General features: G+C 65.1%; 53 protein-coding genes and 1 other RNA gene (1 of these 54 only partly in view). 14 read left to right on the forward strand and 40 right to left on the reverse strand.

Annotated elements, in window-relative coordinates; all coding sequences use genetic code 11:
* Window positions 1-288: 288 nt before the first annotated feature.
* Together E5162_RS06460 and erpA are read right to left on the reverse strand one after the other, a co-directional pair.
* Window positions 289-972: a nitroreductase gene (locus E5162_RS06460; protein ID WP_135944165.1), complete on the reverse strand. Its 684-nt coding sequence runs from the start codon at window positions 970-972 to the stop codon at window positions 289-291.
* Window positions 972-1,331 (reverse strand): iron-sulfur cluster insertion protein ErpA, encoded by a 360-nt coding sequence (gene erpA / locus E5162_RS06465; protein WP_135944166.1) that lies wholly within the window; start codon window positions 1,329-1,331, stop codon window positions 972-974. Before erpA ends, E5162_RS06460 begins: the two co-directional genes overlap by 1 nt.
* A gap of 90 nt (window positions 1,332-1,421) precedes the next feature.
* Here erpA and E5162_RS06470 point away from each other — a divergent pair, with 90 nt between their 5' ends.
* From E5162_RS06470 to scpB, 5 genes are all read left to right on the forward strand, one after another.
* A complete protein-coding gene (locus E5162_RS06470) occupies window positions 1,422-2,597 on the forward strand; it encodes a deoxyguanosinetriphosphate triphosphohydrolase (RefSeq protein ID WP_135944167.1) in 1,176 nt (391 codons plus the stop codon).
* A gap of 100 nt (window positions 2,598-2,697) precedes the next feature.
* On the forward strand, window positions 2,698-3,489 hold the full coding sequence (locus tag E5162_RS06475) for an SPOR domain-containing protein (protein ID WP_135944168.1): 792 nt from the start codon (window positions 2,698-2,700) through the stop codon (window positions 3,487-3,489).
* Complete coding sequence (gene nagZ, locus E5162_RS06480; RefSeq protein ID WP_135944169.1) at window positions 3,486-4,517, forward strand: beta-N-acetylhexosaminidase; 1,032 nt, start codon at window positions 3,486-3,488, stop codon at window positions 4,515-4,517. Before E5162_RS06475 ends, nagZ begins: the two co-directional genes overlap by 4 nt.
* Window positions 4,514-5,350, forward strand: a complete 837-nt coding sequence (locus E5162_RS06485; RefSeq protein ID WP_135944170.1) for a segregation and condensation protein A — start codon at window positions 4,514-4,516, stop codon at window positions 5,348-5,350. The genes nagZ and E5162_RS06485 overlap by 4 nt, the downstream gene beginning before the upstream one ends.
* Window positions 5,347-6,183, forward strand: coding sequence for an SMC-Scp complex subunit ScpB (scpB, locus tag E5162_RS06490; RefSeq protein ID WP_233342049.1), 837 nt, complete (start codon window positions 5,347-5,349; stop codon window positions 6,181-6,183). Before E5162_RS06485 ends, scpB begins: the two co-directional genes overlap by 4 nt.
* A 189-nt stretch (window positions 6,184-6,372) precedes the next feature.
* Here the strand turns inward: scpB and E5162_RS06495 are convergent, their stop codons facing one another.
* From E5162_RS06495 to E5162_RS06625, 28 genes are all read right to left on the reverse strand, one after another.
* Window positions 6,373-6,873, reverse strand: coding sequence for a GIY-YIG nuclease family protein (locus E5162_RS06495; RefSeq protein ID WP_233342050.1), 501 nt, complete (start codon window positions 6,871-6,873; stop codon window positions 6,373-6,375).
* A gap of 258 nt (window positions 6,874-7,131) precedes the next feature.
* Window positions 7,132-8,898: a DNA repair protein RecN gene (locus tag E5162_RS06500; RefSeq protein WP_135944171.1), complete on the reverse strand. Its 1,767-nt coding sequence runs from the start codon at window positions 8,896-8,898 to the stop codon at window positions 7,132-7,134.
* A gap of 30 nt (window positions 8,899-8,928) precedes the next feature.
* Complete coding sequence (locus E5162_RS06505) at window positions 8,929-9,762, reverse strand: outer membrane protein assembly factor BamD (protein ID WP_135944172.1); 834 nt, start codon at window positions 9,760-9,762, stop codon at window positions 8,929-8,931.
* A 119-nt stretch (window positions 9,763-9,881) separates the two neighbouring features.
* Window positions 9,882-10,781: a UDP-3-O-acyl-N-acetylglucosamine deacetylase gene (gene lpxC / locus E5162_RS06510; protein ID WP_135944173.1), complete on the reverse strand. Its 900-nt coding sequence runs from the start codon at window positions 10,779-10,781 to the stop codon at window positions 9,882-9,884.
* Window positions 10,782-10,943: 162 nt separating this feature from the next.
* A complete protein-coding gene (locus E5162_RS06515) occupies window positions 10,944-11,255 on the reverse strand; it encodes a winged helix-turn-helix domain-containing protein (RefSeq protein ID WP_233342051.1) in 312 nt (103 codons plus the stop codon).
* Complete coding sequence (locus E5162_RS15030; RefSeq protein ID WP_233342052.1) at window positions 11,255-11,899, reverse strand: hypothetical protein; 645 nt, start codon at window positions 11,897-11,899, stop codon at window positions 11,255-11,257. Before E5162_RS15030 ends, E5162_RS06515 begins: the two co-directional genes overlap by 1 nt.
* Before the next feature lie 59 nt (window positions 11,900-11,958).
* The gene (locus tag E5162_RS06520; protein WP_135944175.1) at window positions 11,959-12,369 is read right to left on the reverse strand and encodes a DUF2141 domain-containing protein; all 411 of its coding nucleotides are present in this window, start codon (window positions 12,367-12,369) and stop codon (window positions 11,959-11,961) included.
* A 213-nt stretch (window positions 12,370-12,582) separates the two neighbouring features.
* The gene (gene ftsZ / locus E5162_RS06525) at window positions 12,583-14,241 is read right to left on the reverse strand and encodes a cell division protein FtsZ (protein WP_135944176.1); all 1,659 of its coding nucleotides are present in this window, start codon (window positions 14,239-14,241) and stop codon (window positions 12,583-12,585) included.
* A 157-nt stretch (window positions 14,242-14,398) separates the two neighbouring features.
* Complete coding sequence (ftsA, locus tag E5162_RS06530; RefSeq protein ID WP_135944177.1) at window positions 14,399-15,727, reverse strand: cell division protein FtsA; 1,329 nt, start codon at window positions 15,725-15,727, stop codon at window positions 14,399-14,401.
* 5 nt (window positions 15,728-15,732) lie between these two features.
* Window positions 15,733-16,650 (reverse strand): cell division protein FtsQ/DivIB, encoded by a 918-nt coding sequence (locus tag E5162_RS06535; RefSeq protein ID WP_135944178.1) that lies wholly within the window; start codon window positions 16,648-16,650, stop codon window positions 15,733-15,735.
* Window positions 16,638-17,552, reverse strand: a complete 915-nt coding sequence (locus E5162_RS06540) for a D-alanine--D-alanine ligase (RefSeq protein WP_135944179.1) — start codon at window positions 17,550-17,552, stop codon at window positions 16,638-16,640. The genes E5162_RS06535 and E5162_RS06540 overlap by 13 nt, the downstream gene beginning before the upstream one ends.
* Complete coding sequence (gene murB, locus E5162_RS06545; protein ID WP_135944180.1) at window positions 17,549-18,478, reverse strand: UDP-N-acetylmuramate dehydrogenase; 930 nt, start codon at window positions 18,476-18,478, stop codon at window positions 17,549-17,551. The genes E5162_RS06540 and murB overlap by 4 nt, the downstream gene beginning before the upstream one ends.
* Window positions 18,475-19,884 (reverse strand): UDP-N-acetylmuramate--L-alanine ligase, encoded by a 1,410-nt coding sequence (murC, locus tag E5162_RS06550; RefSeq protein WP_135944181.1) that lies wholly within the window; start codon window positions 19,882-19,884, stop codon window positions 18,475-18,477. Before murC ends, murB begins: the two co-directional genes overlap by 4 nt.
* A 4-nt stretch (window positions 19,885-19,888) precedes the next feature.
* Entirely contained in the window at window positions 19,889-20,977 is a 1,089-nt protein-coding gene (gene murG / locus E5162_RS06555; RefSeq protein ID WP_135944182.1) for an undecaprenyldiphospho-muramoylpentapeptide beta-N-acetylglucosaminyltransferase, read from the reverse strand.
* A 1-nt stretch (window position 20,978) separates the two neighbouring features.
* The gene (locus E5162_RS06560) at window positions 20,979-22,097 is read right to left on the reverse strand and encodes an FtsW/RodA/SpoVE family cell cycle protein (RefSeq protein WP_135944183.1); all 1,119 of its coding nucleotides are present in this window, start codon (window positions 22,095-22,097) and stop codon (window positions 20,979-20,981) included.
* Complete coding sequence (murD, locus tag E5162_RS06565) at window positions 22,094-23,503, reverse strand: UDP-N-acetylmuramoyl-L-alanine--D-glutamate ligase (RefSeq protein WP_135944184.1); 1,410 nt, start codon at window positions 23,501-23,503, stop codon at window positions 22,094-22,096. The genes E5162_RS06560 and murD overlap by 4 nt, the downstream gene beginning before the upstream one ends.
* A gap of 4 nt (window positions 23,504-23,507) precedes the next feature.
* Window positions 23,508-24,608 (reverse strand): phospho-N-acetylmuramoyl-pentapeptide-transferase, encoded by a 1,101-nt coding sequence (mraY, locus tag E5162_RS06570; protein WP_135944185.1) that lies wholly within the window; start codon window positions 24,606-24,608, stop codon window positions 23,508-23,510.
* An 8-nt stretch (window positions 24,609-24,616) separates the two neighbouring features.
* Window positions 24,617-26,026: a UDP-N-acetylmuramoyl-tripeptide--D-alanyl-D-alanine ligase gene (locus E5162_RS06575; protein ID WP_135944187.1), complete on the reverse strand. Its 1,410-nt coding sequence runs from the start codon at window positions 26,024-26,026 to the stop codon at window positions 24,617-24,619.
* Window positions 26,023-27,486: a UDP-N-acetylmuramoyl-L-alanyl-D-glutamate--2,6-diaminopimelate ligase gene (locus tag E5162_RS06580; protein ID WP_135944189.1), complete on the reverse strand. Its 1,464-nt coding sequence runs from the start codon at window positions 27,484-27,486 to the stop codon at window positions 26,023-26,025. The genes E5162_RS06575 and E5162_RS06580 overlap by 4 nt, the downstream gene beginning before the upstream one ends.
* Window positions 27,483-29,312 (reverse strand): peptidoglycan D,D-transpeptidase FtsI family protein, encoded by a 1,830-nt coding sequence (locus E5162_RS06585; protein ID WP_135944191.1) that lies wholly within the window; start codon window positions 29,310-29,312, stop codon window positions 27,483-27,485. The genes E5162_RS06580 and E5162_RS06585 overlap by 4 nt, the downstream gene beginning before the upstream one ends.
* Entirely contained in the window at window positions 29,312-29,671 is a 360-nt protein-coding gene (ftsL, locus tag E5162_RS06590) for a cell division protein FtsL (protein ID WP_135944193.1), read from the reverse strand. Before ftsL ends, E5162_RS06585 begins: the two co-directional genes overlap by 1 nt.
* The gene (gene rsmH, locus E5162_RS06595; RefSeq protein WP_135944195.1) at window positions 29,671-30,663 is read right to left on the reverse strand and encodes a 16S rRNA (cytosine(1402)-N(4))-methyltransferase RsmH; all 993 of its coding nucleotides are present in this window, start codon (window positions 30,661-30,663) and stop codon (window positions 29,671-29,673) included. Before rsmH ends, ftsL begins: the two co-directional genes overlap by 1 nt.
* Window positions 30,663-31,127 (reverse strand): division/cell wall cluster transcriptional repressor MraZ, encoded by a 465-nt coding sequence (locus tag E5162_RS06600; RefSeq protein WP_135944197.1) that lies wholly within the window; start codon window positions 31,125-31,127, stop codon window positions 30,663-30,665. Before E5162_RS06600 ends, rsmH begins: the two co-directional genes overlap by 1 nt.
* 218 nt (window positions 31,128-31,345) lie before the next feature.
* Window positions 31,346-31,748: RNase P RNA component class A (gene rnpB, locus E5162_RS06605), an RNA gene on the reverse strand.
* Between the two features lie 42 nt (window positions 31,749-31,790).
* Window positions 31,791-32,522, reverse strand: a complete 732-nt coding sequence (locus E5162_RS06610; protein ID WP_206751069.1) for an N-acetylmuramoyl-L-alanine amidase — start codon at window positions 32,520-32,522, stop codon at window positions 31,791-31,793.
* Window positions 32,519-33,430, reverse strand: a complete 912-nt coding sequence (locus tag E5162_RS06615) for a DMT family transporter (protein WP_135944199.1) — start codon at window positions 33,428-33,430, stop codon at window positions 32,519-32,521. The genes E5162_RS06610 and E5162_RS06615 overlap by 4 nt, the downstream gene beginning before the upstream one ends.
* A gap of 360 nt (window positions 33,431-33,790) precedes the next feature.
* Window positions 33,791-34,753, reverse strand: coding sequence for a glycerophosphodiester phosphodiesterase family protein (locus E5162_RS06620; protein ID WP_158291221.1), 963 nt, complete (start codon window positions 34,751-34,753; stop codon window positions 33,791-33,793).
* 50 nt (window positions 34,754-34,803) lie between these two features.
* Window positions 34,804-36,810 carry a TonB-dependent receptor plug domain-containing protein gene (locus E5162_RS06625; RefSeq protein WP_158291222.1) on the reverse strand — a complete coding sequence of 669 codons (2,007 nt, stop codon included), beginning with the start codon at window positions 36,808-36,810 and terminating at the stop codon, window positions 34,804-34,806.
* A gap of 184 nt (window positions 36,811-36,994) precedes the next feature.
* Between E5162_RS06625 and E5162_RS06630 the strand changes: the two genes are divergently transcribed.
* Window positions 36,995-37,615 (forward strand): helix-turn-helix transcriptional regulator, encoded by a 621-nt coding sequence (locus E5162_RS06630; protein ID WP_135944204.1) that lies wholly within the window; start codon window positions 36,995-36,997, stop codon window positions 37,613-37,615.
* Between the two features lie 34 nt (window positions 37,616-37,649).
* On the opposite strand, the gene E5162_RS06635 is transcribed toward E5162_RS06630, so the two are convergent.
* Together E5162_RS06635 and E5162_RS06640 are read right to left on the reverse strand one after the other, a co-directional pair.
* Window positions 37,650-37,913 carry a hypothetical protein gene (locus E5162_RS06635; protein ID WP_241973575.1) on the reverse strand — a complete coding sequence of 88 codons (264 nt, stop codon included), beginning with the start codon at window positions 37,911-37,913 and terminating at the stop codon, window positions 37,650-37,652.
* 106 nt (window positions 37,914-38,019) lie between these two features.
* Window positions 38,020-38,712: a molecular chaperone DjiA gene (locus E5162_RS06640; protein ID WP_135944208.1), complete on the reverse strand. Its 693-nt coding sequence runs from the start codon at window positions 38,710-38,712 to the stop codon at window positions 38,020-38,022.
* A gap of 77 nt (window positions 38,713-38,789) precedes the next feature.
* On the opposite strand from E5162_RS06640, the gene E5162_RS06645 reads away from it, so the two are divergent.
* The 3 genes from E5162_RS06645 to E5162_RS06655 all read left to right on the forward strand — a co-directional run bounded on the left by E5162_RS06645 (window position 38,790) and on the right by E5162_RS06655 (window position 43,949).
* Window positions 38,790-42,374, forward strand: coding sequence for a hydantoinase B/oxoprolinase family protein (locus E5162_RS06645; RefSeq protein ID WP_135944210.1), 3,585 nt, complete (start codon window positions 38,790-38,792; stop codon window positions 42,372-42,374).
* Window positions 42,375-43,035: 661 nt separating this feature from the next.
* The gene (locus E5162_RS14745; RefSeq protein WP_158291223.1) at window positions 43,036-43,191 is read left to right on the forward strand and encodes a hypothetical protein; all 156 of its coding nucleotides are present in this window, start codon (window positions 43,036-43,038) and stop codon (window positions 43,189-43,191) included.
* Window positions 43,188-43,949 carry a hypothetical protein gene (locus tag E5162_RS06655; RefSeq protein WP_135944214.1) on the forward strand — a complete coding sequence of 254 codons (762 nt, stop codon included), beginning with the start codon at window positions 43,188-43,190 and terminating at the stop codon, window positions 43,947-43,949. The genes E5162_RS14745 and E5162_RS06655 overlap by 4 nt, the downstream gene beginning before the upstream one ends.
* Before the next feature lie 441 nt (window positions 43,950-44,390).
* Here the strand turns inward: E5162_RS06655 and fliE are convergent, their stop codons facing one another.
* From fliE to flgB, 3 genes are all read right to left on the reverse strand, one after another.
* Complete coding sequence (fliE, locus tag E5162_RS06660; RefSeq protein WP_135944216.1) at window positions 44,391-44,705, reverse strand: flagellar hook-basal body complex protein FliE; 315 nt, start codon at window positions 44,703-44,705, stop codon at window positions 44,391-44,393.
* 79 nt (window positions 44,706-44,784) lie between these two features.
* The gene (gene flgC / locus E5162_RS06665) at window positions 44,785-45,198 is read right to left on the reverse strand and encodes a flagellar basal body rod protein FlgC (RefSeq protein WP_135944218.1); all 414 of its coding nucleotides are present in this window, start codon (window positions 45,196-45,198) and stop codon (window positions 44,785-44,787) included.
* Between the two features lie 17 nt (window positions 45,199-45,215).
* A complete protein-coding gene (flgB, locus tag E5162_RS06670; RefSeq protein WP_135944220.1) occupies window positions 45,216-45,653 on the reverse strand; it encodes a flagellar basal body rod protein FlgB in 438 nt (145 codons plus the stop codon).
* 218 nt (window positions 45,654-45,871) lie between these two features.
* On the opposite strand from flgB, the gene E5162_RS06675 reads away from it, so the two are divergent.
* Window positions 45,872-46,210, forward strand: coding sequence for a FliO/MopB family protein (locus E5162_RS06675; protein WP_135944222.1), 339 nt, complete (start codon window positions 45,872-45,874; stop codon window positions 46,208-46,210).
* On the forward strand, window positions 46,210-46,971 hold the full coding sequence (fliP, locus tag E5162_RS06680; RefSeq protein ID WP_135944224.1) for a flagellar type III secretion system pore protein FliP: 762 nt from the start codon (window positions 46,210-46,212) through the stop codon (window positions 46,969-46,971). Before E5162_RS06675 ends, fliP begins: the two co-directional genes overlap by 1 nt.
* A 72-nt stretch (window positions 46,972-47,043) precedes the next feature.
* On the opposite strand, the gene E5162_RS06685 is transcribed toward fliP, so the two are convergent.
* Genes E5162_RS06685 through E5162_RS06705 form a run of 5 tightly spaced genes read right to left on the reverse strand, consistent with a single transcriptional unit; the run spans window position 47,044 to window position 53,341 of the window.
* A complete protein-coding gene (locus E5162_RS06685; RefSeq protein ID WP_135944225.1) occupies window positions 47,044-50,391 on the reverse strand; it encodes a tetratricopeptide repeat protein in 3,348 nt (1,115 codons plus the stop codon).
* Window positions 50,372-51,121, reverse strand: coding sequence for a hypothetical protein (locus E5162_RS06690; protein ID WP_135944227.1), 750 nt, complete (start codon window positions 51,119-51,121; stop codon window positions 50,372-50,374). The genes E5162_RS06685 and E5162_RS06690 overlap by 20 nt, the downstream gene beginning before the upstream one ends.
* 12 nt (window positions 51,122-51,133) lie before the next feature.
* Complete coding sequence (locus E5162_RS06695) at window positions 51,134-51,574, reverse strand: DUF6468 domain-containing protein (protein ID WP_135944229.1); 441 nt, start codon at window positions 51,572-51,574, stop codon at window positions 51,134-51,136.
* A complete protein-coding gene (gene fliM / locus E5162_RS06700) occupies window positions 51,571-52,734 on the reverse strand; it encodes a flagellar motor switch protein FliM (protein ID WP_135944230.1) in 1,164 nt (387 codons plus the stop codon). The genes E5162_RS06695 and fliM overlap by 4 nt, the downstream gene beginning before the upstream one ends.
* Before the next feature lie 34 nt (window positions 52,735-52,768).
* Window positions 52,769-53,341 carry a flagellar basal body-associated FliL family protein gene (locus E5162_RS06705; protein ID WP_135944232.1) on the reverse strand — a complete coding sequence of 191 codons (573 nt, stop codon included), beginning with the start codon at window positions 53,339-53,341 and terminating at the stop codon, window positions 52,769-52,771.
* A 277-nt stretch (window positions 53,342-53,618) separates the two neighbouring features.
* Between E5162_RS06705 and E5162_RS06710 the strand changes: the two genes are divergently transcribed.
* The 3 genes in view from E5162_RS06710 to flgA are tightly spaced (at most 20 nt apart) and all read left to right on the forward strand, a layout consistent with a single transcriptional unit that may run on beyond the window.
* On the forward strand, window positions 53,619-54,353 hold the full coding sequence (locus E5162_RS06710) for a flagellar hook-basal body complex protein (RefSeq protein WP_135944234.1): 735 nt from the start codon (window positions 53,619-53,621) through the stop codon (window positions 54,351-54,353).
* A gap of 20 nt (window positions 54,354-54,373) precedes the next feature.
* Window positions 54,374-55,159 (forward strand): flagellar basal-body rod protein FlgG, encoded by a 786-nt coding sequence (gene flgG, locus E5162_RS06715; RefSeq protein ID WP_135944236.1) that lies wholly within the window; start codon window positions 54,374-54,376, stop codon window positions 55,157-55,159.
* Between the two features lie 11 nt (window positions 55,160-55,170).
* Window positions 55,171-56,067, forward strand: the 5' portion of a protein-coding gene (gene flgA, locus E5162_RS06720; protein ID WP_135944237.1) for a flagellar basal body P-ring formation chaperone FlgA. Its footprint extends 36 nt past the window's final position; 897 of the gene's 933 nt are visible here — the first part of the coding sequence; its start codon is at window positions 55,171-55,173; its stop codon lies beyond the right edge, outside the window.

A 56,067-nucleotide genomic window follows, 5' to 3' on the forward strand; every position in this document is an offset into this window, starting at 1 on the left:
TCGCCTTCATCGCCGTCGCCAGAAAGCTGCTCATAACCCTCAACGCCATCGTTCGAGATCAAAAACCCTACCACCCGTAAACACAGTTGCCGGGTCTCGCTTTGCTCGCCCGGAATGACGAGGGTTTTGGTTCTTAAAAGCGATCAGACATGCTCTTTCCCAGCGAAAGCTGGGACCCAGAGAGCGTGGAGTGCCGTCATCCGATGACGCCGCCCCGTCCTCCCCTGGGTCCTGACTTTCGTCAGGAAAGAGAGAAGGATCGGATGACGCGCTCGTTCCGCAACGAAGCTAGAACCCGGAAAACGCCGCGAACTCGTCGACTTCGGCGCGTTTTGAACGCAGCTGGTTGACCGGAGCGTCGGGGTCGCCATGGCCCAGCGCCATGCCGCAATAGACGATGTAGGGCGCTTCGATCCCGAGCACCTCGGCGACCGTTCGCGCGCGCGGGCTCCAGGCTTCCTGGAAGCAGGTGGCAAGGCCCGCCTCTTCGGCGGCGAGCGCCAGGCTCATCATGAACATGCCCAGATGCGCCCACTGGCCGGGGCCCATGCGCTCGTCGATGGAGAAGAAAATCCCGACCGGCGCGCCGAAGAACTCGTAATTCTTCATCAGCTGGCCGAGCCGGGCCATCTTGTCGTCGCGCGGGATGCCGAGCAGCTCGTACATGTCCTCGCCGAGGCGATGACGGCGCGAGCGATAGGGCTCCCAGAGCTTTTCGGGATAGACGCTGAACTCGCTCTCATTGGCGAACGGGTCCTTGTCGAGGCTGGCCTTCACCGCGTCGATCACGGACTGGCGCGTCTCGCCGGCCACCACATGGACTTTCCACGGCTGGAGATTGCCGCCCGAGGCCGACCAGCGCGCGGTTTCCAGAAGGGCGCGCACCTCGGCCTCGCTCACCGGCGTGTCGAGGAAGGCGCGGGTGGAGATGCGCGATTTCAGGGCGTCGGAGACGCTGCCGGCGCGCGCCATCAGATGGAGAAGCTCGTGCCGCAGCCGCAGGCCGCGACGGCATTGGGATTGTGGATCTTGAACGAGGCGCCGATCAGCTCGTCGACATAATCGATCTCGCTGCCTTTCAGGAAATCGACGCTGAGCGAATCGACCAGCACGGTCGCGCCGTCGCGTTCGATCTTCACATCGTCCTCGCCGATCTCGGTCTCCATGCCGAACACGTAGGAGAAACCCGAACAGCCGCCGCCGACGACCGAGACGCGCAGATAGTCGGCGGTCTCGCTCTTCATGATCGCCTTGATCTGCGCGGCGGCGCTCTTGGAGAGCGTGATCGCTTCACCGGTTTGGGCCGGTGCGTCCTCGACCTGGGTGCTCATCGGTCCTGGTCCTGTTTCCGTTTACGCATGTCCTGATATATGGACGTTTGTCCGCCCGGGCGAAAGTCCCCGACCGAGAAAGAGGCTGCCATGACCGCCACGCTCGCGCCCTATGCCTGCAATCCGGCTCACAGCCGGGGACGCCATTACCGGCAGGACGAGAGCGCCATGCGCACGCCCTTCCAGCGCGACCGCGACCGGATCATCCATTGCAGCGCCTTCCGCCGGCTGAAGGAGAAGACGCAGGTCTTCGTCGCCCACGAAGGCGATTACTACCGCACCCGCCTGACCCATTCGCTGGAAGTCGCCCAGATTGCGCGCACGCTGGCCCGCGCCCTGAAAGTGGACGAGGACCTGGCCGAGGCCACCGCGCTGGCCCACGATCTGGGTCATCCGCCCTTCGGCCATTCGGGCGAGGATGCGCTGGCCAGCCTGATGGAAGGCTATGGCGGGTTCGACCACAATGCGCAGACGCTGCGTGTCGTGACCCAGCTGGAAAAGCGCTATCCGCAATTTGACGGGCTCAATCTCGCCTGGGAGACGCTGGAGGGCGTGGTCAAGCACAACGGTCCGCTGCTCGCGCCGGGCGAGGACGGGGCCAAGCTGCCCTGGGCGATCCGCGCGTATGAGGACTGGAAGGGGCTGGAGCTCGATCACTGGACCTCGATCGAGGCGCAGATCGCGGCGCTGTCCGACGACATCGCCTATAATAATCACGACATTGACGACGGGCTGCGCTCCGGGCTTCTGAGCGTCGAGCAATTGATGGACGTGCCGCTGGTCGGCGATGTGTTCCGCACCTGCCAGGCGCGCTATCCCGGCCTGACCGGCGACGTGCTGATCCACGAGGCGGTGCGCGAGATGATCGGCCTGATGGTGTCCGACGTGCTGAGCGAGACCCGGCGGCGCATCGAGGAAAGCGGGATCGACAGCCAGGCCAGCGTGCGCGCGCAGGGCGATGCGATCGTGGCGTTTTCCGACGACATGACCGAGCGCCTCGCGGGGCTGCGGCGCTTCCTCTATGCCAACATGTATCTGCACTACAAGGTGAAACGGGCCAAGGAGAAGGGCAAGCGGATCGTGCGCGACCTGTTTACCGGCTTTCTGGACGATCCCGGCCTGTTGCCGACCGAGTTTCACCCCGAGACCGACGGCGCGCGCGGCCGGCAGACCGCGCGGACCGTGTGCGATTATATCGCCGGGATGACCGACAGGTTTGCCGTCTCCGAACACCGCAAACTCTTCCATGTGGAAGGCTGGGGCTGACGGGGCGCACAGCTTGCGTCAAATTGAGTAGAGTGTGCGGGGTCGCGCCTTGACCGGTGCGATTCGCGTCATCGCCCCTAACTGTCAGGTGAACACGCCCATGTCCGACGACGAGCCCAAGCTCGGAGCCTACGCGCCGCCCCCCGAGGACTATGACACGTTCGACGCGCGCGACGGCGAACCGGAACGCCGCGGCCCGATCCTGCTGATCGCCGCAGTGGCGGTGCTGGTCCTGTTCGCGGCGCTGGTGTGGAACGCCTACCGGCTTGGGGTACGCGAACGCGGCGAGGCGCCGGTCATCGTGGCCGAGGACGAGCCCTACCGCCAGCGTCCCGCCGACCCCGGCGGATACGAGACGCCGGGTCAGGACATCGAGGCCTATGAGCTGCGCTCCGGCGAGTCGCGCGAGTCCGAGACCGCCGGTGTGCGCCCGGGTCCCGAAGAGCCGGCCGCGCGCGACACTGAAACCGAAACCACCGAGCTGCCCGAGGTGCGCATCGAATCGGTCGATGCCGACCGGATCGATGCCGGGGACGAGCCCGCCGCGATCGAGCCGGCGCCCGAACCCGAACCGGAAGACGAGGCTCCGGCCCGCGCCGAGCCCGAGCCCGCCCCGGCGCGCGAAGCTCCCGCCCCGGCCGCCGGAACCCATGTCGTCCAGATCGCCGCCTTCCGCTCCCGCGCCGAGGCCGAAGAGGGCTGGATCGCTTTCACCTCGCGCTTTCCCGAGCTGGCCTCGGGGCGCTCGCCCTCCATCGTGGAGGCCGATCTCGGCGATCGCGGCATCTATTACCGCCTGCGCATTGCCGGGTTTGACAGCCGGGATGCGGCCACGCGCTATTGCACGACCCTGTCCGCGCGCGGACAGGACTGCCTGGTGGCCGCACGATGAGTGTGAGCGCCGCGCTGTACGGGCTGCAGGGGCCGGAGCTCCTGCCGGGCGAGAAGGCATTCTTCCGCGACGCCGACCCGTGGGGCATCATCCTGTTCGGGCGCAATGTGGACCGGCCCAAACAGCTCGCCCGCCTGTGCGCGAGCCTGCGCGACGGGCTGGGCCGCGACCTGCCCATCTTCATCGACCAGGAAGGCGGACGGGTGCAGCGCCTGAAAGCGCCGACCTGGCGCGCCGCGCCGCCCGCGGCCCGCTTCGGCGAGCTGTGGGACCGCGACCCGGAGCTGGCGATCGAGGCGGTGCGCCTGAACCATATCCTGCTGGCCGCCGAGCTGAAGGATGCCGGCATCGATGTCGACTTCGCGCCGTGCTGCGACCTTCAGATCGAGGGCGCCGACGCAGTGATCGGCGACCGGGCCTTCCATGCCGACCCCGATCCGGTCTCGGCGCTGGCGACCGCGGCGCTGGACGGATTGCGCGACCAGGGCGTGGCCGGGGTCATCAAGCACATTCCCGGCCATGGCCGGGCCGATGCGGACAGCCATTTCAAGCTGCCCGTCGTGCGCACGCCGGCCGACGAGCTGCGCGAGACCGATCTGGCCGCCTTCAAGGGCGTGTCCGGCGCGACCATGGCGATGACGGCCCATGTCGTGTTCACCGCGTTCGACGCCGAGCTTTGCGCCACGCTGTCGCGCACGGTCATTGCCGACATCATTCGCGGCGAGATCGGCTTTGACGGCCTGCTGATGAGCGACGACCTGTCCATGCAGGCGCTCGACGGATCGCTGCGCCAGCGCGGAGAGGGGGCGGCCAGAGCGGGCTGCGAGATCCTCATGCACTGCAATGGCGACATGAAGGAAATGGTCGAGATCGCCCATGCCGCGCCGCGTCTGGACGGGCAGGCCAAGGAGCGCGCCATCGCCGCCGAAGCCGAGCGGGGACCGCGCGCGGCCCACGATACACGGGAGCTGACCGCGCGCCTGGAGGGTTGCTTCCGCGATGCTGGACTGGAGCCGCCCGCCCCGTGAGCGATCTGTTCGAGGAAGATGTCCGCTTTGAAGCGAGCGAGGAGGCGCGCGAAACCACGCAAGCCTTCATCGTGGACATTTCCGGCTGGGAAGGCCCGCTCCACCTGCTGCTGCACCTGGCGCGCAAGAACAAGGTCGACCTCGCCCAGATCTCCATACTCGAACTCGCCAACCAGTATCTGACCTTCATCGAGGAGGCGCGCGACCGGCGTCTCGACATCGCGGCCGAATACCTCGTCATGGCCGCCTGGCTCGCCTATCTCAAATCGCGCCTGCTTCTGCCCAAGCCGCGTCCGCTGGACGATGAGCCCGAGCCTGAAGAACTCGCCGCGGCCCTCGCCTTCCGCCTGGCGCGCCTGGACGCCATGCGCGCGGCAGCCGGTGCGCTCTACCAGCGCGCCCTGCTCAATCGCGACGTCTACGATCGCGGCCAGCCTGAAGGCATACGCTCGGTGCGCGCGCCCCGCTTCGAGGCCGAGCTCTACAACCTTCTCAAGGCCTATGCCTTCAAGCGCGAGAAGCAGGCCTTCGCCACCTACCGGCCCGAAAAACCGCGCGTGTACAGCCTGGAGCAGGCGCGCCAGCGCCTCAGCCTGATCGCCGCGCGCCTGGGCGGCTGGGAGAGGCTGGACACCCTGCTGCCCGATATCGGCCAGCTGGGGCGCAATGCGCCGCCGGCCCAGTCGGTGATGGCCTCCTCGCTGCTGGCTGCGCTGGAAATCACCAAGGACGGGGAGGCGGAGCTGCGCCAGGAGGCGACCTACGCCCCGATCTACATGCGCACCGGGCCGGGCCATCCGGCCGGACCGGTCCCCGGCGAGGAGGCGTCATGAGCGAGGACGACACGCCGGACGATATGCCCGACGGGACTCAGGACGAGACCTCCGAGGGTCCGCCCGCGAGCAAGCCGGACAACGATCCGATCGGCGCGGCGATTGCCGGTCTGCGCCGTCAGGCCGAAGACCGGCCGCGCGGCGATGGCGGCCCGCCCGGCGTGCGCCTGACCGTGGACAACGAGATCGAGGGCCAGCGCCGGCTCGAAGCCCTGCTGTTCGCCGCCGAGGAGCCGCTCGATCTGGAAACGCTGCAGACCCGGCTGGGCGGCGGCTTCGATGTCGGCGCGCTGCTGACGGGATTGCAGGCGAAATATGCCGGGGCGGGCGTCAATCTGGTCGAGGTCGCGGGCAAGTGGCGCTTCCAGACCGCCGAAGACCTGCAACACCTCTTGCAGTTCAGGCGCGAGGAGCCGAGAAAGCTGAGCCAGGCCGCGCTCGAGACGCTGTCCATCATCGCCTATCACCAGCCGGTCACGCGCGCCGAGATCGAGGACATTCGCGGCGTTGCCGTCTCCAAGGGGACGGTCGACCTCCTGTTCGAGCAGAAATGGGTGCGCCTGCGCGGCCGGCGCCGTTCGCCCGGCCGCCCGGTCACCTACGGCACGACCGACACCTTCCTGGAATATTTCGGCCTGCCCTCGCTCGGCGATCTGCCGGGCGTCAGCGACCTGAAGGCCGCCGGCCTGCTGTCCTCGCGCCTGCCACCCAATTTCGACATGCCCGACCCCGGCCGCATCGCCGCGCTGGAAGAAGACCTGTTCGAGGACGACGCGGACGCCGCCAACTTCCATGTCGACTTCCTGGACGAGGACGACACACCGGAGGCGTGAGCGGAAGGTGCCGACGGACCCCACGCGCTGAAATCCCGGGCGGCGCGAAGCGCAGGCCTGAGGAGCCGGAGAGAATTGGCGCTCGCCCTCCGATGCTTCGAGGCTCGCTGCGCTCGTACCTCAGCATGAGGGAAGCGGCTGGGAAGAACGTCTTATTCTAGTACCATGATCTGATGTCGCCCTCCTCCCTCACCCTGAGGTGCCCGGCTCTTTGCCGGGCCTCGAAGGGTCGGAGGACGCCCGCCCGCCGCGCCGCCGGGACAGCGCCTGTATCAGATCAACGTCGCCGCGGATCAGCGCGTCCTTCTTGGCCCGCGTCCAGCCCTTGATCTGGCGCTCGGCAGCGACTGCGTCTGCGATGCGCCCGAACCAGTGCGACCAGACCAGCTCGACCGGCAAGCGCCGGCGTGTATAGGCGCCTCCCTCACCGGCGTCATGCTGGACGATGCGGCGCGCAAGATCGGGACCGCGATGCGATCCGGCATAGAAGCTCCCGTCCGCGCACCTCAGGATATACACCCACGCAATTACGGTGCTCGGTGTCCTGGCCGCCATCCCATGCGGCGCCTGCCCTCCGATGCTTCGAGGGCCGCTGCGCGGCCACCTCAGCATGAGGGAGGCGGGCGGGTTCGGCAATATGGCTTCGGCCTGAAGCCATTCGATCTGGAGCCCACACTTGATGTCGTCCATCCCCCTCACCCTGAGGTGCCCGGCTGAAAGCCGGGCCTCGAAGGGTCGGATGACGTGCACCCATGAGCAACGAACCGCACCTGCCATCCGATGCTTCGAGGCTCGCTCTGCTCGCACCTCAGCATGAGGGGAGTGGATTGGTTTTAAGCTCTTGACAGAATTTAGATAATTACCCGATGTCAGCCATCCCCCTCACCCTGAGGTGCGAGCTCCGCGAGCCTCTAAGGGTCGGAGGACGGCCTCCCCGGCCTAAACCCCTCAGCTCGCCATCAGCTGGTCGGCGGCTGCTCTGGCCGCTTCGGTGACCTGGGCGCCGGAGAGCATGCGGGCGATTTCCTCGCGCCGTTCGCCGGCTTCAAGCGCCCGCACGCGTGTGCGCACCGTGTCGCCGTCTTCGCTCTTCTCGATCTTCCAGTGGTGGGCCGCGCGCGCGGCGACCTGCGGCGAGTGGGTGACCACCAGGGCCTGGCCCTGTTCGGCCAGGCGCGACAGGCGTGTGCCGACCGCGTCGGCGACCGCGCCGCCCACGCCCTGATCGACCTCGTCGAACACCATGACCAGACCGTCCTGCTGACCGGCCAGGCAGACTTTGAGCGCCAGTGCGAAACGCGACAGCTCGCCTCCCGAGGCGATCTTGTCGAGCGGGCCGAAGGGCGCGCCGGGATTGGTGGAGACCTCGAAGGCGACGCTGTCCCAGCCCTTCGCGCCGGGCCGGTCCTCGCTCGCCTCGACCGCGACGCGGAATTTCGCCTTGTCCAGTTTCAGCGGGCCGAGCTCGGCCATCACCGCCTCGCTCAGCGCGGCCCCGGCCTTGATGCGCGTGGCGCTGAGCGCGCGCGCGGCCTCGCCGTAATCGGCCTCGGCAGCCTTGAGCGCGGCCTCGGCCTCCTTCAGCCGGTCGTCGGCATGCTCGATCGTGTCGAGCCGCTCGGCCAGGCGCGTGCGCAGGCCTGGCAAGAGCTCGACCGCGACCGAATGCTTGCGGGCCGCAGCGCGCAGGGCAAACAGGCGTTCCTCGACACTTTCCAGCCGGCCCGGCTCGACCAGGAAGGCCGCACCGGCGTCGGACAACGCATCCTCGGCCTCGTTGAACTCGATGAGCGCGCGATCGAGCGCCGATGCGGCCCGGTCGAGGGCCGAGCGCGCCGTCGCGGAGGCGGTCAGGGCATTGCCGGCCCCATCGCGGTCCTCGCCATCGTCCTGCCCACCCGCCTCGTCCGCGGCGGCCTCGTCTTCGTTTCGGCCCAGCGTGTCGCGGACCCGCTCGAGACCGCGCAGCGCGCCGTTCAGCCGCCCGGCCATACCCTCGCCGCCGGACAGGATGTCCGATGCGCTCTGCAACTCGGACAGGGCGGCCTCGGCTTGCTGGAGGAATTTTCGTTCGCTTGCGAGCGTCACCTCTTCGCCCTCGCGCGGATCGAGCTCGTCCAGCTCTTCCACCGCCAGGCGCAGGAAGTCCTCTTCGCTCGCCGCCCGGTCGCGGGTCTCGCGCAGGCTGTCGACGCGGTCACGCGCTTCGGCCAGGCCGGTCCAGGCGGAGGCGACCTTGCGCCGTTCGGCATCGTTGCGCGCGAATTCGTCGAGCAGGCCGCGATGGGTCTTGGGGTCGAGCAGGCCGCGCCCGTCATGCTGGCCGTGAATCTCGACCAGCACATCGCCCAGGCTGCGAAGAAGGCCGACGCTGGCCGCCTGATCGTTCACATGCGCACGAGATCGTCCGTCGGCGGTCACCACACGGCGCAGGATGACCGGCTCGCCCGGTTCCGCCGCGATGCCCGCCTCGTCCAGCAGCGCCAGGGCGGGATGGTCGCCGGCAATCTCGAAAACCGCCGTCGCCCCGCCCTGCTCGGCGCCGCTGCGGACCATCGCCCGGTCGGCCCGGTCGCCGCAGGCGAGACCCAGCGCCCCCAGCAGGATGGACTTGCCGGCCCCGGTCTCGCCGGTCAGCGCGGACAGCCCCGCGTCGAACTGCAGGTCCAGCCTGTCGATCAGGACAATGTCGCGAATGGACAGCGAGATCAGCATCGCCCGACGGGCAGCTCCTGGAAAAAGCGTCTAGCCGAAGATCCGGTCCATGGCCCGCCGGATGAGGCTCGGGTCCTGTTCCTCGAGGCCTTCACCCTCGATGGCAATGCCGCGCGAGGTCAGCAGGTCGTAGCTGTTCTGATACCAGTCCGAACCGGGATAGTTATACCCGAGGACAGCGGCGACCTGGCGCGCTTCGGTATCCACCCCCAGGGCGACATAGCTCTCCACCAGGCGGTGGAGCGCCTCGGGAACATGGCTCGTCGTGGGGTAGTCGCGAAGCACGTTCTGATAGCGGTTTATCGCAGCGAGATAGTACCCGCTTCGCATATACCAGCGGCCCACGCTCATTTCTTTACCGGCGAGGTGGTCGCGGGTCATGTCGATCTTGACGCGCGCATCCATGGCGTAGGGGGAGTCCGGATAGCGGCGCACCACCTGCTGCAGGGAGTCGAGCGCATTGCGGGTGGTCGACTGGTCGCGGCCCACATCGAAGATACGCTCGTAGTGGGATAGCGCGATCAGATAATAGGCATAAGGCGCGCTGGCGTTACCGGGGTGCAGGGCGATGAAGCGCTCCGCGTCCGAGATCGCTTCTTCATACTTGTTCGCCTGATAATTGGCGAAGGCGGCCATGAGCATGGAGCGGCGCGCCCACTCGGAGAAGGGGTGCTGGCGCTCGACCTCGTCGAAATAGGCCGCCGCGCGGTTGTAGTCGCGCCGCTCGAGATGTTCGAAGCCTTCATTGTAGAGCATCTCGACCGGTTGCTCGACATATTCAAGCTCGGGTTCGGACGTGCTGCCGCAGGCCGAGGCCAGCATGAGAATGGCGGTGAATAATCCGGCGCGGACGGCGAGCGTCATCAATTCAGTCCTCTTCGGGCACGCAAGGCGAACGACCGGCGCACACTACCGGTTTTCAAGCGTTTCGCATCAACTGAAATGTCTTCTACCCGATCCCGACGCCCGGCAAAAGCACCGCGTCAGGTTTGCGCGATCCGGTCGCTACGCGCGGCAATGTCGCGCATCGACACCCATTTCCACGCGGTGGTGTCGGCCAGCAGGGTGCGGACGGCCAAGGCATTGATTCCATGGCCGGGACGGGTCGCCTTGTAGAGGCCGAGAATGGGCGCACCGGCAAGATACAGGTCGCCCAGCGCATCGAGCGCCTTGTGGCGTACAAACTCGTCGGCAAAGCGAAGGCCGCCGGGATTGGCCACCTTGCCGTCCTCGAGCACGATCGCATTGTCCATGGAGCCGCCGCGCGCCAGTCCGGCCTTCAGCAGCATCTCGTATTCGCGGCGGAAGCCGAATGTGCGCGCCGGAGCGACCAGCGTCCCGAACGCATCGGGCGTGACCTCGAAGGCGAAACGCTGACGGCCGATTGCCGGATCGGGAAAATCGATTTCGACATCAATGCTTTGCTGCAAGGACGGCAGGAAGGCCGCCTCGCGTCCGCCATCGGTCACGCTGACCGGCTTGAGCACCTGAATCGCCCGGCGCGGCAGGGGGTGATTGGCCAGTCCTGCACGCAGGGCCAGATCCACGAACGGGGCCGACGAACCGTCCATCGCCGGAACTTCCGGGCCGTCCAGTTCGATGTGAAGATCGTCAATGCCGAGGCCGGCCAGGGCCGCCATCAAATGCTCGACCGTCGCGATCGATGCACCGTCATCATTGACCAGCGTGGTCCCGAGATCGGTCGAGCGGACACGGTCGTATCGCGCTTCGATGAGGGTATTGTCGAGATCGAGATCGGACCGCTCGAAGACGATGCCGGTGCCCGGCTTGGCCGGGCGCATCGCCATGCGGACGCGTGCGCCGGTGTGAAGGCCAATCCCGGCGCAGACTGCGGCGGAGGCAAGCGTGGTCCGTTCAATCATGAACTTAAATCTCTATCGTTTTGAAATCCGGACCTTTTTAGGCGATCCGAACTGGTATTTGCCCCTCATTAATCACGCAACCTAATGATCGCGCTACACTTCGCAATTAAAGGAATGTTGCACCATGTTACGAAACGGGACGGGCGCCGGCCGCCCCCCGGTTCACCGTTTCGGGCCAGCGTTCTGGAACAGGATGGCGAGCGCATCGAGATAGCGCTGCCAGGCCTCCCGGCCCTCCGGCGTCATCCGGACCGTCGTCAGGGGCTTTGAGTCGACGAATTGCTTATCGATTCCCACGTAGCCGGCGGCCTCCAGCTTCTTCAGATGGATGGAGAGATTCCCGTTTGTGGTCTCCAGCGCCTTGGCCAGTTCGGCAAAACTGGCAGACGATTGCTGGGACAAATAGGCCATGATCCCCAGACGGATACGACCGTGGATCACCTCCTCCAGCGCATCGGGACGCAGCCCCTCCACTAGCTGGCATCCTCTTGCTCGAGATATTCCGGCTCGTTCAGGAGAAGGCGAAGCCCGGGGAGCACCGCGACAAGCAGGATCACGGCGCTGAGCGCGAGGTAGAGCACCGCCGTGCCCGCCAGCAAAGGAACGCATGCGGCGAAGGCAAAGGATGCCCAGGCAGGAATGCGCATCCAGGTCAGTCCGGAGGCCGCCGATGTTGCCAGAAAGGCCGCCCCGTAAAGGGCCAGGGCCACGGCCGCGATAAGGTCGAACAGGATCATGTTGCGTCCCAGGGCCGTGACGGCGACCACGACGCCCGCCACGAAGATGAAAATCCCGAGGCCCGCGCCCTTCCAGATCTCGCGCTCGACCACATTGCCGATGGACGCGACGCCGGGCTTGCGCCCCATGCCGCGCGACAGAATCACCGTGCCGGCAAATCCCAGCACGCCAAAGGCCGGCCAGAGGATGCTGATGGCCCAGACCGGCACGCCTGCAAGCTCCGAAAGGATCGTGAAATGAGCAAGATAGGCAAGGGTGAGCAAGCCGCCCCACAGCAGCAGGAAACGGCCGCCAAGCAAGGGGGCCCGCGAGGCGCGCTCCGTCATGGCGCGCACGAAGGCGAGATCGGCCTGGGCCTGGGTTCTGGTGTCTTCTGTCACGGGCATCCTCCTGGATGGTGAAAGCAACCGGTGGGCCGAAGCCCACCAGTCATAACAGCTTATTGCGGGTAGTGGACATCCAGTGAGACGTCGGCGCCCTGTCCCCTCAGGTCCACCGCGACGTCTTCAAAGCTTGGCGGGCCATCTGCGAGTTCGCCGGACATTGCCCAGCCATCGAGCGGCCAGCCGCTTTCTGCGCGGTCGAATGTCCCGTTGCCGTCATCGTGCCAGACAGAGACGGCGTACTGGCCTTCCGGCAGATCGTAGGTAAAGGAATGCGTGCCCGGCTCCGGGGACTGGACAATGCTGCCTTCCACGCCCTCGTCCTGCATGAATTGTTCCTCGGTCTGGACCGAGACATAGAGCGGGCCATCGCCCTGAACGCCGTTGACCTCGATGGTCAGGGGCGCGCCGTAAGCCGTCGCAGTGAAGGCAAGGCTGGCGGCAGTTGCGGTCAGAATGGCTTTCATCTCGTTTCTCCTCTTTTACTCGGCGCTCGAAGCGCTCGGGACTCAAGATCGATGACGCTTCATCGACAACAAGTTTGTATTTTAAACTTACTATCGGTGTCAACTCGATTCCCGAATCCGGCTTCGATCGCGGAATCTCCAGTGCCTGAACGCGAAAACCCCGCGCCTTTCGGCGCGGGGCTCTCGATTTCATTCAAATCGTGGTGGCGCGGCTCAGTTCGCCTGGCGGCGCAGGAATGCGGGGATTTCCAGCTCGCTCTCATCGATTTCCGCACCGAAAAGGTCACCCGTTCCGTCCCGGTTCTGGGGCCGCGGCTGGGCAGCCTGATACCCGTGCGAGGGGGAGGACTGCTGCGGGGGAGAAGCCGGGCGCGGAGCCTCGGGGCGCTGGGGAGCGATCCGGGCCTGGGGCGCAGGAGGGGTTTGCTTCGGCTTGGCGCGACGTCCGAAAATGGACAGGCCGAGGCGGGGCTTCTCTTCAGCCGGCTGGGCCGGAGCGGTAGAGGCTGACTCGCGCGCCTGGTGGTGCTGGGGCGCGGACTCATAATGGTTGGTTTCCGCCGGACGACGCATGTCGCTCGCGGCCTGCTCCAGGCGCTCGCGGCTCCGCACGACTTCAGGCTTGGCCTCTTCGCGCATGGTGAAGCTGTCGGGTTCGCTGACCACATGATCCATTGCGGACACGGTACGCTGCTCCACCGCTTCCACCGGATCGATCGACCGGGCTGACGTCCGCTCGACTTCCACGTTGCCGCGTTCTACCGGGCTTTCGTTCACGGCCACGGCGTCGGCAGCGCGCCGAACCAGCGGCTCGGATTGGCGCTGAGGCCGGGATTCCCGTGATTTCCAGGCGTTGACGACGTTGCCGCCCGACTGCTGGCGGCGCGGATCGGGCTGTGCGATCGTCTCCTGATCGATGCCGGTGGCCACGACCGAAACACGAATCGTGCCTTCCAGGCTCTCGTCAAAGGTCGAACCGACAATGATGTTTGCGTCCGGGTCGACTTCATCGCGGATCTCGTTCGCCGCCTCGTCGACTTCGTACAGCGTCATGTCCATGCCACCGGTGATGTTGATGAGCACGCCCTTGGCGCCCTTCATCGACACATCGTCCAGTAGCGGGTTGGCGATGGCGGCATGCGCGGCCTCAATGGCGCGCTTCTCGCCGGACGCTTCGCCTGTCCCCATCATCGCCTTGCCCATCTCGTTCATCACCGTGCGGACGTCGGCGAAGTCGAGATTGATCAGGCCGGGCATGACCATCAGGTCGGTGATGCCGCGAACGCCGGAATGCAGGACCTGGTCAGCCATCGAGAACGCCTCGGCGAAGGTCGTCTTCTCGGTCGCGATCCGGAACAGGTTCTGATTGGGAATGATGATCAGCGTGTCGACATGCTGCTGCAGGCGCTCGATCCCGGCTTCAGCCAGACGCATGCGGCGGGTGCCTTCGAAGTGGAAGGGCTTGGTCACGACGCCGACGGTCAGGATGCCTTGTTCGCGCGCCGCGCGGGCAATGACCGGCGCCCCGCCGGTGCCCGTCCCGCCGCCCATGCCGGCCGTGATGAAGACCATGTGAGCGCCTGACAGGTGCTCGAGAATGTCACCGATGGAGTCTTCGGCCGACTGCTCACCGACCTCAGGACGTGCCCCCGCACCCAGTCCTTCGGTGATCTGTCCGCCCATCTGGATGCGCCGATCCGTGCGCGAACGCGAAAGCGCCTGCGCATCTGTGTTGGCGACGACGAAATCGACCCCTTCCAGATTGGCATCGATCATGTTGTTGACGGCGTTACCGCCTGCACCACCAACCCCGAAGACGAGGATTCGCGGTTTCAGTTCGGTCGGCTCGGGGGCAGACAGGTTGAGCGACATTTGCGGGGGTGCTCCATTGACCAACGGTCAAGCTTAACAGCTCGTTTCGTGACCAATGTGAATCTGCTTGTTTAATCGAGAGTTAAACAAACATGGCGCCGAAGTGGCGAAACCCAGAACACTACAGGAACATCCTGATAAAAGCGTAACACTTCGGTCAGAAGCTCTCTGCAAACCAGCGCAGGATCGCTTTTGGGCCGCGCTCCCCGCCCGCCGAATGGCGCAGGCGGCGTTCGCCGGCCGCATTGAGCGGGGGTGGGCCCGAAATCGCTTCGGCCGTGCCGCGCGAGCGGCGTACGATCACGCCCGCGCACGCTGAAAACGCGGGACCGGAAACTGCATCGCCCAGCCCTGCAAGGCCGCTGGGTTTACCCAGACGGACCTGTTTGGACAGAATTCGCCCCGCCAGTTCGGCCGCACCAGGCAACTGCGCTGCGCCTCCCGTCAGGACCAGCCGGCGTCCGGCAGCCTTCGAGACGCCCGCCGAATCAAGCCTGTCGCGAATGAGTTCGAAGACCTCTTCCAGGCGAGGCCGGATAATCGAGTTCAGAAGCGCGCGCGGCTGCTGGACCATCGTGGAATCCGCATCTCCGGCCACTGGCGGCGTTTCGATCATCACCTGATCGTCGTCCGGGCTGTCCAGTGCGGAGCCATAAAGCACCTTGATGCGCTCTGCCGCACTCATGGGCGTGGACAGGCCACGCGCGATATCGCTGGTAACATGCGCCCCGCCGATCGGAACGCCATCGACGTGAATCAGCGAGCCCTCGTTGAAAACGCCGACACTGGTCGTGTTCGAACCCATGTCGATCACCATGGCTCCCAGCAGAAGCTCGTCCTCGACGAGTGTGGCGAGCCCGGACGCGTAGGGCGTGGCGACAATCCCCGCGATCGACAAACGGCAGCGCTCCACACAGGTGGTCAGATTGCGCAGCGGCTCCACCGCGGCGGTGACGATGTGAAGATCGACGCCGAGCTCCCTGCCGAACATGCCGCGCGGATCGCGTACTCCGCGATGATTATCGACCCGCCAGCCCAGCGGGATGGCATGGAGCATCACACGGCCCGGCTCGAAATAGGTCTGCAAGCCCTCGCGCAGTGCGCGGCGCAGGTCCCGATCCGCAACCTCGCGCCCGGAGAGCGGCGCATCGACGCCAAATCGGCGCGAGCCCAGCCCGCCCGCGGCGGTAACCAGCGTGACCTCGCTCACGGCGTGCCCGGCCATGCGCTCCGCGTTCTCGACCGACGTACGGATCGACTGCTCGGCGGCATCCATGTCCACGATCGTGCCGCCTCGCACGCCGCGGCTGGAATGGTGGCCGACGCCAACCACGCGCAGACGCGAACCGGCAAGCGTGGCTTCGCTCTTCACGATGAAACAGACTGTCTTCGACGTTCCGACTTCAAGGGCGGCAAAAAAGCCAGGCTTGGGCGCGCCCCCGGCATCGCTCTCCTTGCCAGCCCCCACCTGATCAAACACGCCCATCGCGATCACGCTCCCCGTCCACGCGCAGCAGCTGCGCGATCCGGCCAAGCCCGGATCACCAGCTCGCCTTGAGTTCTCAAATCAAACGCCTGGGCATCAAGGTTCAGCACGCCGCGTTCGTCGTGCAGGGTCGCAATCAACGCCAGCGCCGACGCCGGGTCGCCCTCCGGCAGGAGGATGTCGCCGCCGGCCAGGAGGCGCAAATTCCAGCGCCTCTCGCCAACGCGCACCGCGTGCGTCACCAGCGCGTCGATGGCCTCCTGACGTGCCAGCAGGTCGAGAAGAGGCGCGGCTTCGGCATTGGCGCCTTCGCCTACCACGCGGGGCAGCGCGCCATACTGGGTGGCTTCCGCCGCTGCGATGACCGTGCCGGAGCGATCGATCACATGATGGGCGCCGTTGTGCTGCCACACCGCGAACGGCTCGCGTTCCTTCAAGATTACGTAGACCCGGTCTGGCCAGAGCCGCGCCACCTGGGCCTCTTCCACCCAGCTCATCGCCTCGATCCGCGCGCGGGCTGCAGCCGGATCGATCGCCAGAAGGCTGTGGCCTGGGTCGACGCCCATCGCCTCTGCGATGGCGGCACCATCCAGACGCGAAGCGCCCGTAACATCAACCGCCCGGACCGCAAATCCGGATCGGGCCAGACGCGCATCCAGCCCCTCGTTGAGCGCCGCACCGATCTCGTCCATGCGCCCCAGCGCCATCAGACCAGCCAGAGACAGGACGCAGAGACCGCCCACGCCCAGTACGGCCAGGCGCAACGCATAGCCGGCGCGATAACGCGCTGCACGCAGCCGCGCCGCCATCCAGTTGGACAGCTTCGCACCGCGTGGTGAAACCGCTTTTGCCTTGCGCCGCGACGCGGCCGGCTTTCTGGGTTTTGCCGATCGAGCCGTTCCGGCGCGTCCTACCTTGGGCACGACGCATCCTCCGCCATCCAGGCCACGAGATCGGGGAAGCCGATCCCGGACCAGGCCGCCTGCTCGGGGGCCAGGGATGTCGGAGTCATGCCGGGTTGGGTATTAATTTCGAGTAACCATAGACGGCCATCTCCAGCTTCATCCCAGCGAAAATCACTGCGCGTGAGGCCCCGGCACCCAAGCTCTTTATGTGCGATGAGCGCGGCCTCGCGCGCCTCCTGGGCAATCGCCTCCGGCACCTGCGCGGGAATCTCGTGGACGGAGCCACCCGCCGAGTATTTGGCTTCGTAATCGTAGAAGGCTGTCTTCGGGATGATCTCGGTAATGCCCAGCGCGCGCCCGTCCATGACCGCAACGGTCAGTTCGCGCCCCGGCACATAGGTCTCGATGAGAACCTCATCGCCATACGGCCAGGTATCGGACGCCAGTTCGGCCGGCGGACGGTTTGCGCCTTCGCGCACAATAAGCACGCCTACCGAAGATCCGCGGTCGTTCGGCTTGGCGACGTAAGGGGGTTTGAGCAAATGTGTTTTCGCAGCGTCAAACCGGTTCGCGATCACCCCTTCAGGGCAATGCAAACCGTGTGTTCGAAGCACTGCCTTGGTCAACTCCTTGTCCATCGCCAGCGCCGACGCGGTCACTCCTGAATGCGTGTAGGGTTTACCGAAGTAATCCAGTAGTCCCTGAATACGCCCGTCTTCGCCGAATTCGCCGTGCAAGGCATTGAAGACAACATCGGGATCGGCCGCCTTGAGCTGATCGTAGACATCGTGGCCGACATCGATCTCGACCACGTCATAGCCCTTTATGCGCAGGGCCTCCGCGCACTTGGCACCGGAAACCAGCGAGACATCCCGCTCGGCCGACAAACCGCCCTTTAGAACTGCGATGCGCTTGGTCATCGACCCGCCCTTTCTCCGAGGCGCTTGACTTCCCATTCCATGTCCACGCCCGTCAGTGCCTTGATATCCGCGCGCACACCTTCGACCAGTGTTTCGAGGTCTTCCGCCGTGGCACTCCCGTCATTGATCAGGAAGTTGGCATGCAGCTCCGAGAACCGCGCTCCGCCCACGCGCCGGCCGCGCCCGCCCACGAGATCGACGAGTTGCCAGGCGGAACGCCCCTCCGACAGAGCCGGATCGGGGTTCTTGAACGTCGACCCGGATGTCTTCTCGCGGATGGGCTGGGTCTCCTCGCGCCGTGCGGTAATATCGTTCATGCGCCTCGTGACGGCGTCGGAATCATCCACCTCGCCCTGATAGAGCGCTTCGACGAAAATCCAGTCCTGCGGGGCGTCGCTGTGACGGTAGCCGTAGCCCAGCTCTTCACGCGAGGCGACGATGCGTCGTCCCCGACGATCCAGCGCGACCGCCTCGATCAGGCGGTCCTGGGTCTCGGTCCCGTAGCAACCCGCATTCATTCGCAGCGCGCCGCCAATCGTACCCGGTACACCCACGTAGAATTCTAGGCCGCCTATCCCGGCCTTCGCCGCCGCCTTGGCTACCGTCTTGTCGAGGGCGCCGGCGCCGGCACGCAAGCGCGCGCCCTCAAGCGGCTCTGTTCGGGCAAAGGCGGGCCCCAGACGAACCACGACACCATCCACTCCGCCATCGCGCGCGAGCGTGTTGGACCCCGCGCCCAGCACGTTGACCTCGATGTCACGCGGCGTCTCGGCCAGAAATCGCGCCAGATCGGCTTCGTCGGCAGGAATGAACAGGACGCGCGCCGGTCCGCCCACTCTCAACCAGGTAATATCCTTCAGCGCCGCATTCTCGATCAGCTTGCCGCGAACGCGAGGCAGACGGTCGATCAGGCCGGTTTCGCTCACAGAACCGCCTCCAGACGCGATGGCAATTCGGCTGCCCACGCGGTGATGTCTCCCGCCCCGAGGCAGACAATGAGATCGCCTTCTCGCACCCGGGTTACCAGATCCTCGGGCAAGCGATCGCGATCGGTAGGCGCGGCATCGCGATGCCCGTGCGCGTGCAGGCCGGCGACCAGGGCCTCGCGGTCTGCACCTTCGATCGGATCCTCTCCGGCGGCGTAGACTGGAGTAACCAGAACGGAATCTGCATCGTTGAAGCAGGTACAGAAATCCTCAAACAGGTCTTTCAGGCGTGAGTAGCGATGGGGCTGGCAGACGGCGATCACACGTCCCTCGGCGGCACGTTGACGCGCAGCCTTTAGGACCGCGCTGATCTCCACCGGGTGATGCCCGTAATCGTCGACGATCACGACGCCCTTGGCCTCACCGGTCACTGTGAAGCGCCGTTTCACGCCGCCAAATTTTGCCAGAGCCGACTTGAGCGCCGGTTCGCTCCCTCCTAGGGAGGCAACAACGGCGAGCGCGCCCGCTGCGTTCTGGACATTGTGCTCACCCATCATGGGCAGGGTGAAATCTGACCAGACCTCGCGCTCACCGCCAACCGGCTGAAAGACGAGATCGAAGGTCGAACCGGCCGGGCTGGTGCGCAGGTTGACCGCGCGGACCTCGGCCTGGGGATTGAACCCGTAAGTGATGACGCGCCGGTCCTCGATGCGCGCCGCCAGCGCCTGGACTTCTGGATGGTCAGTGCACAGCGCGGCAAACCCGTAGAACGGCAGGTTCTCGACAAATTGTGCGAACGCGGCACGCAACACGTCGAAGCTCCCATAGTGCTCCATATGTTCGGGATCGATATTGGTGATCAGGGCAACTGAGCCGCGAAGCTTGAGGAAGGACCCGTCACTTTCATCGGCCTCAACGACCATCCAGTCGCCTTCGCCCATTTTGGCGTTCGAACCATAAGCCGAAATTATACCACCGTTGATCACGGTCGGATCGAAACCCGCCCCGTCCATGAGCGCGGCGATCAGCGATGTCGTGGTGGTCTTGCCATGCGTCCCACCCACCGCGACGGCGTATTTCAGACGCATGAGCTCCGCCAGCATCTCGGCCCGGCGCACGACCGGAATTCTGCGGGCGCGCGCCGCGGCGAGCTCGGGATTGTCCCGCTTGACTGCGCTCGACACGACCAGTGCGCCGGCTCCGTCCACGTTCTCGGCCACATGGCCGATATGCACAGTTGCGCCCTTCGCGCGGAGGCGCTCGACATTGGCACTGTCCTTGATGTCTGATCCCGTGACCTCGTAGCCCAGATTGAGCATCACTTCGGCGATGCCGCTCATCCCGATCCCGCCAATACCGACGAAGTGAACCGGACCGACGGAGGCGGCAAGATCGACAGGGGCCATGAAATTACGTCCTGGAGGCAGTTTGAATAAGGTCGGCGAGCGTGGAATCGGCGTCAGGCTTGCCCAGGCTATGGGCTTTCGCGGCCATCCGGCCAAGAGCTTCCCCGTCGCCCAGCAGGCTTTCAAGGCGCGTCGACAGCGCCTCGACAGTCAGGTCGCGCTCGCGCACGACTTCCGCTGCACCGGCGTCCACCAGGGCTTCTGCGTTCGCGCTCTGGTGATCATCCATCGCGATGGCCAGCGGCACGAACAGGGCCGGACGCCCCACGACCGCAATCTCGGCCACGGAGGAGGCTCCAGCCCGCGCGATTACGAGGTGTGCCCGGCGGTACTGCTCGTGCATATCGTCAAAGAAGGCTTCGCAAACCGCGTCCACGCCGGCCGCCCTGTATGCGGCGCGCGCGGTCTCGATGGATTCCGCGCGCGTCTGCTGGACGATTTCCAGACGCTCGCTCAGCGAGTCTGGAAGACGGGCGATCGCTGCGGGCACCGTTTCCGACAACACTCGGGCACCCAGACTCCCCCCGATCACCAGAACCCGGACAGGACCGTCCGCTCCGGGCGCCTGGTAGGCCTGATTGCGCGCGGCCCGGATCGGTGTCCGCACCGGGTTGCCGGTCACCACATGGGTGACGCGCCGGTTGATCCGGTCGAGGCGTTCGAAACCGGATGCGACCGCCTCGGCGCCCCCGGCAAACAACCGGTTGACCCGCCCGAGTACGGCGTTCTGTTCGTGGATGATGTAGGGAACACCCCTCAGACGCGCCGCTGCCAGCGCGGGAAAGGCCGGATAACCGCCGAAACCGGCAATCACGTCCGGCTCGAAGTCCGCCATCAGCCGACTGGCCTGTCCGACACCCGACCAGAGCTTGATCAATGCCTTGGCAAGCTTCACCGGGTTTTTGACAAACGGGCTGGAAGCCGAGATCTGGTGAATGCGGCCACCTGGGAAATCGCCTGCATGCGCGTGCCCGCGCGCGTCGGTGATCAGGGCCACCTCCCATCCGCGCTCGATCAGGGTTTCGGCGCAGGCACGAGCAGGAAACATGTGTCCGCCCGTGCCGCCTGCGGCGATAAGGCAGCGCTTCGTCATGTCAGCTCCGATGTTCGTAGGCGCCGGGACGGTGGCGGGTCAGCGCCAGCATCAGCCCGGCCGAAAAGCACAGGGCCAGCATGGACGAGCCGCCATAGGAAATGAAGGGCAGCGTCATGCCCTTGGGCGGAATCAGGTTCAAGTTGACCGCGATGTTGATCAGGGCCTGAAAGCCGAACAGCAGCGCAAGGCCGGCCGTGGCCAGCTGCGCGAAATGATCGGTCAGTCTCAGGGCGCGCGTCCAGGCTTGGGCGAACAGGATCGCGAACAGGCCGATGATGGCGAGCGAGGCGAGAAGTCCGAATTCCTCTGCGGCGACCGAGAAGACGAAGTCGGTATTGGCTTCAGGCAGGAGACGCTTGATCTCTCCTTCGCCCGGACCGACCCCGAACAGGCCGCCTTCGGCAAAGGCCTGGCGGGCACGCTCGGTCTGTGCCCACTCTGCCTGGGGTGCCAGGAACGCAGCGATCCGCGCCTGAACGTGATCGAGGCTGAAGTACGCGATCATCAACAGGCCGCCGCCCGCCACGCCTAGCCCGGCGGTATATATCCACGGCAAGCCGGCCGCGAACAGCATGGCGCCAAAGATGACGCTGAGCAGGATGGTCTGTCCGAAATCGGGCTGGATGATGAGCAGCCCCACGCTCACCGCATAGATCAGCAGGGCGATCAGACGGCCGGGAACCGGTGCGCCGCGACTTTCCTCAGCGAAGAGCCAGGCAATGATGACGATGAAGGCCGGTTTCAGGAATTCACTCGGCTGCAGCCCGAAGCTGCCAAAACGAATCCAGCGGATGGCACCGTTGATCTCGTTGCCGATGAGCGGCAGCAGGGCCATCAGGCCGAGGGAGCCGATCAGGGCGAGCCCCGCAATCCGGCGAACACCGGTAATCGAGAGGGCCGACGTCCCGATCAGAAGCACGATGCCTGCGACAGCAAAAGCCGCGTGGCGCGTCAGAAAGTAGAACGGGTCGTCCAGAGCCAGCCGCTCGGCCGCCGCCGGTCCTGCCGCGAGCGACAACGTCAGCCCGACGCCGATCAATGACAGCACAATAAAGATCAAGGTCCGGTCGAGACCTCGCCACAAAGCAGCGACACGTAAACGGCTTGCGGCGATCATGCGGCATCTCCTGCACGCGCTTTGGCGATCAGGTCCGTGACCGCCATGCGGAACGTGTCCCCGCGATGTTCATAGCTGCGGAACTGGTCGAAAGAAGCACAGGCGGGCGAGAGCAGCACGACCGGGTCCGGTAGCCCGCTTTCAACCGCATCCTTGGCTGCGCGGGCCGTTGCCGCATGTAGTGAGGGACACGCTACGGTCTCGACCTTGCCTTTGAGCTGGCGAGCGATCAGATCGGCATCCTGACCGATCAGGTAAGCTTTACGCAGACGGTCGAAATAAGATGCAAGACCTTTGACGCCGCCTTCCTTGGCCTGGCCGCCCGCAATCCAGAAAATGTTCTCATAGCACCCGAGGGCCTGGGCTGCCGCGTCGGCATTGGTCGCCTTGGAATCGTTGACGAAGACAACTGGTCCGACCTGACCGACCCGCTCCTGGCGGTGGGCCAGTCCAGCGAAGCTCTCCAGCCCGGCAGCCGCATCTTCCTGGCTGAGCCCGAGACGGCGCACAGCGGCGTAGGCGGCGGCTGCGTTCTGCGCGTTGTGCCGGCCTGGCAGAGCGAGAGCGCGCCTCAGATCGGCCGCCGCGTGAGGCTTTCCGTCGAGCGCGTCATACACCGTGCCGCCCAAGGCATAGACGCCTTGGGACAAGACCTTCCGCGAGGAAACCGGGATGACCGAGTCTTCGTTGGCACTGCGCATCTGGGTGAAAACTCGCGAGGTTGTTTCATCGTCAACGCCGATGATCGCGCTGTCGCCATCGCCCTGCGTCGCAAAAATCCGGCGCTTTGCCGCAAGATAGTTCTCGATCGTGCCGTGCCGGTCGATATGGTCTGGGGTGAGGTTGAGAAATACCGCCACATCGCAGTGGAGCCGTTCAACCAGGTCGAGCTGATACGACGAGAGCTCCAGCACATAGATCGCTCCGGGCCTCGGCGGCGCCAGCGAGAGAACGGCCTCGCCGATATTTCCGCCGACACGCACGTCCATGCCTGCCGCCTTGAGCATATGTCCGATCAGAGCCGTGGTCGTCGATTTCCCGTTCGTGCCGGTGATCCCCACGACGCGCACACCTTCAGTGTTCGCGATCTCGCCGGCAAACAGTTCAATATCCCCGATGACCGGGGCCCCAACCGCCTGTGCAAGCTCAACCATCCGATGCGGCTTGGGGTAGTGAAACGGTATGCCCGGCGACAGGATCAGTGCAGCAATATCGCCCCAGTCGCGGCGATTCAGGTCTTCCAGCGTGAGCCCGGCCTTCTGCGCCGCCTGGCGGGCGGCCTCGTTGTCGTCCCACGCCACGACCTTCGCCCCGCCCGCGGCCAGGGCCTTGGCGGTGGCAATGCCGGTACGCCCCAGCCCGAAGACGGCAACGCTCCGGCCCTTGTACGCGGTGACGGGGATCATGCAGCTACCTCAGTTTCAGCGTCGACAGCCCGATCAGGGCCAGCACCACTGCGATGATCCAGAAGCGGATCACGATTGTGGGCTCGGCCCAGCCCATTTTCTCGAAATGGTGATGAATTGGCGCCATCTTGAAAATGCGTTTGCCGGTCAGCTTGAAGCTCGCAATCTGGACCATCACTGACACGGCCTCGAGCACGAACAGGCCACCGATGATCGCGAGCACGATCTCGTGTTTGACGGCAACCGCGATGGTTCCAAGGGCGCCCCCCAGTGACAGCGATCCGGTATCGCCCATGAAAACCATGGCCGGTGGTGCGTTGAACCAGAGAAAGCCCAGCCCTGCGCCGAGAATGGCGCCGCAGATCACGGCCAGCTCCGCCGTGCCCGGCGTAAAGTTCAAGAACAGGTAATCTGCGTAGATCGCCGATCCGACAAAATAGGCGATGAAGCCGAATGAGCCGGCGGCGATCATCACCGGCACGATCGCCAGACCATCCAATCCGTCCGTGATATTGACGGCATTCGAAGCGCCAACGATCACGAGCAGACCGAAGATAAAGAAGCCGTACCCCAGCGGGATCAGAAGATCCTTGAAGAAGGGCACCGCAACAGAAGTCGCAAAATCCTCCGGCACGCCGGGCGCTTCGCTCAACAACGACGTCATCCAGAATACGGCGACGAGCGCGATAACCCCCTGCAGCGCCAGCTTTCCGCTGCCTCGCAGACCTTCGCTCGTCTTTTTGGTCACCTTGCGCCAATCATCGATGAAGCCGATTGCGCCAAATCCGGCAGTCACGAAGATCACGACCCAGAGGTATTGATTGGTCAGGTCGCCCCACAAAAGAGTCCCGACAAGAATCCCGATGAGGATGATGAAGCCGCCCATCGTCGGGGTACCCGCTTTGGCCACGATATGGCTTTCCGGACCGTCGGTGCGGATTGGCTGAGAGCCCTTGGAGCGCAACCAGCGGATGAAACCGGGGCCGATGAGAAGAGCCACGACAAAGGCCGTGATCCAGGCCGCCCCGGTTCGAAAAGTCAGATAGTTTACAACGTTGAAGATCTGGAACTGGTCAGCAAGCTGCGAGAAAATCAGATAAAGCATGGCAACCCTCAGGCGTTCGACCGCGCGGCCAGACGACCTTCACGCAGGCTTGAGACGATTTTGTGGACGCCCGATGCATTCGAGCCCTTGATCAGCACCACGTCGCCGTCGTGCAGCTCGTCAATCAGGATCTCTAATGCTGAATCGGCCGATCGTGCAGATTGCCCCGTCACCGATTTCGGCAGAGCGTCGAGCAGGGACTGCATCAGCCGCCCCACCGCGATCACGCGCGAGACGCCCGCCTGGACCACCGGCTCGGCCAGCGCGCCATGCATGCCCGCACTGTCCAGGCCAAGCTCCAGCATCTCGCCCAGAACTGCAATACGGCGCCCCTGCCCGCGAGGCTGGCGCTTGGAGAGCGAATCCAGGGCGGCAGTCATCGAGACGGGGTTGGCGTTGTAGCTGTCATCCACGATCACAGCCTCGCCGCCTTCTGGAAGGCTCAGGGTGAAGCTGGCGCCCCGCCCCGCTGCCGCGGTCTGCCGCTCAAGGGCGGCCACGACCTGTTCTGCTTCCAGGCCTGCTGCCACACAGGCGGCCATCACCGCAGCAGCATTAAGGCCTTGATGCGCCCCGCTGGCTGCCAGCTTGAAATCCACGAGCCGCCCAAGCACGTTCAACCGGCCGCGCCCGCCGTCAGGCGCATCGTCGAACCGTTCAAGGCGGACAGCAGCATCCCTCGCAGCACCAAACCCGAACAGGAAGGCGGCGCGCGACTTCATCACCTTGCTGGCCAGCCGGTCATAATAGGCGTCGTCGGAAGGAATGACCGCGACCGCGTCTGGCGCCATCCCCTCGAATATCTCCGACTTCGCGTCGGCGATCGCCTCCATGGACCCGAGATTCTCCAGGTGGGCTGGTGCGATCCTGGTAATGAGCGCGACATGGGGCTGAACCAGGCGGGACAGGGGGCGTATCTCGCCGGCGTGGTTCATCCCCATCTCGAACACGGCGTGTTCTGTAGTCTGCGCCATGCGTGCGAGCGTCAGGGGTACGCCCCAGTGATTATTGAAGCTCTTCACGCTCCAATGGGCCTGGCCCGCCTCGCGCAGGCTGGCCGCGATCCACTCCTTCACGCTGGTCTTGCCGACCGAGCCGGTCACCGCGATGCGACGTGCGTCCGACCGGTCCCGGCTTGCGATTGCCAGCTTGCTCAACGCCTCCATCACATCGTCGACGACCAGGCGCGGGCCTTCGCAGGCATCGGCCCTGGATACCAGAGCGGCCGCCGCGCCAGCCTTCATGGCAGCAGGGGCAAACTGATGTCCGTCCCGTTCCGCCGTCAGCGCCACGAAAAGATCTCCGGCGTCCAGCGACCGGCTGTCTATGGAGACGCCGGTTGCTGTCCACTCGCCGCCTTCCAAGTGTCCGCCCGTGACATTTGCGGCAACTTCTGCGGTCCATAGCGGTGCACTCATGAGCCCCCCTCCCGGCGCGCCAGTGCCTGTCGCGCCGTCTCGCCATCGTCAAACGCAATCACCTCATCGCCGACGGTCTGACCGGTTTCATGACCTTTGCCCGCAATCAACAGCGTGTCCCCAGCGTCCAGCAAGGACACTGCTGTGTAGATGGCCTCGCCCCGGTCACCAATCTCGCGTGCGCCGGGGCAGGCTTCCAGGATCGCCTTGCGGATCTTCGCCGGATCTTCGCTACGCGGGTTGTCGTCGGTCACGATGGAAAGATCGGCCAGCTTCCGGGCCACCTCGCCCATTTTCGCGCGCTTCGTCGGATCGCGGTCACCGCCCGCTCCGAAAACCAGAACAATACGCCCCTGGGTGTGCGGCCGCGCCGCACGCAAGAGCTTCTCAAGGCCGTCGGGCGTGTGGGCGTAGTCGATAAGAACGGGCGAACCCTGGCGGGTCTTGCCTGCTTGCTCAAGCCGACCGGGGACTCCGGTCAGGTGTTTCAGGCTCTCCAGCGCTGCGCCCGGAGCCACACCACTGCGGATCGCCAGGCCGGTCGCCATCAATGCGTTTGCCGCCTGGAATTCACCAATCAACGGTAGCGTGATCGAGTGGGCTTCGCCCTGATAGACCAGTTCGATATCCTGGCTGGCGGGATGAGGCGTGATCTCTTTCAGCTGCAGGTCGCGTCCGGCCCAGCCCACGGTAAACACTTCAAGGCCCAACTCTTCGGCCCGGGCTGCGACCCGCGCCCCCCACTGGGTATCCACGTCCACGACCGCCGATCCACCCTTGGGCAGTAGCGTGTCGAACAACCGCATCTTGGAGGCGAAGTAGTCCTCAAAATCAGAGTGATAATCGAGATGGTCCTGCGTGAGGTTGGTGAAGCCAGCCAGGCTCACCGTTACTCCGTCCATGCGGCGCTGTTTCAGCCCGTGACTGGAGGCCTCCATCGCGAGATGCGTGACACCCTTGACCCTCAGCTCGCTGATCGCCTGATGCAGACGGATGGCGTCGGGAGTCGTGTATCCAAACTCGGTGCGTCCGGAGGCTAGGGTCACGCCCAACGTGCCCAGTGCAGCGGCCTCAAACCCGGCGCGACTCCAGATCTGCCGCAGAAACTCCACCGTGGAACTCTTGCCGTTGGTCCCGGTCACTGCTGCGACCGTATCCGGCTGACCCGGATAGAATTTCGACGCCATCTGCGCGAGCGCCTCGCGCGGATCCTCAACGGCGATCAGCGGCTTGCGCGTCGCGGTATCCGGCGTCCCCAGAATGGCGGCCGCCCCTTTATCTTCGGCCATCGGAATGAACTGACGGCCATGAGCCTTCACTCCCGGCAGTGCGGCGAACACGAAGCCAGGCTGAACCGACCGGCTATCCAGCGCCAGTCCGGCGACAGGCAGATCCAGTAGCGTGTCGTCCAGCGTCACGCCGTCCGGCAAGATGTCGCGCAAGGGCCGGGCCGCGTTCATGGCTGAGGCTCCGCTTCTGACAAGGATACAAGATCGAGAGGTTCTTCCGGTCCCTGCCTGACACGCACACGTGGCGGGAACATGGCCGAGACAAGGTCTGCTTGCGCGGAGGGATCGGCCTCGCGCGGCGCGACGCCCAGAATCGACGCCAGCTGGCCGATCACCTCGCCCGCGGTCGGCGCCGCGTTCCAGCCGGCGGTCCGGTAGCCGTGCGTATTCTCGGTGGGCTGCGGCAGGTAGAGCGTGACGAGCAGCACGTATTGCGGATCATCGAACGGGAAGATGGAAATGAAGGAATTATAGACCGCCCGGCGATTATAGCGCCCGTCCACGATCTGCTCGGCGGTGCCGGTCTTTCCTGCCACCGCCAGCCCTTCAACATTGGCCGCTCCGCCCGAACCCTCGGTAACCACCTGACGCATCACGCCCAGAACCTGAGCTGCGGTCGATGCACTCATCACCGGTTCGCCGACAACCGTTTCGCCGGGCGCGACCGGCCGGAAGGTCGGTGGTACGTAGACGCCACCATTCGCAAGCGCTGCGTAGGCAGCCGTAAGCGTCACCGGGGAAATATTGAAGCCATGGCCGAACGACGCCGTCATGTTCTCCGTACGCCCCCACCGCGCGGGCATCAGCGGCTCTGCGCTTTCTGCAAGCTCCACCGGCGCGCGCTCGAACAGACGTAGATCGCTGAAGAAGCGCCGCATCTCCTCGCTTCCGATCGTATCGGCCATTCGCGCGGTCGCAATGTTGGATGAGTGCACGATAGCTTCACGGGCTGTGAGCGGACGGCGCTCGGGATGGAAGTCATGGATGGTGAAGCCCCCGACGCGCAACGGATGGGTCGCATCAAAAACGTCTCCGACGCGCACCTCTCCGGTTTCGAGAGCGGCGGCAAGGGTCAGCGGTTTCATCACTGACCCCAATTCATAGACTCCGGTCAGCGCGCGGTTGAACCGGTCCACACCCGCAGAATCCGAAGGACGGTTCGGATCGAAGTCAGGCAACGATACGAGAGACAGAATTTCGCCTGTTCCGACGCGCATGAGGACGGCGCTCGCGCCCTCGGCACTGAACTCCGCCATCCTGGCCCGCAAGACACGTTCGATCGCATTTTGTGCAGTCAGGTCGATCGACAGGCTGACCGGTCTGCCATCGCCGGACGACAGCTCTGATTCAAAGGCAAGTTCCGCACCTGAGACGCCATTGAGATCGGTATCGGTATAGCCGACGACATGGGCGGCGGCGCGCTTTTTGGGATAGATGCGCCCGGCCTCAATCCTGAAATCGAGCCCAGGCAAACCGAGAAGGTGGATCGCCTGGCGCTGGCGCGGCGTGAGTTGACGGGCGACCCACACGAACCGACGGTTGGAGGAGAGCATGCGCGCCGTGCGATCGACATCAAGGTCGGTGAGGACCGTGGCCAGCTGCTCGGCGGTTTCCTGCGCATCCCACACCATGGCCGGGTCGGCCCACAAGGAATGAAAATCGAGATTGGTCGCAAGCACCTCGCCGTCGCGGTCGGTAATCTCTCCGCGGCGAACCGGTGCCTCGGCATAGCTGTGCGGCACACTGGCCGGGTCCGCAGGAAACAGGGCAAGTCCGGTCGCGCGGACACTCAGAACGGCGAAGAACAATCCGACGCCCAGGCCCATGACCATGAGGCGCGTCCGCGACAGGGACAGCGCTGCCCCCGCTTCATCCTCGAGACGCAAGAGCTGGGCAACGTCGGCAGGCGCGGCTTCACAGACAGGCGGCGGCGTGCGCCCCTCGCGAGTTTCTCGAACCTTGACCTTGCCCCAGAAGCGCCCGAGCCCGCGTGCCATCAACCGCCTCCGCCCGTCCTGCGGAGCCCCATTGAGGGATATGCACGCGGCGCGCCAGTCAGTTGCGGAGCTGCCTCTTCTGTCTGGATCTGAGGAAGATCGGAAAGCTCGATTTCCTGATTGGGCCGTACCGGCTCAAAGCCTAGATACGCACGCGCCAGGGCCCGCAGCTGTTCCGGATCTTCCAGGTGGGCGACGTTGACGGAGAGTGTATTGATCCGCCCCCGCTCCTCGGCCAGTTCCGCCTGCAGATGTGCCAACCGGTCCTGAGCTTCGCCCGCCTCGGTCTTGGCGATGTAAAGCGCGAGCAGAAGCGCGGCTGCGACGGTTAGCATCAGAATATTGAGTGCTTTCATCATCAGACCAGCTCCAGGAGACGGCTATAGGCCGGCACGCCGCGAAAGGCGCTTTCGGCGCGCGGCCAGGCGGATGCTTCGTTACGAACACCTGCGCGCAACTTGGCGGAGCGCGCGCGCGGGTTTTCAGAGACTTCGGTCTCGCTCGGCTCGACCGCCTTGCGTGTGAGCAGAGAAAAGCTCGGTTCGTGCTCGGGCAGCGCTTCCGGCTCATGACGCGAGCCGCGACCCAGAAGACCTGCACGTTCACGAAAGAACGTCTTAACCATGCGATCTTCCAGTGAATGGAAGGTAACAATAACGAGCCGGCCAGCCGGCTTGAGAATCTGTTCGGCTGCCACCAGGCCCGCCATCAGCTCGCCCAGCTCGTCATTGACGAAGATGCGCAGCGCCTGAAAGACCCGCGTTGCCGGGTGGATGCGGCCGGGTTTGCCGCCCACTGCGCGCGAGACGATATCGGCCAGGCGCAAGGTCGTGGTGATCGGCTCGGATTCCCGCTCGCGCACGATGAACTGTGCAGCGCGACGCGCCTTCTTCTCCTCGCCGTAGACCCGGAAGATTGCGGTAAGCTCGTCGAGCTCCAGCTTGTTGACCGCGTCCGCCGCACTGGGACCTGACCGCGACATGCGCATGTCCAGCGGCCCCTCTCGCTGGAAGGAAAAGCCGCGATCTGCCTCGTCGATCTGCATGGATGACACACCGAGGTCGAGGACGACACCGTCGACGCCCGAGCTCTCGGCTCGCTCGATCACATCCTCCATCAGGGAGAACGGCCCCTCGGCGAACGCAAATCGCTTCGGGTAGGCGCCTTTGACAGCTTCGACCGCACGGCGCGCAGTCGGATCGCGATCGATGCCGAGAACCCGCGTCCCATGAAATCCCAGGATGGCCCGCGTGTATCCGCCCGCTCCGAAGGTCGCGTCGACATACAGGCCACCGTCACGCGGTTCCAGCGCGTGCAGGACTTCCTCCAGCATGACGGGTCGGTGCGCCATCAGGCACCCTCCCCGGCTGCACGGCGCCTGGGCTTCAGGGCATGCTTGTTCTCACGCGCGGTCTCGAGATCCTGACCGTGCTGCTCAGCGATCGCTTCGGGACTCCATATCTCGAAGCGCTTGCCCAGACCGACAAAAGTGGCCCGCACATCAAGCCCGGCATAATCCGCGAATTCCTTGGGCAGTGAGATGCGGCCAGTCGAATCAAACGTCAGCGCGCGCGCCCCGCCGAAAATCACTCGCTCGATCGCAACGCGACGGTCGTCGTACGGATCCATCTCGTCCAGCGCATCGGCGTACTCGTCCATCAGGCGCTGACCGCAACCTTCCAGAAACGGTCCGTTAAATGAACGCCATACATAGATTCCGTTGAGCGGGTCGGGCGCCACGGCCGCACGGAAAGACGCCGGAACGGAAACCCGTCCCTTCGCGTCAATCCCGTTCTCGGTCGTGTAGAGAAACATCCCCGCTCCCAGCGTATCGATACGCAGCCCCCTCTGGCTGGTTAACTATGGGATACCATGGGATGTCGTGGGAAACAATCTGTAAAGCAGGTCTTAATGCCCATTCTTGAGCATGTGGATAAGTACAGACGGCCGATGCTGCAGCGCAACGCAAAAGAACATAATGTGAACATTTGAGGCGCCCAAATGCTCGCATTAACTTTTTCGCTAACGATAGTGGGGTCAGACGGCCTGTAAGCCGGGTTCTGTGCCGGTTTTTCCACATGGGAAAAACCGGTGGCGACCATTCATCTGCGCCAGTGATTGCTCACTGACTGAAGCGACCTACCCGGATGGCGCTCGGAAGGCGCGTGTCCGGACGAACCGGACTTCCATCCCTATTCGGTCTTGCTCCGGGCGGGGCTTGCCGTGCCCCCTTCCTTGCGGTCGGGGCGGTGCGCTCTTACCGCACCGTTTCACCCTTGCCGCGCCAGGCGCGGCGGTTTGTTTTCTGCGGCGCTATCCCTGGACCGGCAAACCGGCCCGCCGGGCTTTCCCCGGCGCCCTCCTTCCGTGGAGCCCGGACTTTCCTCTCCGGCCCGGCTTTCGCCACTGGACCGAAGCGGCCGCCCGGCCGTCTGACGCGCGGTAGATAGGCGCTTCACCCCGCTGGAGGCAAGCGTCTCACCCTGCAGACCGGCAGAGTTCAGCGACATGCGTGATCAGGGCCGCGGTCTGGGCATCGACGATCCCGTCTATCGAGGCAGGCCGGAAACGGCGCTGAAACGCGACGACGACAGCCTCCATTTCAAGACCGAAATGGCTATCGACCTCCAGCCCATAGCCAATCGCGGAGAGCGTGCGCTGGACGTCCGCGACGGGTTCGCCCGAGGCGCCGACGCGAAAATGCTCCGAGCGGGACTGCGAGACCTCGCCCGGCCACAGGCCCACACCGTGTTCGGCGAGATGCGCCCAGGGGAAGCGCTCGCCGGGATCCTGCTTGCGGCCGGGAGCCACATCGCTGTGCCCCACAACATCGCGCGGAGCGATCCCATAACGCCCCACGATGTCGCGTGAGAGCCGGACGACCGCCTCGATCTGGACGGCCGGGAACTCCGGTAGTCCAAATTCGTGACCGCCATTGACGATCTCGATGCCGATGGAGGCGGAGTTCACGTCGTCAATTCCTCGCCAGGATCCGGCTCCTGCATGCCAAGCACGGCGCTCTTCCTCCACCAGCCTCACCACCCGGCCATCTTCGAACACCAGATAATGCGCGCTAACCTTGGAGGCGGGATCGCGCAGACGCTCGAGCGCGGCTGCTCCTGTTTCCATGCCGGTGTAGTGCAGCACGAGCATCGAGATCTGGTCGTTGCGGTCGTCGTGATTTGGAGAGGGCGCGTCTTCGAACGTCATCTTGGTTTCTGCAATACGGTTTCCGGCTGGACGGTTTTGGCGCGCCGCGCGGCGACCGTCGCCACGCCGGCAATGGCGAGCGAGCCGCCGAGGACCAGCTGCCAGGTCACCGGATCGCCCAGCAGCACGACACCGGACACGACACCGATGAGCGGCCCCATCAATGTCAGCGGCGCGATCAGGGACGCATCATAACGGCGCAGCAGCCAGTAGAAGGTGCCGTGGCCAAACACATTGACCAGCAACACCGTAAAGAAGAGCGCCGCGATGAACACCCAGCCGCCCGATACCGTCGAGGCGAGCTGGTCGTGCTCGAACAGCAGGCTCGCGATCAGAAGCGGCGGGGCAGAGATCAGACCCATCCAGGCTTGCAGCGGAATGGGCTTGAGATCGACCTGCTTGACGAAGATCGAACCAGCCGCGGCCATGAAGGCAGCACACACACCGAATAGAAGCCCGGCGGTGAAGCTGAATTCGGCCGGCTTCATGACGACCAGACTCGCTCCGGCAAAGGCGAGTGCCATGCCTCCGCCCCGGATCCAGCGCACCCGCTCCTTCAAGAACAGGATGGACAGGATCGTGGTGAAGGGCACGGCGAGCTGGACGACGATCGCGATGGCCGACGGGCTCGCGTAATTCAGCCCCAGAAACAGGAAGGCGAACTGTGCCGCGCCCATGGTCAGAGAAGCGGCGATGACCGGTCCCATTTTTTTGGGAAACGGCAGGAGCCAGGGACCGAGGAAGGCATAGAGCAGCGCAAACCGCATGAAAGCAAAGAAGAGCGGCGGCGCCCCCTCGAACCCGGGCACGATTTGCGGCGTGCCGGACAGCGACCATTTCGCGACGACGAAGTTCAGCCCCCAGACGAGGCAAACCAGGAACAGGAGACCGAAGTGACGTGCGTTCATGGTGCCGGGTTAACGCCGCCTCGGGAGGGGTGCAAGCGGCAAAAATGGGTAGCAGGCTTGCGCCGTGCCGCAATTTTGTCCCCAGGACTCCAATCTCAGATCTCGCCTCCTACTACGACTACTATCGCGGCCAAGCTTCTGATTTTTCAGAACACAGCAGGACAGGGCGATGAGAATCGCAAGAGATGCGCCGGGTGCGGTGGGCCGTTCGGACGCGATATCCCCCCATTCGTTGGTCGCTCAGAGCGAAGCGAAACCTGTGGAAGCGAGGCAGTGTATGGCGCAGTCCGGCGGACGGGGACAGGCGCAGGACACGGCAGGCCCGGCCCGCACCGGGTCGGCCCGCACCGGTGGCTTCAGTTATTCGCCTGTGCACCGTCTGAATGCGCCCAGCGTGTCCTGGCGTTCGGCCAGCGCATCATACGCGGTCCAGTGGATATCGGTTGCGATGACAACCACACCGCCATCGGCGATGTCCCGGTAGATGGAGGCATCGCCGCTCTCGCGAACCTCGTTGTCGATGTACCAGAGCGCCCCGAACGCGGCCGGGATATCGACCCCATGCAGCATGTCCCAAGTGTCCGGCACAGGCGCGGCGTGCACACCGGTCCAGGCCATCAGGCGCTCCGGCGCAATACCGGCGTCCAGCAGGGCGTCGAGCCGTTCCTGATCCTGGATCTCCACCGAGATGGCCACGCGCGGATCGGCGCGCGCTACCCGGATCGCCTCCTCCGCCGTGTAGACAACCACCGCCGCATACGAGATGGCGTTCGCTTCCACGATTCCAGCGACGACCTCCTCAACCGGGAGGCCCGTCTTGACGTCCAGTTGAACAAAGGCTCGCCCACGCGCCCAGTCCAGTACGTCAGCAAGCGTCGGAATCGCGAAATCGGTGACCTGGCCGGCTTCGTCGACAAGACGCACCTCCACAAGATCGGCAAACGCCATCGCGTCTACCTGGCCTTCTCCGGTTGTGGTCCGCTCAAGCGTATCGTCATGCAACGCAATGATGATCCCGTCCGCCGTCCGCTGGATGTCCACCTCCAGGATCATCGGACCCTGCGCCAGCGTGTTGGCGAAGGTCTCGATCGCATTTTCCGGATAGCCCGGCTCCACCCCGCCGCGATGGGCGCTCACGAAGGCTGCGTCCTGATCTCGCAGGCAGCGCAGCACGTCCGGTATGACCTGCCCTTCCGGGGCAACAGCCGGAACCAGCGGTTCAGGCAAACCCGCCCAGGCATTGCCGGTCGCAGAAGGGTCGGCAGCACCGGCCCCCGTTGCCGAGCAGGCGGCGAGCCAGAACCCCGCGCATACCGCGATCATGAATGCCTCCGGTTTCATTGAGACAGATTTCCCGTTGCTTGACCGCGCCATCAGAACTGCACCGAGACACGAACATCGAAAGTCCGGCCGTAGGTGCCGTCGCCGAGTTTGTACTCATAGTCCGTGTCGAGAATATTCTTCACCGAGCCCTGCAAGGTGACGCTGTCGGTGAGCTGATAGCGCGCGGAAGTGTTGAACACCTCAAAGCCCGACATTTCGAAGGTGGAGGGATAGTCCGAGAGGAAATCGCTCCGGGCATATCCGTCGATCGTAAGGCTTAGCTGCTCGGTCGGGCGCGCGGTGAGGGCCACGCTGAACTCGTGCTCGGGCCGGCCGAAGAGCTGCTGGCCGTTGCTGACCTGCACCGAACGGGCATTGGTGTAGGCGATCGTCATGTCGAGCCAGTCCGCAAGACGTGCGGCGGCCTCCACTTCGACGCCGTCCATCTCCACCACGCTGGAAATATTCTGCGGCTGACTGACGCCCAGAGCCGGGTTGAACACCGAGAAGATCCCGTTATCCGCCTCACCAATATAGCCGGTCACCGACAGACGGTATCCGCCGCCCGCCGAGATCAGGTCGATCCCGGCATCGAGCATCCAGGTTTCCTCCGGCTCCAGGTCCGGATTGCCCTGGAAGGTCGCCGATTGTCCCAGAAGCTGTCGCAGGCTCGGAGCCTCTCGGCCGGTTCCGTACGACGCGCGCAAACGCACGCCGGTGTCGCCCGTCCATGTCTGGGGCAGCCCCCACGAGACGGCCGCGCGTCCGGTCTGCACACCGCCAAAGAGTTCGTTGTCGTCATGCCGGCCGGACAGGGAGACGAACAGGTCTTCGGCCAGCTGCCAGTTGAAATTGGCGTAGAAGCCGAGATTGTCGATGCTTTCGTCGATCGCCGCGAATGGGGCGCCGCTCAGGCTGCGAAATTCCGCGCTCTCGCGGCTCTGATCGACACCGGCCAGGAAGAAGGACTCCGATCCCAGATACCGGCTCGATCCATCGAACCGATAGGTCGCAAAATACTGAAATTCCCGACGCTCTCCCAGGCTTTCCGACACGCTAGAAGGCGTCTCATCCAGACTGTCAAGGCGCGTGTAGGCGACCTGACCATTGTGGATCAAGCGCCCTCCAAGCGAGTCCGCGGTGAAGCCGGCATGGGCGACCAGCTGTTCGCTGTCGACATGGCCCGGGGAGTCCTGGAACAGGTAATCGGGCAGGACCGGGTCACCGAAGAGGTAGCCGCTGTCTGTCTCGTTGGTCGATTCAGAAAAGCGCAGCCCGCTGCGCAGCTCCAGCCCGTCGCGCGGACGGTAGTCCAGATTGAAGGAGGCGGTTGTGTTGCGATAGCCGTCATGCTCGACATTGCCCGGGGCACGGCTGGCGATCGAGATGCCGTCGGTCTCAATGTGCGAGACCGAGGCTGCATAGCCGAACTGCCCGATCTCGCCTTGCGAGCCGATCCCGGCCTGAACGGTGTCGTGAGTGCCATATCCCCCCGTGAGGCGGAAATCCGGCTCTCCGCTCCCCCGTTTGGTAGTGATGGAGATCACGCCCGCCACTGCATCGGCGCCGTACACGCCCGACTGCGGCCCACGCAGCACCTCAACGCGGTCAATCATATCCAGCATGACGTGCTGGATGCCGAACTGGTTCGAGAATTCCGACGGGTTGTTCATGCGCACCCCGTCCACCAGGATCAGCGTATGCTTGGTGGTGAAGCCGCGCATGCGTACCTGGGTGTTCTGGCCAAAGCCGCCAGATCGGGTGACCGCCACTCCAGGCAGACGCTGCAGCACGTCATCCAGGACCTGAAGGTCGGCGAGCTCAATATCCTCGGCCGTGAACAGGCTCGCCGCCGAGCCTACCTGATCAATGCGCTGAGGCACGCGGCTATAGACGGTGATGATGTCATCGCTGGCGCGCGAGGAAAGCCGCGCTGCGGCAGCGTTCTGATCTGTCGCGGTCTGAAGCGTGCCGTCGGCTGCGACGGCAGCCGGAACCAGCGCGCTCGCGGCGAGCAGGCAACTGACGAAACGGGCGGCCGGTTTGATGCTGGTCATGATCCCCTCCATGCCAAATGGCCGCTCCGGTTTGCATCACTTGTGTGACGCCTGAGCCAAGCTGCGGAAACGTTTCCGTAACGCGAGCGCCTAAAACCACCTGCCGGCCGTTTGCTGACGTCCAAATGGCTCCGTCACAGAGGTGTCACCGCGATATATGAGAATGAACGGTCAGGAGGTTTGAATGCTCGACCGCGATGACTACTGGCCGCGCCTGATCAAGAGCTTGCGTTCACGTGAGCACCTGACCCAGGCCGACCTGGGCTCACGCCTCGGCGTGGACCAGACGGCTGTCTCGCGTTGGGAGAGAGGTCAGGACGCCCCGGCGCTGCGGCTTCGCCAGAAGATTCGCGATCTCTATCGGCAACGCGCCGCGGGCAAGCAGGATCTCGTGGCGCGGGCGCGAGTCCGAAACGCACTCTGGCCGGCCTCCCTGGTCGGCCCAGGCGCGGTCTTTATCGAGTTCAACGCTCGCGCGTTGGCGGAAATCGGCATCCAAGTGGACGACTTGCGCGGACGCAGCATTTACGGGCTTTTCGGCCCGGACGTCGATTGCGTCACCGAGCGATGGGAGAGTGCCGGCATCTTCCAGGGAGAGCTTGCCATGACGGTTTCGTTGAACCGTATCGAGAGCCCGGACGGGCCGACCTTCATCAAGACACTGGATACGCCCCATTTCACCTGGGATGGCGACATCTGGTGCCTGTGCGAAATCCAGCGCATCAGCGCAACCGAACACGCCAAGCTCATAGAGGAATTCGGCGGGGCCCACTTCGCCCTGCCATTCGACGCTCTGAATCACTGATTGAGGCCGTTGGCCGGATGGATGCGTCGGGAAACTAGCCCTCGCTGGCGCCGTCAACCGTCCAGCCGCGCGGACCGGGGCGGGCGATGAGGGTCACCGGACCTTCGCTGGCGCCCTTGCGGCCACGCACCTTGCGGTAGAGCCAGTAGGCGCTGGCGCCGAGCGCACCGAGACCGGCGATCACGAGAGCAGTCGCGGTCAGTACGGCCGCGAGCAGAACGACGAGGCCGATAAAGGCGGCGGCAATTACCGCAGCGAGGACCCCGCGCAGCAGGCTCATCGCACTCAAGCTGGTCATCGTGTGTTGTGCGCCCATCATCTTTTTCCCTGGCCGTCAGTATCGTGCCCACCCATGCCAATAGATTTGGGTATGGCACCCGTCAGGTCAATGCCGCGCGCGGCGATCAGGTTCCAACACTCACCGCGCGTTGCTTTAAGATCGCAGCATAGGCGGCATTGATCGCGGCCATCTTGGCATCTGCGACTTTCTGAAGCGCCGGCGGCGCGCCGCGCGCGATCAGGCGGTCCGGGTGGTTCTGAGAGGCGATTCGCCGATACGCCCGCTTCAGGTCGACATCCGAGATATCCGGGTCGATGCCGAGCACGGTGTAGGGATCGTCCGTGCCGGCGCCGAGATGGGTCCGCTTGATGCGCGCAAACTCGCGTTCGGAAAATCCGAACAGGTCTGCGACGCTCGCCAGGTAGGCTTCTTCTCCTGGCGTGACCCGGCCATCGGCCTGCGCGATGAAGAAGAGCGCATCCAGCACGTCTTCCAGAACAGCCGGATTGGCGCGGAAGCGGCGCGCCAGCCGGCGCGCATAGCCCTCGAAGCCCAACGTCGTCTGCTTGGCCAGGTTGAAGGCACGCTGAAGCTGCGCCTCGAAGCCGGCCGGAGCGCGAAACACCGTGGAGAACGCTTTGACCTCCGAACGTGTTACCTCTCCGTCCGCCTTGGCCATCTTTGCGCCCAGTCCGATCAGGGCCATGGCAAATTCGGCATCGTCGACCGGGTGACCGGGCAGACAGTCGCCATCAGGACACTCGAACGGGTCGGGTGAACCAGTGATACGGTCAGCCAGTTTGCGCCAGAAGTTCATTCGCGTTTATCTCATGGCCCGCGACACGGGTTTTGTGTTTTGACCCATAGCGCCCTTTCAGCAAACCGGAGTTTTTCATGAGCGACCCGTTCGAAGTCTGGATCGACCGTGGCGGCACCTTCACAGATGTGATCGGGCGCAAACCGGACGGCCGGATCGAGGCGCTCAAACTACTCTCTGAAAGCCCCGCTTATGAAGACGCAGCCACACAAGGCGTCCGCCGCATATTGTCGCTGGCCGACGACGAGCCCATCCCGGACGCTGCGCTGGCCGCCGTTAAAATGGGAACGACCGTCGCCACCAACGCCCTGCTGGAGCTGGACGGCGCGAAGACGCTTTTTCTGGTTTCGCAAGGGTGCGGCGACATCCTGCATATCGGCGACCAGACCCGGGCGGACCTGTTCGCGCTGAAGATCGAGAAGCCGGCGCCCCTGCCCGGCCGGATCGTCGAGGTGAGCGGCCGGCTGGACAGCGAGGGCGAAGAGATCGAACCGCTCGATGCCGGGCCCCTGCGCACAGCGTTGAGCCGCGCACGAGAAGACGGCTTCGAGGCCGTCGCCATTGCGCTCCTGCACAGCTATCGCAACGATCGTCACGAGCGCGCGGTGGAAGCGCTGGCGAAGGAAGCCGGGTTTGAGCACATCATCTGCTCGGCCGATGCCAGTCCCCTGATCAAGCTGGTGCCGCGCGCCTCGACCGCCGTGATTGACGCATATCTGACCCCGGTCCTGCGCCGCTACGTCAAGCGCGTGCGTGACGGGCTGGGCAAGACCCCGCTCTATTTCATGCAATCGTCAGGCGGGCTGGCCAATGCCGACGCTTTCCATGCCCGCAATGCGGTCCTGTCCGGCCCGGCCGGCGGCGTCGTCGGCATGGCGATGACCGCGCGCGAGGCCGGGCATGACAAGGTGATCGGCTTCGACATGGGCGGCACCTCGACCGATGTCTCGCGCTTTGACGGCGATGCCTATGCCCGCTCGGGCCAGGCGGAGCTGGGCGGGCGGCTTCTTCGCGCGCCCATGCTGTCGGTTCACACCGTGGCGGCCGGCGGCGGATCGATCCTGGCGTTCGACGGCGAGCGCGTCCGGGTCGGACCACGTAGCGCCGGAGCGGACCCAGGCCCGGCCTGCTACGGGCGCGGCGGCCCGCCAGCGGTTACGGATGCCAATGTGGTCCTCGGCCGGATCCAGAAGGACTGGTTTCCCAAGGTCTTCGGACCGGACAATGACGGCCCGCTGGATGTGGAGGCCGCGCGTGCGGCGCTATCCGAACTCGCCAAGGCGATGGGCGCCGAGAGCACCGAGGCCGCTGCCGAGGGCTTTCTGGCTGTGGCCGTGGAAGCCATGGCCGAAGCCATCAAGCAGATCTCCATCGGGCAAGGAGTCGATCCGCGCGGCTATGCGCTGAACGCCTTTGGCGGCGCCGGTGGCCAGCACGCGTGCAAGGTCGCCGAGGCGCTGGGCATGACCACCGCCCTCATCCATCCCCAGGCCGGTCTCTTGTCGGCGTACGGGATCGGCCTTGCCAAGCTGCGCGAGACGCGCGAGGCGGGCCTCGATATCGCGATGGACGATGCCGCGCTGAAGACGGCGCAGGAGGCGATCGACGGGCTGGAAAGCACGGTCCGCGGCGCGCTGGAAGGCCGCGGCGCCCAAGGCGTGCGCGTGCTCGCCGAGGCGCGGCTGCGCGCGCAGGGCTCCGATACCGCTCTCCCGGTTCAATGGGGCAGCGAGGAGGACATGCGCGAGGCCTTCTCCACCGCGCACGAGCGCCTGTTCGGCTTTGGCGCCGAAGAAGCCCCGCTGGTCCTGGATTCGGTCGGCGTTGAAGCCGAGGCAGACCCGGCCGGGGCCCGGCTCTCCACGCCCAGCCTGCCGGCCCAAGAGGGCCATCCCGAACCGGCCGGAAACGCAGAGATCTACCAGTCAGGAACCTGGCTGAAAGCCCCGGTTTTTCAACTCGATACGCTGGGAGCGGGCGTTCACATCGAGGGGCCGGCCCTCATCATGGATGCCAACCAGACCATCGTGCTCGATCCGGGCTGGACGGCGACGCGCCAGGAGACCGGAATGCTTGTGCTGACACGCGAAGCGGAAGCGTCCGCCCACGAGGCGGGGACCGAGCTCGACCCGGTCACGCTCGCCCTGTTCAACCGCCGGTTCATGTCGATTGCCGAGCAGATGGGCGTGGTGCTCGAACGCACCGCGCACTCGGTCAACATCAAGGAAAGGCTCGACTTTTCCTGCGCGGTCTTCGATGCGGACGGCGGTCTGGTCGCCAATGCGCCGCACATGCCGGTGCATCTGGGTTCCATGTCGGCGAGCGTGCGCGCGGCGATCGAGGCGCATCCCGACCTCGGCCCGGGCGAAGCTATCGCATTGAATGCGCCGTATAATGGCGGAACCCACCTGCCGGACGTGACGGTGATCGAGCCGGTGTGCGATCGCGAGGGAAAACGGCTGTTTTTCGTCGCGTCGCGGGGACATCATGCCGATATCGGGGGGATAGCGCCGGGCTCGATGCCGCCCTTCTCGACCCGGATCGAAGAGGAAGGCGCGGTTTTCGACGCGGTGAAGATCCTCTCCAACGGGCGCTTCGACACGCAGGCCGCGCGCGCGCCGCTGGAGGCGGGACCCCACCCCGCGCGCAATCCGGACCAGAATCTGGCCGACCTCAAAGCCCAGCTCGCCGCGTGCGCGAAGGGCGCCGAAGAGCTGCACCGCCTCATCGAGGAGCACGGGCTGGAGGTGGTCTCCGCCTACATGACCCACGTTCAGGACAATGCCGAACGCGCCGTGCGCCGGGTGATAGGCGCGTTGAGAGATGGCAAGGCGGAGGTGCGCCTGGACGACGGGTCGGTCATCAAGGTGGCCGTCACGGTCGACGGTCAAGCCGGCACGGCTGTCATGGATTTTACCGGTACTTCCTGCCAACTCGGCACTAACTTCAACGCACCGAAGGCTGTTACGCGTGCCGCGGTGCTTTATGTGCTCCGCTGCCTGGTCGACGACGAGATTCCGCTCAACGAGGGGTGTCTCAAACCGATCGAGCTGATCGTTCCGGACGGCTCCCTCCTCGATCCGAACCCGCCCGCCGCGGTCGTCGCCGGGAATGTGGAAACCAGCCAGCTCGTGGTCGACGCGCTCTTCCTGGCGACCGGACGCATGGCGGCCGCCCAGGGCACGATGAACAACTTCACCTTCGGCAATGCCCGCCACCAGTATTACGAGACGATATGCGGCGGGTCGGGCGCGGGCATCTTCGAGGACGGGGAAGGCTTCGCCGGCGCGAGCGCGGTGCATACCCACATGACCAATTCACGCCTGACCGATCCGGAGGTGATGGAACGCCGCTACCCGGTGCGAATCCGCGCCCATGCGATCCGCGAGGGCTCGGGCGGGGCGGGCAGATTCCCGGGCGGCAACGGCTCGGTGCGCCGGGTCGAGTTTCTCGAGGAGATGGAAGCGGCCCTGCTGTCGGGCCGGCGCGTGGAAAGCCCGCCGGGACTGGCGGGCGGCGGCGACGGGGCGCCGGGCAAGGCGCGCGTCATCCGCGCCGACGGACGCGTGGAGGAACAACCCGGCCTGTTCCGCGTCGATGTCGGACCCGGCGATGTCATCGAGATCGAAACGCCCGGCGGCGGCGGGTATGGCACGGCGTAGAGCCCGGCTTGCCTCTCCTGTAATCCCGGGCCGACCGGAAGGGAGAGCCGGCACTGTGTTTACGAGGGGCGGGGTCTGGTCATCGGCGTGAGGCCGTCATCCGACCCTTCGAGGCCCGGCTGCGCCGGGCACCTCAGGGTGAGGGGGATGGGTGACATCGGATGAATATCGTAAATATTTCAAAATCTTATATCCCATCCCCTCCCTCATGCTGAGGTGGCCGCGCAGCGGCCCTCGAAGCATCGGAGGGCGAGCGCGGACCTCTCCCATGAGGCCCCGGCTCTGCGCGCTTCGCGCGTGGCCGGGGGGTCAAGAGAGAGAGCGAGTTCTCAGCGTGGCCTGGGTTTCAGGGAGCCGGGAGGAGACGGTTCACGCCAAGACGGTCTCGCCCTTTCCCTCTCTCTTTCCTGACGCAAGTCAGGACCCAGGGAGAACGCGCGGCCCCCTACGATCTCCTGGGTCCCAGCGTCCGCTGGGAAAGAGGAGGAGCGTATTGCTTGTCTTTCGCTGTCTCCAACGCCCCTTGCCAGCCCGCGCCTTCCCGCGCAAACTCGCCGCACCCACGAATTTGAGCGCGCAGAGCGACGCGCGCGTTGCACAGCCCAAAAGGCGGACCCGTCTGTTTCAGGCGGGGTGTTTCATGGGGTGGAGCGGAGCGATCATGGCGCTGGGCGCTTTAACCCTCTCATGCGCCTGGGTCCATCCGGTCCTCAGCGCGGTTATCAAATACACGGACAAGGGGCCGGCGCGCTATCGCGAGCGGTTCGAGGCGGGGGCTGTGTTTTGGAATTTGATGATCGATGGAGAGTTGGAGTGAGCGGGGTGGTCAAAGTCGTATTGCTGGCCCTAGTTGGCTCGCTCGCCGCTTGCGGCCCATCCGAGCCGCAAGACCGGCTCAGCGTGCATACGGATTTTGCGAATTGGCGCGAGCGCTATCCCGATGCGGACGTGTTCAGGGTCGAGGAGGGCGGAGTTATCTATACGGTTCCGCGCATTTCGGGCCTCGAAGTCGGTGTGCGCCAAGCGGAAGAAGGGACACGCTATCATCTTAGTTTTAGCCTGGAGCGCGATGATCACTACTCGGGACAACCGCTTTCGCCTGTTCGCTTCACATCTGAATTGATGCCCTATTTCAGACGGGCCCGTGAGCTGTTTGTATTTATTGACCGGAATGCAAACCCGAAACTGCGTCCGAACCCAATTCCGCTCATGCAGATCGACGAGGCTTGCCCTGGTCTTTCTTGTGATGAGGCAGTCTTATTCGGCCTCAATAACTGCTCAGTGCCACGACCTGTTCCTCCACGTGGACACTGGCCCCCTACGAATCAGTTCCGCTACGTAGCTATTATAGATGGGGTAGTGGCGACAGCGCGATGTGACGCAGTTGGCGAGCATCGCCTCCAGCCGGAGTTCACCATCATATCTTGCACTGGCACGATCGAGGCAGGCGCATACAGCGCTGGTTACGGGCACAATGAGCTTGTCGTCGCCCAATGCAGCGAAATGGAAGATCAGATACGCGATATCGTCATTAGCTTCAGTGGGCTCGCTGACGTCATTCTAGCGGAGAATTGAGATGAGCTGTCACTCCCCTCACGGCGGGAGCGCTTATAATCTCGCAGGTAAAGAACGGGGACACGCACCTGTTTCCCACCCAGTTCTCGGTCGCGACTCTTTCAAACGAAGGTTTTCGTGCAGCTGGATGCAAGATAACGCGCCGTATGGACGCCGGGCTCGTATCGTCCTTGCGAGGCGTTTCCATTCGATGACGGCACCGTGTCCTGTCCGGGTTCCGGGTCTCGCTTCGCTTGCCCGGAATGACGAGAGCTTGGGATTTTTGAAACCGGTCAAACATGCTCTTTCCCAGCGAAAGCTGGGACCCAGAGATCGTCGCGTGCCGTCATCCGATGATGCCGCCCCGTCCTCTCCTGGGTCCTGACTTTCGTCAGGAAAGAGAGAGAGAGAGAGAGAGAGAGGTTCTGCGCTTGGCCAGGGGTTCAGGGATCGGCGATGGCCCTAGATCGGCATGCGCAGGATTTCCTGGTACGCCTTGATGACCTGGTCGCGGACTGCGACGACGGTTTCCAGCTGGACCTCGGCGGCGGCGACGGCGGTCACGACATCGACCAGCTCGGCCTGGCCGGTGGCGGCCTGGCCGGTGAGATTTTCAGCCGTGGAGATGGCGGCTTCGGTCTCGCCGACCGCATCCATCACCATCGAGCCGAAATCGATGCGATCGGAAGGCTCGCCGCCCTGCAGCGGGTTGGAAGAGCCTGCACCCGTCGCGTTCTGCGCGGCGGCGGCGTAGGCGCGGATGGCTGCGAGATCCATGGGTAGCTCCGTTTTAGAGCGCCGGGTCCGATCCTCTGATCAGCGAGAGCGCTTTGTCTCAGTGTGCGTCGTCAGCCGTTTAGCGGCGCAGAAGTTCCAGCGTGCGTTCCATCATGCGGCGCGTGTTCTCGACCATGTTCATGTTGGCTTCGTAGGACCGCTGCGCTTCCTTCATGTCCATCAGCTCAACCAGGCTGGAGACGTTGGGATAGCGCACATAGCCTTCGGCATTGGCGGCCGGGTGACCGGGCTCGTGCACCAGGCGGAATTCGGAATTATCATCGGCCGCATCGGTCATGCGCACCACTTCCAGGCCGGTCAGCCGGTCGACCTCGGCTTCAAAGACGGGGACCTGGCGGCGGTACGGGTCTTCCTCCGGCGTGCGCCCGGTCGACTGGGCGTTGGCCAGGTTCTCCGCGATGACCCGCATGCGCGCCGACTGGGCGCGAAGGCCCGCGGCTGCGATCTGCATCGTTTCGCTGGATTTATCCATCGGTCAGATCTCCTGATCTATTGGGGCGGGCGCACGGCCATGCGGATCAGCGACAGCGACTTGTTGTAAAGCCCCATCGCGGTCTCAAAACGCATGCGGTTCTCGTTGGCGCTCACCATCTGTTCTTCAAGCACGACGGCATTGCCGTTGATCGTCGTTTCGCTGTCGGGCGCGGACTCGGTACGGAAGCGGCGCGGCGTGGTGATCGGCGTGCCTTCGATGTGCGCCTCGTTGGTCACGGCGGTACCGACCGGCGCCGACGTGCTCATCGTGCGCGAGCGCCCGCGCTGCACGTCTTCCACCGCCTGTTCGAAATCGGAACGCGACACGTCTTCGGGTACGAATCCCGGCGTGTTCGCATTGGCCACATTGTTCGCAATGACCCGCTGGCGCTCGGAGTGATAGCCGAGCGCCTGTTTGAGTACGCCGAGTACGCTGACATCATCCGCGCGCATTCTGAGCCTCTTAACGCTAGCTTGCCCCTCAAACTGGCTGCTTCGCGTTAAGAGCGGATTAACGGAGATTACCGCACCCGCGCGCGTCGAAGGCCTCTGGCTGGCGGGCAAGCGGAGCGGCGTCCTTAACGATTGGCGCGACTCTCGATAAGGAATTCATTAACGCTGACGCCACAAGGTCCGGTTTATCCTTAACACAAGGCAGCACGCCCGTGGACATGCTCGATTTCGCCCGCTACGTGGCCGGTCTCATCCTGGTGCTGGGATTGCTGGCAGGCTTTGCCTACATCCTGCGGCGCGGCTACGCGCAGGGCCTGCTGCCCGGCTTTCCCGGCCAGGGCTCCGTGCGGCGCATGCGTCTGGTCGAAAGCCTGATGATCGATCCGCGCCGCCGTGTCGTGATCGTCGAGGTCGACGAGACCGAGCATGTGGTCCTGCTCGGCGTGGCTGGCGAGACCCTTCTGGACTCGCGGGCGAGCCCGCCCAAGGCACCCGAGTTCGAGCCCGACATGCCGGACTCAGACCCGGCCAGCTCCGACGGCGAAGGGGTGTATTGATGACCCGCCGTCTTTCAATCCTCGCCCTGTTCGCCCTGGCCATCGCGGTCCTGGTGTCGATCGGTGCGCCGGCCAGCGCGCAGGAGCTGAGCCTGGATCTGGGCAGTGAAGGCACGCTGACCGAGCGTGTGCTCCAGCTTATCGCGCTGGTCACCATCCTCAGCCTCGCCCCGTCCATCCTGATCATGACGACCAGCTTCGTGCGAATCATCGTCGTGCTGTCGCTGCTGCGTACGGCCATCGGCCTGCAGCAAAGCCCGCCCAATGCGGTGATGATCTCGCTGGCCCTGTTCCTGACCGCCTTCATCATGGCGCCGGTCTTCACCCAGTCCTACAATGAGGGGATCGAGCCGCTCCTCAGCGGTCAGATCGAGACCGAGGAAGCGTTCCAGCGCAGCGCCCAGCCGGTGAAGATGTTCATGCTGGCCCATACGCGCGAGGACGATCTGGGCCTGTTCTTCGGCATCGCCAATGTCGAACCGGAAAGCCCGGAGGCGACCCCGGTCTATGTCGTGGCGCCCGCCTTCATGATTTCCGAGCTGCGCCGCGCTTTCGAGATCGGCTTCCTGCTCTTCATCCCCTTCCTGATCATCGACCTGGTGGTCGCCTCCATCCTGATGAGCATGGGCATGATGATGCTGCCGCCAGTCGTCATCTCGCTGCCGTTCAAGCTGATCTTCTTCGTGCTGGTCGATGGCTGGCGCCTGGTCACGGGCTCGCTGGTGCAGAGCTTCGAGACCGGCCTTCCGCCGGGCGGGTGACCGCGCGGCCCGGTTCTTTTCTGAAGTCTCCGCCTTGCCGCCAGCGCGCCCCTACCGGGCGAACGGCGCTGACTAGCTCGCCTCTGCGGTCTCGATCAGCTCGTCATCGCGAAAGCGGCGGGTGAAGCCGGCCAGGAAGCTGTCCACCCCATCCATCGACCCCAGTTCGGACACCAGGTCGACGAGGCGCGCGTCGCCGGCGCTGCCGACTTCGCTGGTGATCAGGGAAAAGGCCGAGCCGAATGCCGTCTCGCCCATCTGGCGGGCATAACGTGCCTCCAGACGCTCCACAGAGCTCGTGTCATCGGCCAGGGCATAGGCGATCGCCGCACGCAGAATGTCATGGGCTTCACCCGGCTCAAGCGGCTCGGGCTCGCGCCAGCGCTCGCTATGGACCGCTTCGAACCGGCGTCCGGCCCCGGACCAGTCGCGCATGTCCCAGGCAATGCCGGCGCGAAGGATTTCAGCTTCCGCCGAGCGTTCGCCGCCGATCAGTTCCAAGGCGTGCTCGTGGCGTCCAAGATCGGCCAGAGCCCGCGCCTCGAGCAGACGGCGCGCCTCGACCACGCCGTCGGGCAGGCGCGCAATCCGTGTGCTCTGGATGGTCCGCAGCGCGTCTTCCGGGCGGTTCGCGATCAGATAGAGCCGGGCGAGATCCACCGCGATCTGCGCCTTGGCGTAGCCGGTGATGGCATCGCGCTCCTCGATCTGGTGAGCCAGGAGGCTGGCGGCCTGGTCGAGCAGATCGACCGCTTCGAGACGCGCGGCAATCCGTCGGACGAGCCGGTCGCCCTCTTCGCCCTGCGGCGTCAGGTAATCATACTCATACCACAAGGAAAGCGCATCGAGCGGAGCGAGCGCGTCTGCCTCATTGTCCAGGAAGAGCCGGCGGAAGAGGTCGTCCATATCAGCACTGATCGTACGGGCGATCGGGCCGTCCGGGTGGCGCTGGCGGGCGGCTTCCCAGATTCTGAAAGCTTCGCCATAACGCCCGGCCTGGCCGTAGAGTTCGCCCAGCAGCCGGGCGGTCTCGACTTCGGTCCGGTCGCCGCGCCAGCGATAGCGCAGACTTTCCAGCACTTCGGCGCCCTCGGCCGGACTGATGCGGTCGTTGGCGATTTCGAGCCGCACCTTCTCCAGCAGCGCCGGAACCTGGATCGGTTCGTATTGCGATGTGCCCAGCTCTTCAAAACGCGCGATGGCACGGGCGTGATCGCCGGTCGCGGCGGCCAGCCGGGCGCGCGCGAATTCGACCTCCGCGCGCTGGCGCAGGTCCGCCCCGTCGCTGTCGGCGACGTCGAGCAGGGCGCGGGCCGCGCCGATATCGTTGGTTTCCACCGCCGCGCGCGCCTGGGCCGCGTGCACGCGGCCGCGCCAGGTCGGGGTAAAGAAGAACAGGACGTCCTGCCCTGCCTCGAAGTGGCGGCGTGCATCCGTCCACCGGCCCTGCTCCGCCGCGATCAGGCCCAGCCAGGGCTGGACCGACGCCTCATTGGCGAGCACGGGATTGGTGAAATAGTCCTGAGCCTGTTGATAGCGGCCCATCATGAAGCTTGCGGCGCCACGAAGCGCCAGCATTTCCGGCGTATCGGCCAGCTGCGGACGCGCCTCCTCGGCCAGGTCGGCGACACCCATCGCTTCGGACGCCAGTTGCCAGGAGAGGAAGAAACGGGCCAGCGCCAGGAGCGCATCGGGTTCGAACTGGGAGGCCTGCCGCTCCAGACGGCGGCGCGCCTCGCGGTAATCATCCCCCGCCCGCCAGCCGGCAAGGTCGAGAAAGGCCGGCGAGACCGGCCGCGCCGACACGCGGCCGGTGGACGGGTCTATTCCCCGCGACAGGGCCAGTCCGCCGGGACGGCCGATCACCGCGCCGCCCGGCACGCGGGCAATCTCCAGATCGTCGGCCAGAGGTTCGATCGCAACGCCGTGCGCAGAGGGCAGGAAAACTGCCTCGACCAGGCGCCGCCCGGTGAGCACGCCGCGGTTTTCGCCGGCCGCCGTGATCACGTGCAGCGTGTCACCGACGACCGGATCGCGAATCTCGCGCACCGAGCGCGCGCCCTCCAGCGCTACCGCGATACGCGCCGGCGCATCGAACCTTGTTTCGCGCGTCAGGCGTACGGCCCGCGGCGGCTCGGCGAGCGCTTCGACAAAGCTCACCATCCAGGTACTGCCGGCCGCGCTGACATCGGCCAGGGTCGAGGCCGGCGCCACGAAGCGCACGGCCGTGTAGTCGGGACCGGTCCAGCTTTCATAGCCGGAGATCAGGGACCGGTTCGCGGCATTGAGTTCGCCAAGATCGATGTCGGCGGCGGCATCGAAAACCAGCCAGATCGCATCCGCGCGCCGGAAGACTGCGGCGCCGGGCAGATGAGCCCAGTTGAAGCTGAGCGAGAGCGCATCGCTGGCCGATCGCACAGTGACCGGCACGATACCGCTCTCGGGCACCGGATCGGGCCGGGCCTCCTCGGTGTAAACTTCGGGCGCGTCATCGAGGACGTCCGGCGCGTTCTCACGGGCCTCCGCCTCGGTGGCGGCCGCGGCCTGCGCGTCGGCGTATTCGGTCAGCGCGCCGAGCATTTCCATCGGGCTGGCGGACACAGGATCGAGCAGGTCGAGCACGACGCGGTCCGGCTCCTCCTGCCAGGCCTGGGCGCGCACGCCCGGCTCCAGCCGGAACTCCAGCGCGAACCGGCGCGCGTCGCTCTCGTCGCTGACCGCCGCGACCAGGCGCGGCGGCGTGCCGAGCAGTCCGCCCAGATCGGTCTCGCCGGGCCTCGAGAAGCTCAGTTGCGCGCGGCCTCCCTCGGTCTCCAGCGTGTAGGAGACCTCGTCCTCCCAGACAAATTCGATGCGGGTATATTCGCTGGCCTGGCCCCATTCGATCGTCAGCGGGGTCGGTGGCGGCGGCGCCGCGGCAGCCGCGGCAGCGGCGGCGGCCCGGCGCGCGCGCTCGGCCTCGGCGCGCCGGCGCTCGGCTTCGTAGGACGAGACGATATCGGCCAGGGGCGTGGCGCCGGGCTCCATCAGATCGATGGCGATAAGATTGTGGGAGACCGAGACGCGCGGTGTCACCGAGCGGTTCAAGGCGACCCGCAGGACCTGCCCATCCGGGTCGAGACGCGCGCGCGCGATCAGGCCGGGCGCGGCATTGACCAGGCTCTCCGCGTCGCCGCTGGCCGGTTCGGACAGGCGCGCGATCAGGACCGAACCCGCCACGATCTCCACCTCGGCGGACAGGTCCCCGCCTTCGCTTTCGGGATAGGCCAGCTCCAGACGCGTGACGCCCGTGCCGGTCTCCACCTCGAAACCGACCGGCACCTGCGCGACGGCGCTGGCCGCGGCCAGCGCGGTCAGGCCTACCCCTGCAAGAAGGGCACTCGCCAGGCGAGTGTGCAGATCAGTTCTGGACCGCTTCAAGTTCGGCCTCCAGCTGGGCCACCGTCTCGGGCGGCATGGAGCGGGCGCGCAGGCGGGACGTCATGCTGGCGGCGAACACCGGGTCCATGTCGGCCAGTTCACCGACGATGGCGGCGAATTTGCGGGCATTGCTGGTCTGCAGCTCGCGCGCCACGAGCAGCACGGTATCGGGATCGGTCTGGTCCATCTGGCGCAGGATGATGGCCGCCGCGTCGGGCTCCAGATTGGCGTAGGTCGCGACCAGATCGTCGACCTCGGACTGGCGCTCCTCGTCGAGCTGACCCAGCAGGGTCTGCAACTCGACCTGCAGCTCTTCCATCCGGGCAATGCGCGACTGCACGCGCTGTTCGGCCACTTCGATCAGGCCTTCGCGCGTATCCAGCTCCGTCTCGCGCGCATCCAGGGTGCGGCGGCGTTCGGCCAGCGCGGTGAGAAGCTGGTCGCGGCTGGCCGAGCTGTACTCGCTGATTTCCGACGGCATGGGACGGGACGGACCGGACGGGGCGGTCTCGGGCGTTTCGGCGCCTGCCGCCTCGTCGTGCTGCTCGCCATGCTCGTCTTCGGCTGCGGGCTGGTCGGCAGGCTGGGCCGGTTCGTTCTGCGCGGCCTCACGCGCTTCGGCACGCGATTCAAAGAAGACCGACGCGCCATCGGCGAAGGTCAGCGCTTTCAGAACGAACAACGCTCCCACCAGAAGGGTGATCAGCGCGAGGGGGCGGATTGCCGACATGACCAGAATTTCCTAGCGCAGGGTTTTCAAGGCTTCGAGCAGACGCCCGGAGGCCGGCTCGGCGCTGGCCGGCCTGTCGTCCTGGCGCGGCTCGCGCGCGCGCACCGGCCGGCCGGGCTCCACATTCATCTCGCGGCGGCGCGGGGCCTGGGCGAGGCGCTCGGCGCGGGACTCCCCGGCGCTGGTCAGGATGGAGAGCTCGTCGGCCATGCGGCGGGCTTCCTCGACACGCTGCTTGAGGTCGGCGCCCTGCTCGCGCGAGGCGCGGTCGAGCGCGGCCAGGCTGGCACGCGCGCGGTCGACCGCATCGTTGAGCGCGCCGATCGTGGCTTTCAGCCCGTCCTGGCCGTTGCGCAGCGATTTCAGGCGCTGGTCGACACGCCAGCACATGACCCCTGCGCCGAGCATCAGGACAGCGACAAGACCTTCAAAGATCAGGACGAGCGGGCTCATTGGAACCTCATCAGGTGGCGGCGCGCGGCCGGGGTGAGCGGGGAATCCAGACGAATGCCCACATTATGGTTGAGCCGGCCCATGCGCCCGTGGGTGAGCGGAATCACGCCGCAACGCAATTCAACCGTGCCATCGGGCGGGGTATCGAGCAGCAGGGTGTCGCCGACCTTGAGGTTCATCACGTCGCCGAGCGGCTTTTCCAGCTCGTCGAGCACGGCGGAGACTTCCATCTTGGTCGACCACAGCTCGGTGGCCAGGTGGCTTTCCCAGATATTGTCGCGGCCGAACTTCTCGCCCATGAATTGCTGGAGCAGCATCTTGCGGATCGGTTCGAGCGTCGCGTAGGGCAGCATCAGCTCGATGCGGCCGCCGCGGTCTTCCATGTCGATGCGCAGCTTGACCAGGATGGCGGCGTTGGCCGGGCGCGCGATGGCGGCAAAACGGGGATTGGTCTCGATCCGGTCGAGATCGAACTCAACTTCGGTCAGCGGCGCGAAGGCCTGCTTGGCGTCGGCCAGGATGACTTCGATCATGCGCTGGACGAGCGTGCGTTCGATCGTGGTGTAGGGCCGGCCTTCGATGCGCATGGCCGAGGTACCCCGGCGCCCGCCCAGAAGTACGTCCACGATGGAGTAGATCAGGTTGGAGTCGACCGTCAGCAGGCCGTAATTGTCCAGCTGCTTGGCGCGGAACACCGCCAGAATGGCCGGCAGCGGGATCGAGTTGAGATAGTCGCCGAACCGGATCGAGGAGATGTTGTCCAGGCTCACTTCCACGTTGTCGGACGTGAAGTTGCGCAGGCTCGTCGTCATCAGCCGCACCAGGCGGTCGAAGACGATTTCCAGCATCGGCAGGCGTTCGTAGGAGACCAGCGCGGAGTTGATGATCGCGCGGATGCCCGAGCGCTGGTCCTCGTCGTCATCTGAGACCGAGAAGCCGAGAAGGGAGTCAATCTCTTCCTGGTTCAGGATGCGCTCGGTGCCGCCGCCCCCACCGCCCTGCGGGAGGCCGGGCTCGTCACCGCCGCCGACCATGGCTTCCCATTCGGAGGCCAGATCGTCGCCTTCATCGCCGCCCATGGCGTCGAAGTCAGGCTGGTCGGCGGCGGCGGCCGCTTCCCATTCCGCGGCCAGCGCGTCCTGATCGATATCGTCACTCATGGGTCTGCGTATCCTGCTGCGTGGCGTTCAAGCGTTAGTTCACGACGAGCTGCTCGATCAGCACATCATCGACGCGTGCCGGAGCAATCTCGAGATTCACCCGGCGCAGCAACTCCAGCCGCAGCCGGTAGAACGCGCCCGATCCGACAAGGTCCTCGGTGCGCAGCTCGCGCAGGAATCCCTGGTAGCTGCTCACGATCTCCTCGTGGCGTGCCTCCAGAAGCTGGGCGGTCGCCTCCTCGGCGTAGACGAAGGTGAAACCGATCACCATCTGGTTGCTCGATCCCGTCCCGTGATTGATGGAAACCACCATCGGATCGGGATAGGTCGTCTTGTATTCGGCATGCGCCTCGGCCAGAGCCTGCTCGGCATCGCTGGCATGGGCGCCGCCCTCGCCGGCTTCCCCATGCTCGCCCTCGGCCACCTGGGCCTCGTCCTCGCCGCCGCCCAGGAAGAAGAGCGCGCCGGCAACGCCGCCCAGGATAAGGATCAGCGCAGGCAGGCCGATAAACAGGACCAGCTTGATGAGGCCCGGCTTCTTCTTGCCGCCCTCTTCGCCCTCGGCGCCTTCGCCATCGACCTCTTCGACTTCGTTTTCGTCTGCCATGATCGTCTTCCAGCAAGCCCGGGCTGTGCGCCCTTTGGTTAAGGATTAAGCCAAAACCCGGTTAACGATCCGTTTGGACTGTTGCCCAAGTCGGCAGTTTTTTCCCACTCCGTGCAGTGCCGGGCGCCTTTCTGCCGGGAGAAATTTCCGGCTACCCTCCCAAGTTATTGTTTTTTCTTGCAGTTAACCATGGCACGCGGCTTGCGATAGCTGTGAACCGTGACCCGCTTAAATGGCGGTTCCGGTGTCGACAGCGGCCAGAAAGGACGAAGGCGCCATGGATAACGCGATGATGATCGGCCTTGCCCGCCAGCAAACCTTGCGCCGGGCAATGGAGATTTCAGCGAACAATATCGCCAACGCCTCCACCACGGGCTTCAAGGCCGAACGCGTTCTTCTGGAAACCGAGAACACGACGCGTGCGCGCTCCATCGACGGGCCCAACCGGCTCAACTTCGTCGATGACTGGGGCGTCGGGCGCGACTTCTCGCAAGGCGCGCTGGAAGGCACGGGCCGCCCTCTGGACATGGCCATCGAAGGCGATGGTTTCTTCACGCTGGAGACCGACGCCGGCGAACGCTTCACCCGCGAAGGCCGCTTCACCCTGAACGGCGACAGCGAGATCGTCGCCTCCGACGGCGCGCGCCTGCTCGATGCCGGCGGTCAGCCCATCCGGGTCCTGCCGGACGGCGGCGAGGTTGAAATCCATGCCAATGGCGAAATCACGCAGGGCGGTGTTGCGCTGGGCGTGGTTGGCGTCACCCGCTTTGAAAATATCGGCGAGCTGGAGAAGGTCGGCGACAACCGCTACGCCGCGCCGGAAGACTCCGAACGCGAACTCATGCTCGATGCCGTGGTCCGCCAGGGCTTCATCGAGAGCTCCAATGTCCGCCCGATCATGGAGATCACGCGGATGATGGAAGTCTCGCGCACCTACTCGTCCGTGACCCGCATGATCAATCAGACCGACGAACTCAGCCGCAAAGCGGTCGAGCGTCTCGGCCGTCCGTAATTCGCTAGAAGGATAATCCCATGCGCGCTCTGTCAACAGCCGCCACCGGCATGGAAGCCCAGCAGCTCAATGTCGAGGTGATCGCCCACAATCTGGCGAACATGAACACGACGGCGTTCAAACGTCAGCGGGCCGAGTTCCAGGACCTGCTCTATCAGAACCTGCAACAGGTCGGCACCCAGTCCTCCGACGCCGGCACGATTGTCCCGACCGGCGTTCAGGTCGGCCTCGGCGTCCAGACCGGATCGGTCTACCGGATCACCGACCAGGGCAGCCTGACCCAGACACAGAACCCGCTGGACATGGCGATCAACGGAAATGGCTATTTTCGCGTCCAATTGCCCAATGGCGGCGACGCCTATACGCGAGCGGGCAATTTTTCCAAGAACGACCAGGGCCTGCTGGTGACATCCGAGGGCTATCAGGTCGCCCCGGGCATCAACATTCCCGACGAGGCCCGCTCGATCGACATCAATGCCCAGGGCCAGATCTCCATCATGCTGGATGGCGATCCCCAGCCGCAGATCATCGGCCAGGTCGAACTGGCAACCTTCCCCAACGAGGCCGGTCTCGAAGCCACGGGCGACAATCTCTACATCGAAACCGGCGCCTCCGGAGCGGCAAATATCGGCATCCCGACCCAGCCGGGCTTCGGTCTGATCCGCCAGGGTTTTGTCGAGAGCTCCAATGTCGACGCCGTCGGCGAGGTGACCGCCCTGATCCAGGCCCAGCGCGCCTACGAGATGAATGCGCGCGTGATTTCGGCCGCCGACGAGATGCTCGCCACTTCCTCCAACCTGCGCTGAGGATCGAAACGATGCTACGTTGCACTCTTGCCGCCCTGCTCATCTCGACCGCCTGCGCGATGCCCGCACTGGGCTCGGACGCGCAAACGGTCATCCTGCGCGAACACCCGGCCAGCGACGATCACATCATCACGCTCGGCGATCTGTTCGAGGGTCTGGACGACGAGACCCAAGTGGCGCGCGCCGGCGCTCCGGGCCAGTCGGTGTCGCTGGATCCGGACTACCTGCGCCGGGAAGCCTGGCGCGCGGGCTATGACTGGGCCAATGCGGGCGATCTGCAGCGTGTCAGCGTCTTGCGCGAGTCGCGCAGCGTCCCGGCGAGCACCATCACGCAGATGCTGGAAGAGGCGCTGTATTTCGATACCGGCCGCAGCCACCAGATCAGCCTGTCGAACCGCCAGCTCACCCTGCACGCCCCGCTCGACAGCGAAGGTACGCCGGAGCTGGTCTCTTTCGAGACCGATGCAGCCGCCGGCCTGTTCCGCGCCCAGATCGCGCCCTACCCCGGCGGCGAGCCGGTTCTGGTGACCGGCCGCGCGCAAAGCGTGGTCGATGTACCGGTCCTCATTCGCCCGGTTGCCCGCGGCGAGGTCATCACCGCCAGCGATGTGGAGTGGCTGCGTCTGCCCGCCGACCGCGTGCGCAACGACGCGATCCTGGATGCCGACACGCTGGTCGGCCAGGAAGCGCGCCGTGGTCTGCGCCCGGGCGAAGCGCTGCGCGCCTACGACCTGTCCGCGCCCGTCACGATCGAACGCGGCGAGACCGTCGACCTCATCTACCAGGTCGGGACGCTGACCCTGACCGCACGCGCACGGGCGATGGAGTCAGCGGCCGAGGGCGAGATGGCCCGCTTTGTCAATCTTCAATCGAACCGCACCGTCGAGGCGCGCGCCCATGGCCCCGGC

Origin of the sequence: Marinicauda pacifica (assembly GCF_004793635.1) — a bacterium.
In the GTDB taxonomy this organism is placed as follows: Bacteria; Pseudomonadota; Alphaproteobacteria; order Caulobacterales; family Maricaulaceae; genus Marinicauda; species Marinicauda pacifica.

What these genes read in the sequence shown, in the direction of transcription:
- E5162_RS06460 (WP_135944165.1), bottom strand. Translation starts at nt 972, where the DNA reads ATGGCGCGCGCCGGCAGCGTCTCCGACGCCCTGAAATCGCGCATCTCC.
- erpA (WP_135944166.1), bottom strand. Translation starts at nt 1,331, where the DNA reads ATGAGCACCCAGGTCGAGGACGCACCGGCCCAAACCGGTGAAGCGATC.
- E5162_RS06470 (WP_135944167.1), top strand. Translation starts at nt 1,422, where the DNA reads ATGACCGCCACGCTCGCGCCCTATGCCTGCAATCCGGCTCACAGCCGG.
- E5162_RS06475 (WP_135944168.1), top strand. Translation starts at nt 2,698, where the DNA reads ATGTCCGACGACGAGCCCAAGCTCGGAGCCTACGCGCCGCCCCCCGAG.
- nagZ (WP_135944169.1), top strand. Translation starts at nt 3,486, where the DNA reads ATGAGTGTGAGCGCCGCGCTGTACGGGCTGCAGGGGCCGGAGCTCCTG.
- scpB (WP_233342049.1), top strand. Translation starts at nt 5,347, where the DNA reads ATGAGCGAGGACGACACGCCGGACGATATGCCCGACGGGACTCAGGAC.
- E5162_RS06495 (WP_233342050.1), bottom strand. Translation starts at nt 6,873, where the DNA reads ATGGACGACATCAAGTGTGGGCTCCAGATCGAATGGCTTCAGGCCGAA.
- E5162_RS06500 (WP_135944171.1), bottom strand. Translation starts at nt 8,898, where the DNA reads ATGCTGATCTCGCTGTCCATTCGCGACATTGTCCTGATCGACAGGCTG.
- E5162_RS06505 (WP_135944172.1), bottom strand. Translation starts at nt 9,762, where the DNA reads ATGACGCTCGCCGTCCGCGCCGGATTATTCACCGCCATTCTCATGCTG.
- lpxC (WP_135944173.1), bottom strand. Translation starts at nt 10,781, where the DNA reads ATGATTGAACGGACCACGCTTGCCTCCGCCGCAGTCTGCGCCGGGATT.
- E5162_RS06520 (WP_135944175.1), bottom strand. Translation starts at nt 12,369, where the DNA reads ATGAAAGCCATTCTGACCGCAACTGCCGCCAGCCTTGCCTTCACTGCG.
- ftsZ (WP_135944176.1), bottom strand. Translation starts at nt 14,241, where the DNA reads ATGTCGCTCAACCTGTCTGCCCCCGAGCCGACCGAACTGAAACCGCGA.
- ftsA (WP_135944177.1), bottom strand. Translation starts at nt 15,727, where the DNA reads ATGGGCGTGTTTGATCAGGTGGGGGCTGGCAAGGAGAGCGATGCCGGG.
- E5162_RS06540 (WP_135944179.1), bottom strand. Translation starts at nt 17,552, where the DNA reads ATGACCAAGCGCATCGCAGTTCTAAAGGGCGGTTTGTCGGCCGAGCGG.
- murC (WP_135944181.1), bottom strand. Translation starts at nt 19,884, where the DNA reads ATGGCCCCTGTCGATCTTGCCGCCTCCGTCGGTCCGGTTCACTTCGTC.
- murG (WP_135944182.1), bottom strand. Translation starts at nt 20,977, where the DNA reads ATGACGAAGCGCTGCCTTATCGCCGCAGGCGGCACGGGCGGACACATG.
- E5162_RS06560 (WP_135944183.1), bottom strand. Translation starts at nt 22,097, where the DNA reads ATGATCGCCGCAAGCCGTTTACGTGTCGCTGCTTTGTGGCGAGGTCTC.
- murD (WP_135944184.1), bottom strand. Translation starts at nt 23,503, where the DNA reads ATGATCCCCGTCACCGCGTACAAGGGCCGGAGCGTTGCCGTCTTCGGG.
- mraY (WP_135944185.1), bottom strand. Translation starts at nt 24,608, where the DNA reads ATGCTTTATCTGATTTTCTCGCAGCTTGCTGACCAGTTCCAGATCTTC.
- E5162_RS06575 (WP_135944187.1), bottom strand. Translation starts at nt 26,026, where the DNA reads ATGAGTGCACCGCTATGGACCGCAGAAGTTGCCGCAAATGTCACGGGC.
- E5162_RS06580 (WP_135944189.1), bottom strand. Translation starts at nt 27,486, where the DNA reads ATGAACGCGGCCCGGCCCTTGCGCGACATCTTGCCGGACGGCGTGACG.
- E5162_RS06585 (WP_135944191.1), bottom strand. Translation starts at nt 29,312, where the DNA reads ATGGCACGCGGGCTCGGGCGCTTCTGGGGCAAGGTCAAGGTTCGAGAA.
- ftsL (WP_135944193.1), bottom strand. Translation starts at nt 29,671, where the DNA reads ATGATGAAAGCACTCAATATTCTGATGCTAACCGTCGCAGCCGCGCTT.
- rsmH (WP_135944195.1), bottom strand. Translation starts at nt 30,663, where the DNA reads ATGGCGCACCGACCCGTCATGCTGGAGGAAGTCCTGCACGCGCTGGAA.
- E5162_RS06600 (WP_135944197.1), bottom strand. Translation starts at nt 31,127, where the DNA reads ATGTTTCTCTACACGACCGAGAACGGGATTGACGCGAAGGGACGGGTT.
- E5162_RS06610 (WP_206751069.1), bottom strand. Translation starts at nt 32,522, where the DNA reads ATGACGTTCGAAGACGCGCCCTCTCCAAATCACGACGACCGCAACGAC.
- E5162_RS06615 (WP_135944199.1), bottom strand. Translation starts at nt 33,430, where the DNA reads ATGAACGCACGTCACTTCGGTCTCCTGTTCCTGGTTTGCCTCGTCTGG.
- E5162_RS06620 (WP_158291221.1), bottom strand. Translation starts at nt 34,753, where the DNA reads ATGATCGCGGTATGCGCGGGGTTCTGGCTCGCCGCCTGCTCGGCAACG.
- E5162_RS06625 (WP_158291222.1), bottom strand. Translation starts at nt 36,810, where the DNA reads ATGACCAGCATCAAACCGGCCGCCCGTTTCGTCAGTTGCCTGCTCGCC.
- E5162_RS06630 (WP_135944204.1), top strand. Translation starts at nt 36,995, where the DNA reads ATGCTCGACCGCGATGACTACTGGCCGCGCCTGATCAAGAGCTTGCGT.
- E5162_RS06635 (WP_241973575.1), bottom strand. Translation starts at nt 37,913, where the DNA reads ATGACCAGCTTGAGTGCGATGAGCCTGCTGCGCGGGGTCCTCGCTGCG.
- E5162_RS06640 (WP_135944208.1), bottom strand. Translation starts at nt 38,712, where the DNA reads ATGAACTTCTGGCGCAAACTGGCTGACCGTATCACTGGTTCACCCGAC.
- E5162_RS06645 (WP_135944210.1), top strand. Translation starts at nt 38,790, where the DNA reads ATGAGCGACCCGTTCGAAGTCTGGATCGACCGTGGCGGCACCTTCACA.
- E5162_RS14745 (WP_158291223.1), top strand. Translation starts at nt 43,036, where the DNA reads ATGGCGCTGGGCGCTTTAACCCTCTCATGCGCCTGGGTCCATCCGGTC.
- fliE (WP_135944216.1), bottom strand. Translation starts at nt 44,705, where the DNA reads ATGGATCTCGCAGCCATCCGCGCCTACGCCGCCGCCGCGCAGAACGCG.
- flgC (WP_135944218.1), bottom strand. Translation starts at nt 45,198, where the DNA reads ATGGATAAATCCAGCGAAACGATGCAGATCGCAGCCGCGGGCCTTCGC.
- flgB (WP_135944220.1), bottom strand. Translation starts at nt 45,653, where the DNA reads ATGCGCGCGGATGATGTCAGCGTACTCGGCGTACTCAAACAGGCGCTC.
- E5162_RS06675 (WP_135944222.1), top strand. Translation starts at nt 45,872, where the DNA reads ATGCTCGATTTCGCCCGCTACGTGGCCGGTCTCATCCTGGTGCTGGGA.
- fliP (WP_135944224.1), top strand. Translation starts at nt 46,210, where the DNA reads ATGACCCGCCGTCTTTCAATCCTCGCCCTGTTCGCCCTGGCCATCGCG.
- E5162_RS06690 (WP_135944227.1), bottom strand. Translation starts at nt 51,121, where the DNA reads ATGTCGGCAATCCGCCCCCTCGCGCTGATCACCCTTCTGGTGGGAGCG.
- E5162_RS06695 (WP_135944229.1), bottom strand. Translation starts at nt 51,574, where the DNA reads ATGAGCCCGCTCGTCCTGATCTTTGAAGGTCTTGTCGCTGTCCTGATG.
- fliM (WP_135944230.1), bottom strand. Translation starts at nt 52,734, where the DNA reads ATGAGTGACGATATCGATCAGGACGCGCTGGCCGCGGAATGGGAAGCG.
- E5162_RS06705 (WP_135944232.1), bottom strand. Translation starts at nt 53,341, where the DNA reads ATGGCAGACGAAAACGAAGTCGAAGAGGTCGATGGCGAAGGCGCCGAG.
- E5162_RS06710 (WP_135944234.1), top strand. Translation starts at nt 53,619, where the DNA reads ATGGATAACGCGATGATGATCGGCCTTGCCCGCCAGCAAACCTTGCGC.
- flgG (WP_135944236.1), top strand. Translation starts at nt 54,374, where the DNA reads ATGCGCGCTCTGTCAACAGCCGCCACCGGCATGGAAGCCCAGCAGCTC.